This is a genomic window from uncultured Flavobacterium sp. (assembly GCF_951805225.1).
In the GTDB taxonomy this organism is placed as follows: Bacteria; Bacteroidota; Bacteroidia; order Flavobacteriales; family Flavobacteriaceae; genus Flavobacterium.
The window spans coordinates 2,768,226-2,825,896 of sequence record NZ_OX638201.1; the positions used below are offsets into that span (position 1 = coordinate 2,768,226).

General features: G+C 33.9%; 44 protein-coding genes and 4 tRNA genes (2 of these 48 cut by a window edge). 27 read left to right on the forward strand and 21 right to left on the reverse strand.

Annotation, left to right across the window (positions count from 1 at the left end; genetic code table 11):
• A protein-coding gene (locus WN975_RS10960; RefSeq protein WP_337966565.1) for a hypothetical protein crosses the window boundary here: on the forward strand, nt 1-743 show its 3' portion. 220 nt of this gene lie to the left of the window's left edge; the window shows 743 of its 963 coding nt (coding positions 221-963); the start codon falls outside the window, past its left edge; the stop codon is at nt 741-743.
• Nucleotides 744-957: 214 nt separating this feature from the next.
• Nucleotides 958-5,028 (forward strand): two-component regulator propeller domain-containing protein, encoded by a 4,071-nt coding sequence (locus WN975_RS10965; RefSeq protein ID WP_337966566.1) that lies wholly within the window; start codon nt 958-960, stop codon nt 5,026-5,028.
• 298 nt (nt 5,029-5,326) lie between these two features.
• On the opposite strand, the gene WN975_RS10970 is transcribed toward WN975_RS10965, so the two are convergent.
• From WN975_RS10970 to WN975_RS10985, 4 genes are all read right to left on the reverse strand, one after another.
• Entirely contained in the window at nt 5,327-7,777 is a 2,451-nt protein-coding gene (locus WN975_RS10970; protein WP_337966567.1) for a glycoside hydrolase family 3 C-terminal domain-containing protein, read from the reverse strand.
• Between the two features lie 170 nt (nt 7,778-7,947).
• Nucleotides 7,948-8,838, reverse strand: a complete 891-nt coding sequence (locus WN975_RS10975; protein ID WP_337966568.1) for an alpha/beta hydrolase — start codon at nt 8,836-8,838, stop codon at nt 7,948-7,950.
• Between the two features lie 87 nt (nt 8,839-8,925).
• On the reverse strand, nt 8,926-11,238 hold the full coding sequence (locus WN975_RS10980; protein WP_337966569.1) for a glycoside hydrolase family 3 N-terminal domain-containing protein: 2,313 nt from the start codon (nt 11,236-11,238) through the stop codon (nt 8,926-8,928).
• A 10-nt stretch (nt 11,239-11,248) separates the two neighbouring features.
• Nucleotides 11,249-13,507 carry a TonB-dependent receptor gene (locus WN975_RS10985; RefSeq protein WP_337966570.1) on the reverse strand — a complete coding sequence of 753 codons (2,259 nt, stop codon included), beginning with the start codon at nt 13,505-13,507 and terminating at the stop codon, nt 11,249-11,251.
• Nucleotides 13,508-13,897: 390 nt separating this feature from the next.
• On the opposite strand from WN975_RS10985, the gene WN975_RS10990 reads away from it, so the two are divergent.
• Nucleotides 13,898-14,644, forward strand: a complete 747-nt coding sequence (locus tag WN975_RS10990) for an NUDIX domain-containing protein (protein ID WP_337966571.1) — start codon at nt 13,898-13,900, stop codon at nt 14,642-14,644.
• 19 nt (nt 14,645-14,663) lie between these two features.
• On the opposite strand, the gene WN975_RS10995 is transcribed toward WN975_RS10990, so the two are convergent.
• The 13 genes from WN975_RS10995 to WN975_RS11055 all read right to left on the reverse strand — a co-directional run bounded on the left by WN975_RS10995 (nt 14,664) and on the right by WN975_RS11055 (nt 30,457).
• Nucleotides 14,664-15,857, reverse strand: a complete 1,194-nt coding sequence (locus WN975_RS10995; protein WP_337966572.1) for a retropepsin-like aspartic protease — start codon at nt 15,855-15,857, stop codon at nt 14,664-14,666.
• Between the two features lie 185 nt (nt 15,858-16,042).
• Complete coding sequence (locus tag WN975_RS11000) at nt 16,043-18,856, reverse strand: insulinase family protein (protein ID WP_337966573.1); 2,814 nt, start codon at nt 18,854-18,856, stop codon at nt 16,043-16,045.
• Between the two features lie 12 nt (nt 18,857-18,868).
• The gene (locus WN975_RS11005; protein ID WP_337966574.1) at nt 18,869-21,136 is read right to left on the reverse strand and encodes a Gldg family protein; all 2,268 of its coding nucleotides are present in this window, start codon (nt 21,134-21,136) and stop codon (nt 18,869-18,871) included.
• Nucleotides 21,137-21,148: 12 nt separating this feature from the next.
• Nucleotides 21,149-22,096 carry an ATP-binding cassette domain-containing protein gene (locus tag WN975_RS11010; RefSeq protein WP_337966575.1) on the reverse strand — a complete coding sequence of 316 codons (948 nt, stop codon included), beginning with the start codon at nt 22,094-22,096 and terminating at the stop codon, nt 21,149-21,151.
• A 63-nt stretch (nt 22,097-22,159) separates the two neighbouring features.
• Nucleotides 22,160-23,530 (reverse strand): RagB/SusD family nutrient uptake outer membrane protein, encoded by a 1,371-nt coding sequence (locus WN975_RS11015; RefSeq protein WP_337966576.1) that lies wholly within the window; start codon nt 23,528-23,530, stop codon nt 22,160-22,162.
• A gap of 11 nt (nt 23,531-23,541) precedes the next feature.
• Nucleotides 23,542-26,856: a SusC/RagA family TonB-linked outer membrane protein gene (locus tag WN975_RS11020; RefSeq protein WP_337966577.1), complete on the reverse strand. Its 3,315-nt coding sequence runs from the start codon at nt 26,854-26,856 to the stop codon at nt 23,542-23,544.
• 225 nt (nt 26,857-27,081) lie between these two features.
• The gene (locus WN975_RS11025; RefSeq protein ID WP_337966578.1) at nt 27,082-28,122 is read right to left on the reverse strand and encodes a FecR domain-containing protein; all 1,041 of its coding nucleotides are present in this window, start codon (nt 28,120-28,122) and stop codon (nt 27,082-27,084) included.
• Nucleotides 28,123-28,334: 212 nt separating this feature from the next.
• Entirely contained in the window at nt 28,335-28,931 is a 597-nt protein-coding gene (locus tag WN975_RS11030; protein ID WP_337966579.1) for a sigma-70 family RNA polymerase sigma factor, read from the reverse strand.
• A 453-nt stretch (nt 28,932-29,384) separates the two neighbouring features.
• Entirely contained in the window at nt 29,385-29,639 is a 255-nt protein-coding gene (locus WN975_RS11035; RefSeq protein ID WP_337966580.1) for a GIY-YIG nuclease family protein, read from the reverse strand.
• Between the two features lie 64 nt (nt 29,640-29,703).
• Nucleotides 29,704-29,777 (reverse strand) — tRNA-Arg (locus tag WN975_RS11040).
• A 271-nt stretch (nt 29,778-30,048) separates the two neighbouring features.
• Nucleotides 30,049-30,122: transfer RNA gene (locus WN975_RS11045), tRNA-Arg, on the reverse strand.
• A 32-nt stretch (nt 30,123-30,154) separates the two neighbouring features.
• Nucleotides 30,155-30,229 (reverse strand) — tRNA-Pro (locus tag WN975_RS11050).
• Between the two features lie 144 nt (nt 30,230-30,373).
• Nucleotides 30,374-30,457, reverse strand: a tRNA-Ser gene (locus WN975_RS11055).
• A gap of 239 nt (nt 30,458-30,696) precedes the next feature.
• Here WN975_RS11055 and WN975_RS11060 point away from each other — a divergent pair.
• The 4 genes from WN975_RS11060 to WN975_RS11075 all read left to right on the forward strand — a co-directional run bounded on the left by WN975_RS11060 (nt 30,697) and on the right by WN975_RS11075 (nt 33,785).
• Entirely contained in the window at nt 30,697-31,875 is a 1,179-nt protein-coding gene (locus WN975_RS11060; RefSeq protein ID WP_337966581.1) for an acetyl-CoA C-acyltransferase, read from the forward strand.
• 70 nt (nt 31,876-31,945) lie between these two features.
• Complete coding sequence (locus WN975_RS11065; RefSeq protein WP_337966582.1) at nt 31,946-32,707, forward strand: C40 family peptidase; 762 nt, start codon at nt 31,946-31,948, stop codon at nt 32,705-32,707.
• A 110-nt stretch (nt 32,708-32,817) separates the two neighbouring features.
• Nucleotides 32,818-33,318, forward strand: a complete 501-nt coding sequence (locus WN975_RS11070) for an antitoxin Xre/MbcA/ParS toxin-binding domain-containing protein (protein WP_121329653.1) — start codon at nt 32,818-32,820, stop codon at nt 33,316-33,318.
• A complete protein-coding gene (locus WN975_RS11075; RefSeq protein WP_337966583.1) occupies nt 33,318-33,785 on the forward strand; it encodes an RES family NAD+ phosphorylase in 468 nt (155 codons plus the stop codon). The genes WN975_RS11070 and WN975_RS11075 overlap by 1 nt, the downstream gene beginning before the upstream one ends.
• Nucleotides 33,786-33,882: 97 nt before the next feature.
• On the opposite strand, the gene WN975_RS11080 is transcribed toward WN975_RS11075, so the two are convergent.
• Nucleotides 33,883-34,728 carry an AraC family transcriptional regulator gene (locus tag WN975_RS11080; protein ID WP_099708730.1) on the reverse strand — a complete coding sequence of 282 codons (846 nt, stop codon included), beginning with the start codon at nt 34,726-34,728 and terminating at the stop codon, nt 33,883-33,885.
• 118 nt (nt 34,729-34,846) lie between these two features.
• Here WN975_RS11080 and WN975_RS11085 point away from each other — a divergent pair, with 118 nt between their 5' ends.
• The 5 genes from WN975_RS11085 to WN975_RS11105 all read left to right on the forward strand — a co-directional run bounded on the left by WN975_RS11085 (nt 34,847) and on the right by WN975_RS11105 (nt 38,880).
• The gene (locus WN975_RS11085) at nt 34,847-35,833 is read left to right on the forward strand and encodes an aldo/keto reductase (protein ID WP_337966584.1); all 987 of its coding nucleotides are present in this window, start codon (nt 34,847-34,849) and stop codon (nt 35,831-35,833) included.
• Nucleotides 35,834-36,141: 308 nt separating this feature from the next.
• Nucleotides 36,142-36,741, forward strand: coding sequence for an NAD(P)H-dependent oxidoreductase (locus WN975_RS11090; RefSeq protein ID WP_337966585.1), 600 nt, complete (start codon nt 36,142-36,144; stop codon nt 36,739-36,741).
• Between the two features lie 19 nt (nt 36,742-36,760).
• A complete protein-coding gene (locus WN975_RS11095; RefSeq protein ID WP_337966586.1) occupies nt 36,761-37,039 on the forward strand; it encodes a putative quinol monooxygenase in 279 nt (92 codons plus the stop codon).
• A 10-nt stretch (nt 37,040-37,049) separates the two neighbouring features.
• On the forward strand, nt 37,050-38,027 hold the full coding sequence (locus WN975_RS11100) for a zinc-dependent alcohol dehydrogenase family protein (RefSeq protein ID WP_337966587.1): 978 nt from the start codon (nt 37,050-37,052) through the stop codon (nt 38,025-38,027).
• A gap of 394 nt (nt 38,028-38,421) precedes the next feature.
• Nucleotides 38,422-38,880, forward strand: coding sequence for a DUF3291 domain-containing protein (locus WN975_RS11105; protein ID WP_337966588.1), 459 nt, complete (start codon nt 38,422-38,424; stop codon nt 38,878-38,880).
• 113 nt (nt 38,881-38,993) lie between these two features.
• Here the strand turns inward: WN975_RS11105 and WN975_RS11110 are convergent, their stop codons facing one another.
• Nucleotides 38,994-39,701 carry a methyltransferase domain-containing protein gene (locus tag WN975_RS11110; protein WP_337966589.1) on the reverse strand — a complete coding sequence of 236 codons (708 nt, stop codon included), beginning with the start codon at nt 39,699-39,701 and terminating at the stop codon, nt 38,994-38,996.
• Between the two features lie 327 nt (nt 39,702-40,028).
• Here WN975_RS11110 and WN975_RS11115 point away from each other — a divergent pair, with 327 nt between their 5' ends.
• Together WN975_RS11115 and WN975_RS11120 are read left to right on the forward strand one after the other, a co-directional pair.
• Nucleotides 40,029-40,910: a LysR family transcriptional regulator gene (locus WN975_RS11115; protein ID WP_337966590.1), complete on the forward strand. Its 882-nt coding sequence runs from the start codon at nt 40,029-40,031 to the stop codon at nt 40,908-40,910.
• 518 nt (nt 40,911-41,428) lie between these two features.
• The gene (locus tag WN975_RS11120) at nt 41,429-42,706 is read left to right on the forward strand and encodes a DUF2130 domain-containing protein (RefSeq protein ID WP_099708739.1); all 1,278 of its coding nucleotides are present in this window, start codon (nt 41,429-41,431) and stop codon (nt 42,704-42,706) included.
• 159 nt (nt 42,707-42,865) lie between these two features.
• On the opposite strand, the gene WN975_RS11125 is transcribed toward WN975_RS11120, so the two are convergent.
• Entirely contained in the window at nt 42,866-43,291 is a 426-nt protein-coding gene (locus tag WN975_RS11125; RefSeq protein WP_337966591.1) for an META domain-containing protein, read from the reverse strand.
• A gap of 104 nt (nt 43,292-43,395) precedes the next feature.
• Entirely contained in the window at nt 43,396-44,082 is a 687-nt protein-coding gene (locus tag WN975_RS11130; RefSeq protein WP_337966592.1) for an META domain-containing protein, read from the reverse strand.
• Between the two features lie 364 nt (nt 44,083-44,446).
• Here WN975_RS11130 and nirB point away from each other — a divergent pair, with 364 nt between their 5' ends.
• The 13 genes from nirB to WN975_RS11195 all read left to right on the forward strand — a co-directional run.
• On the forward strand, nt 44,447-46,960 hold the full coding sequence (nirB, locus tag WN975_RS11135; protein ID WP_337966593.1) for a nitrite reductase large subunit NirB: 2,514 nt from the start codon (nt 44,447-44,449) through the stop codon (nt 46,958-46,960).
• A 285-nt stretch (nt 46,961-47,245) separates the two neighbouring features.
• Nucleotides 47,246-47,623, forward strand: coding sequence for a nitrite reductase small subunit NirD (gene nirD, locus WN975_RS11140; RefSeq protein ID WP_099708743.1), 378 nt, complete (start codon nt 47,246-47,248; stop codon nt 47,621-47,623).
• 157 nt (nt 47,624-47,780) lie between these two features.
• Nucleotides 47,781-48,365: a DUF4202 domain-containing protein gene (locus WN975_RS11145; RefSeq protein WP_337966594.1), complete on the forward strand. Its 585-nt coding sequence runs from the start codon at nt 47,781-47,783 to the stop codon at nt 48,363-48,365.
• 66 nt (nt 48,366-48,431) lie between these two features.
• Nucleotides 48,432-50,237 carry a type IV pili methyl-accepting chemotaxis transducer N-terminal domain-containing protein gene (locus WN975_RS11150; protein WP_337966595.1) on the forward strand — a complete coding sequence of 602 codons (1,806 nt, stop codon included), beginning with the start codon at nt 48,432-48,434 and terminating at the stop codon, nt 50,235-50,237.
• A gap of 415 nt (nt 50,238-50,652) precedes the next feature.
• Complete coding sequence (locus WN975_RS11155; protein WP_337966596.1) at nt 50,653-51,312, forward strand: response regulator transcription factor; 660 nt, start codon at nt 50,653-50,655, stop codon at nt 51,310-51,312.
• A gap of 165 nt (nt 51,313-51,477) precedes the next feature.
• Entirely contained in the window at nt 51,478-52,956 is a 1,479-nt protein-coding gene (locus WN975_RS11160) for an MFS transporter (protein WP_099708747.1), read from the forward strand.
• A gap of 96 nt (nt 52,957-53,052) precedes the next feature.
• Nucleotides 53,053-54,321: an alginate export family protein gene (locus WN975_RS11165; RefSeq protein WP_337966597.1), complete on the forward strand. Its 1,269-nt coding sequence runs from the start codon at nt 53,053-53,055 to the stop codon at nt 54,319-54,321.
• Between the two features lie 136 nt (nt 54,322-54,457).
• Nucleotides 54,458-54,823, forward strand: coding sequence for a hypothetical protein (locus tag WN975_RS11170; RefSeq protein ID WP_337966598.1), 366 nt, complete (start codon nt 54,458-54,460; stop codon nt 54,821-54,823).
• Nucleotides 54,824-55,044: 221 nt separating this feature from the next.
• The gene (locus tag WN975_RS11175) at nt 55,045-55,539 is read left to right on the forward strand and encodes a hypothetical protein (protein WP_337966599.1); all 495 of its coding nucleotides are present in this window, start codon (nt 55,045-55,047) and stop codon (nt 55,537-55,539) included.
• The gene (locus WN975_RS11180; RefSeq protein WP_337966600.1) at nt 55,536-55,907 is read left to right on the forward strand and encodes a hypothetical protein; all 372 of its coding nucleotides are present in this window, start codon (nt 55,536-55,538) and stop codon (nt 55,905-55,907) included. The genes WN975_RS11175 and WN975_RS11180 overlap by 4 nt, the downstream gene beginning before the upstream one ends.
• Nucleotides 55,908-55,976: 69 nt before the next feature.
• Nucleotides 55,977-56,690, forward strand: coding sequence for an endonuclease/exonuclease/phosphatase family protein (locus tag WN975_RS11185; RefSeq protein WP_337966601.1), 714 nt, complete (start codon nt 55,977-55,979; stop codon nt 56,688-56,690).
• A 3-nt stretch (nt 56,691-56,693) separates the two neighbouring features.
• Entirely contained in the window at nt 56,694-57,314 is a 621-nt protein-coding gene (locus tag WN975_RS11190) for a class I SAM-dependent methyltransferase (RefSeq protein WP_337966602.1), read from the forward strand.
• A gap of 233 nt (nt 57,315-57,547) precedes the next feature.
• A protein-coding gene (locus WN975_RS11195) for a molybdopterin-dependent oxidoreductase (protein ID WP_337966603.1) crosses the window boundary here: on the forward strand, nt 57,548-57,671 show its 5' portion. 3,395 nt of this gene lie beyond the right edge of the window; 124 of the gene's 3,519 nt are visible here — the first part of the coding sequence; the start codon lies at nt 57,548-57,550; its stop codon lies beyond the right edge, outside the window.

Sequence of the window (57,671 nt, forward strand, 5' to 3'; positions counted from 1 at the left end):
TTACGCGTATAAAGTGGCATCCTTCAAAAAATATAATTGCTGTAACAACACAAATGTCAGGTGACAAATCGAGTATTATTAATTTGGATACGAATGAAAAAATTGAATTAAACGGAATTTCACCAGATGGAGCAAGAGGAATTGACTGGAACAATACAGGTGAATATTTAGCTGTTGGAGACAATGACGGACAAATATTAATTTATACTATAAAAGGGGAATTAATTAAAAAGTTTAATAATGAAAATACCAAGGGCATAATGGCTATTGATTGGCATCCTCAAAAAAACACTCTCACAACGGTTACAGACAAAATACGTTTTTATGACATTGACGGAAATTTGCTGAAATCAATAAAACACAGACAAGAAGAAGTGATGTTATTGAGTATTGCCTGGCACAAATCAGGTACTTTTTTTGTTACAGGCGATTATGGTGATGAAAAAGACAAATCTCTACTTCAATACTGGGATGAAAATGGTAAATTATTACAATCAATTGATATAAGTAAAGCGGAATATAGAAATTTAACCTGGAATTCAAAAGGAAGCAGATTAGCAACTGCAAGTGATGCATTGAGAATTTGGGATACCAACGGTAAACTTGTCTCTGAAGGCAATTCTAAAGACTATTTATGGGGTGTTTCCTGGAATAAACAAGGAAATAAAATTATTACATCAAGTATGGAGCAAAATATTATACTTTGGAATAATAAAGCAGAAAGAATATTAGCTATAGAATAGCAACCGTTTTAAACTAATGTGTGACTTACTGGAATTACACCGTTTCTCATCGAGTTTTCGTTAAACCGAAAATCAAAAAGTTACAAACCGAACAATGTCTCGAAGCATTAGAACTATTTTACATATATTCATATAAAAATTGATCCAGCTTTCAGACCACATTCCTCGTATTTTTCGTATATCAAAGAGCAACAAGCTTTTTAAAAAAAATTCTATGAATAAGCTAAAGTCCTTTCTTGTTATTTGCCTTCTTTCCATAAGTGCATTTGGACAGAATTACCCGATTAGACATCTTGATATTTCGTCAGGACTTTCTAATAATTCGGTTGCGACAATATATCAGGATCAGAATGGATATATGTGGTTTGGTACTTTTGACGGACTTAACAGATATGATGGAAATGATTTTAAAATCTACCGACATATTCATACAGATCCAAATTCTATTCAGGGAAATGCTATAAGCTGTATCGAAGGTGATTATAAAAATAATCTGTGGATTGGAACAACAGCTGGTCCGGTTGTTTTTAATGCAGAACGCTCCTCTTTTACTCCATTAAAATATATTGGAATTGATAAAAAAGTCAAACCTTTAAAAATTACCGCTTACGAAATAATTGCAGTACATTCTCAAAATATAATTCTTGTTGCTACAAAAGAAATGATCGTAGCTTATAAAGAAGGCGAGCAAACCGGAACAGCAATACCTTTTAACGGAAAATTAAATTATATCGCAAGATCAATATCTTATGATGCAAAAAAGCAAATCTTCTATGTTTTTGTAACCGGTTCTGGTCTTTGTAAATATGATCTAAAATCAAAAAAACTAACACTTCTTAACAATACAATTACCGGATCAAATTGCATAAAGCTTACAAATGAAGGTTTATGGATTGGATCTGACGAAGGCGCTTATTTATACAATGCAAATCTGAATACTTATTCTAAAAATTACTTTCAGGAAAAAACCGTAGTTCGCGATTTTTATCAGCAAGACAACAGACTCTGGATTGCCACTGACGGCGCAGGTATTTTCACGATTACAAAAAACCAGTCTACTCCTGTTTTATATAAAGCAAGCGGTCCGGTTTCATTACTTAACAGTAAATCTCTTTATGATATATTCGAAAGTAAAAACGGAGAAATGTGGTTCGGAACTCTCCGCGGCGGCGTGAGTATGATGGGGAAAAAACCGCTTTATTTTAATCACTTTAAAAGCAAAGATCCGCTGACTAATAAAGAAGATGAAGATCCTGCGGCAAACTTCATGCTTTCTTTCTGCGAAGACGACAAGAAAAATGTCTGGATTGGTACAGATGGCGCCGGAATGCGATATTGGAATAGAAAACAAAATACCTACGACGTATATTCTACAACATCGTCTGGCGGAAGAAAACTGCAAAGTAATTTCGTTACCAGTATTGTCAGAGATTCTGATAATGCAATTTGGGTCGCCATGTGGAAAGGCGGAGTTTGTCGGATTGATCCAAATTCAAAAGCAATTCAGAATTTTTCGATTTATAATCAATTCACTAAAAAAGCAGAACAAGAATCCTGGTTGCTCTATTTAGATTCAAGAAATACTTTGTGGCTTGCTATAACTAACGCAGGCGCATTATATCAATTTGATCGAAAGCAAAATAAATTCATTTGCTACAGCAATACTTTACGCGATGTAACTTGTCTCTATGAAACCAAAGACGGAAAAATCTGGGGCGGAACTTTCAATTCGTTTTTTGAGATCGATACCAAAACGAAAAAAGTAAAAACCTATCATTCTGAATACACAATCAGATGTATTACTGAAGATCAAAATAAAAATATTTGGATTGGTACTGTAGAAGGCGGTTTGCTTTTATTTGATCGAAAAACAGGCACTTCTAAAAAATATACTACTCAAAACGGGCTTTCGAGTAATACCGTACTTCGCCTTTTAGAAGACAAAAAAGGAAATTTATGGATGAGTACGTATCATGGAATTTCAAGATTGAATCCAAAGAATAATACTTTTAGAAATTTTGGCGTCGCTGATGGATTACAGGGAAATCAATTTAGCTGGAATGCTGGCACAAAACTTTCTACAGGAGAATTTATTTTTGGAGGCATAAACGGATTCAATGTTTTTGATCCTGAAAATATAAAAGACAAAAAAAATACTGGTAAATTTTTATTGAATGATTTACTGGTAAACAATCAGTCTCTAAAATTAGACAGTCCTTATGTAACCGGAAAAAAACTTGAAATGATAAGCGATGTCGAGCTTCCTTATGAAAAATCGGCATTGAGTTTTGATTTTGTTTATCTTGATTATGTAAATTCCGAAAAAATAAATACCGCTTACTTCCTCGAAGGTTGGGATAAAAACTGGAATTATACTTCAAAAGATAACAGAGCAAATTATTCGAGATTGACCGAAGGAACTTATGTTTTTAAAGTAAAAACAACTGATATTTTCGGAAATTGGACGAATGAAGTAACGCTCGCAACTGTAACAATTCTTCCGCCTTGGTACAGAACCTGGTGGGCATATACATTTTATTTAATCGCTGCAATTGGTGCAATTTACGCATACGTAGATTATCATAAAAACAAAGAAAGGCTTCGCTACGAAATAAAACTTGCCCGAATGGAGCATAAAAAAGATAAGGAACATGCCGAAAAACAGTTTTCGATGTTTACGTATATCGCGCATGAATTACGAACTCCTTTATCTTTAATTATAAATCCGCTTAAAAGCGCTATTGAACGAAAAAACCGTTCTGAAGACGATCTGGATCTAAATCTCGCCTATAAAAATGCAAAACGATTATTGAGTCTTACCGATCAATTATTATTGTTTAGAAAAGCCGAAACAGATCTTGATGAACTCAAAATTTCGAAGATTAATTTAAACTCGCTTTGTCGTGAAATCTACGAAAGCTTTACGCAAATGGCATCCGTAAAAAGTTTAAATTATCAATTTATTGAAGAAAATACATCAACCGAAATATATGGCGATTATGAGAAATTAGAGATTACGTTGTTCAATCTAATCTCAAATGCTTTCAAATTTACTCCTAATAACGGATCAATAACTATTGAAATTAACGAGAATCTTGCTGATGTTTCGATCATTATATCTGATACCGGAAGCGGAATCAATGAAAATGAAATTGACACAATTTTCGAAAAATTCAAACAAAGTCAGTCAAAAGCCAGCAATGGTTTTGGAATTGGACTTTATGTTGCCAAATATTTCGTGAACAAACATCATGGCGAAATAGAGTGTAAAAGCAAAGTTGGAGAAGGCACTTCGTTCATAATTACGCTTCCAAAAGGAAATAGCCATTTTGCAGAAATGAACATCAACGAGAATCATTCGCATATGTCGCCACTTGTGGGAGAACTTCTCGAAGGAATGCCAGCCGATAATCAAAATTCATCTGAAAATAAAACTCAGCCATCGCATCTCGAAAATCTACAGGACGAATTAATCAGTACAAAAAAAGTATTGCTAATTGTTGAAGACAATCCCGAAATGAATCATTATCTCGTGCAGCTTTTCACCAAAAACTATATTGTTTATTCGGCAGCAAATGGTCTTGAAGGATTAAAACTTGTAGAAAAACATATGCCGGATATTGTACTGAGCGATATCTCTATGGAAGGCATGAACGGTTTGGATTTATGCAAAAAAATCAAACAAAATGATGATTTAAGCCATATTCCGGTGATACTTTTAACGGCGACAACCAGTAACGATATTCATTTGCAAAGTATTACAGAAGGCGCTGACGATTATGTTACCAAACCGTTTGACAGCGATATACTTCTGGCGCGCGTAGATTCTGTTCTTCGAAACAGAGGACAATTGCGCAAGTATTTCTTAGACAGTATCACGCTTCGTGAAAATGTAAATAAAGTTCCAACTGAATACAAAGAATTCCTTGACAAATGCATCGAAATCGTAGAAGCCAATATCGAAAACAACGATTTTAATCTAAAGACTTTTTCGGCTGAAATGGGAATGAGTCATTCAAGTCTTTACAAAAAGATTAAAGCAATTTCAGGACAAACCGTAAATGTTTTTATCCGATCGATCAGAATCCGCAGAGCCGCAGTAATCATGCTTACGGAGAACATTAATATCGCACAGGTTGGCCCACAAGTTGGTATAGAAGATCAACGTTATTTCCGTCAACAATTCGTGAAATTGTTTGGAATGAAACCTTCAGAATATATCAAAAAATATAGAAATTCTTTTAATAAAGAATTGAATATCATTCAGAAAAAAGATAATTCATAAATTAGAATAAGACGTTGGTATAATTAATTCTAACATATAGTTTGGAAGCGTCGGAAGCAGAAGTTTTGTCATTGCGAGGAACGAAGCAAACTCACTAACAATTGTACATATATTTAATTTTCCAAATGTGGTTGCTTCGTTCCTCGCAATGACAAATCTGTGCGTTGATCTATTGGAACGATTATAAATTTTATGAATAAAACAATACCTAACAGTCCCGAAGCTTCAAGACTAAATCATAAAAAAAACCATCCCAAAAAAAATCGGGATGGTTTTTTCAACAATTAACTAACTAAAATTAAGGTTTAAGCTCCGTAAACTTCGAATCTAATTCAAAAGATTTCTTCACTTTCTCTACTATAATTTCTTTTTCTACCGAAAATTCAGCTGATTTTTTAATATCTAAAGAAGATGCTCCAACCAAAACTTTATAGGTTCCGGCTTCGGCAATCCAGGCACTTTTACTTTCTAAAAATGAAGCTAAATCTTTTGGAGACAAAGTCAATACTACTGTTTGGCTTTCTCCCGGTTTTAATTCTTTTGTTTTTGCAAAAGCTTTTAATTCTTCTTTAGGCTTATCAATAGTTTTTGCAGGAGCCGAAAGATAAACTTCTACCACTTCTTTTCCAGCCACTTTTCCTGTATTTTTTACCGTAACCGAAACCGTCAATTTATCCTTGAAAGTTGGTGTACTCAATTTTACATTGCTGTAATCAAATGTGGTATAAGAACTTCCAAAACCAAATTCGTAAGATGGTTTTATATTGAATGTATTAAAATATCGGTAACCAACATAAACACCTTCTTCATAAGTAACCTCTTTTGGATTGTCTAAAGGAAGTCCAGGGAAATTTTTTGCCGAAGGCGTATCTGAATATTTCGCAGGGAAAGTCATTGTCAATTTTCCTGACGGATTTATTTTACCGGAAACAACATCAGCAACAGAATGTCCGCCTTCCTGACCTGGTTGCCAAGCCAATAAAATAGCATCTACTTTATCTTTCCATGAAGCCGTTTCGATAACGCCGCCAATATTCAAAATAACCACAACTTTCTTTCCTTTGGCATGAAAAGCCTTTGAAATCTTATCCAGCATTTCAATTTCTTCATCTGCCATATTAAAGTCATTATTCACAACTCTGTCTCCGCCTTCTCCAGAATTTCTTCCCAAAGTCACAAATGCAATTTCAGAACTTGCTGCTTTTTTAGCCAGAAAAGCATCGTCCATTTTCATTTCAGGAAGTCTCTCAGGCAAAGCCAAAATTCCTCTTGCTTTTCTTCTTTCTTTTTCGGCTACAACTTCTTTTTCAGCGTGAGGTTTATATAAATCAACCAATTCTTTGTCTAATTTGTAACCTGCTGCTGTTAAACCTTCTAAAAGAGAAACGGTATGTTTGTTATTCACACTTCCGCTTCCTGTTCCTCCAGTAATCCAAGCATAAGAAGTAACTCCAAATACTGAAACTTCTTTTTGCTTGTCAGCGAAAGGCAAAGCATTATTTGTGTTTTTAAGTAAAACCATTCCTTCTGCGGCGGCATTTCTAGTTACTTCGGCATTTTTAGTCAGGTTTGGTTTATCGCTGTATTTGTATTTTGCAAAAGTTGGCGTACGAAAAATATATTCTAAAATTCTTTTCGCATTTGTATTTGCTACTTCCTGAGATAATTTACCTGAATTTAAAGCCTCTAATAAAGCTTTTTTCTGAACAGGAATTCCCGGCATCAAAAGATCGTTTCCGGCAATCATTTGTTTAACAACATCAGAATTTGAACCTTTTGAAATCGATTCAAAACCCGGAAATCCACCAAACCAATCCGTCATTACGATTCCTTTAAAACCCCATTCGTTTCTTAAAACCTCCGTCAATAAATCTTTTCTGTCAGAAGTATATTCGCCATTCAATTTATTGTACGATGACATAACTGTCCAAGGTTGAGATTCTTTTACCGTGATTTCAAAACCTTTTAAATACAATTCTCTAATCGCTCTTTCAGAAACATGAGCATTGATTGTTAAACGATTTGTTTCTTCATTATTCACGGCAAAATGTTTAATCGAAGTTCCAACGCCTTGCGACTGAATTCCGTTTACAATTGCAGCGGCGGTTTTTCCTGAAATCAACGGATCTTCAGAATAATATTCGAAGTTTCTTCCGTTCAATGGATTTCTGTGGATATTTAAAGCAGGCGCTAATAAAACGTCAACACCATATTCTTTTACTTCATTTCCCATTGCTTTTCCAACTTCTTCCAAAAGCGCTTTATTCCACGTTGAAGCCAAAGCCGTTCCCACCGGAAATGCTGTTGCATAATACGTTTTCGAATCATTTTCTCTCGTTGGTGCAATTCTTAAACCTGCAGGACCATCGGCTACAACAGTTGCAGGAATCCCGAAGCGTTCAAAAGCAGCAGTTCCGCCCGCTGCACCGGGAACCAAACCTTGTTTAGAATCTCCAACAGGACCTGTCAAAACTTCGATTCCAGGCATTCCGGTTCCAATAAGCAGTTCTACTTTTTCTGCATTGGTCATTTCTTTGATAATCGCATCAATTCTTTGATCGACAGAAAGACGAGTATCTTCCCAAATATCAAGTTTTCCGTTTCTGTTGAAATCGGAAAATTTAAATCCCTTAATAGTTAAAAACGGTGGATTCGTTTCATCATTCGGAACTGTATTCCAAGATAAATTAGAAAGCATCAACGCCGTTAAAAGCGTTATTTTTCCGGTTTTTAAAAGTTTATTTTTCATAATATAAATAGTTTTAAAAGTATTGCTGTAAATAGTTGGTATAATTAATAGTAACACATATTCGAGATGATTTTTTCACGCAGATTTAAAAGGATTTAAGCAAATAAACGCTGATATATTTTAATCAAATCTGCTCAGATCTTTTTAAATCTGCGTGAAACCATTAATCTTTATTTAGTTAAAAATCCTTGTAATGTCAGCCATTCTTCAAAACGAATTTCCCATGAATCGACAGGTAAATTTTGTTTTCCTGTTCCAAAACCATGTCCGCCTTTTGAATACATATGCAACTCAACACTTTGTCCTGCTTCAAGCCATTTATTATACATCTGAATACTTCTTGGAGCCAGTTTCAGCTGATCATCACTTGCAGCACAAACAAACATTGGAATCTTTTTTTCCGGAGTTGCAACACTCAAAAGTTCTGGTCGCGGACCGCCGTAAATATTGGCTACAAAATCTGGCAATTGATCCGGTTTATTATCTAAAACTGTTTCCATTGCAACCGTACTTCCTGCAGAAAACCCAATGATTCCAACTTTCTTCACATCGATTCCATATTTTGAAGCATTAGTTCGAACATAATTCAAAGCATTTTTTCCGTCTTGCGCAGCTAGTTTTATAGTTGCCAAAGAGTTTTTTTCGAAAGCCGCTCTGTCTTTCAATTTGTCCATCATTTCTCTTGCCGGATCATTGGTTTCAGTTTTGTTCAAACGATATTTCAAAACAAAAGCCGTAATTCCTTTTTTGCTTAAAATTTCAGCTAATTCTTTTCCTTCTCTGTTAATTGATAAACTCTGAAAACCTCCGCCCGGAGCGATTACAATTGCAGTTCCGGTATTCTTAACTCCTTTTGGAACCTCGTAAACCAATAAAGATGGATCAGTTACATTGTAAACGACTTCGGTTTTAAAAAGATCCGAATACATTTGAGCTTCTTTCTGTGTCCAGTTTTCAGATCCGGGAGCTTTTCCTGTGTATAATTTTACGGTTTCTTGTGCTTTTGCTGATATTCCTGCAAGCATTAGAAAAGCGAATAGTATTGTGATTTTATTTTTCATTTGAATTGTTTTTATCGTGTTTACTTTACGTCTAAGCAAACCTGACAGGTTTTAAAAACCTGTCAGGTTTAGGAATCGTAGAAAAAATCACTGCTTTTTATAAGTCTCCGTTCGAGCATCTTTTATAACACCTTTCCAGTTTAATCCATAAGCAAAATCATAAACATTTCCTTCACTGTCTTTATGCGGAATCATATCGTAAGGAACGTCTTCAAATTGTTTTTCAACCGTTTCCATATTTGCCGGCATCTGAACCGGAAGCAATCCTGAAGGCTCTGTTTTTCCTGAGATAATATCTAAAACTGCTTGTGTCGAAACTCCAAAATTCAATACAATTCCATCAACTTCTTTTTCAAATTCATTAAAGATCATAGGTTTTGAAGCCGTAACCGAAACAATAACCGGTTTTCCGTTCATCATATCTTTTGTGTCCAGAATCGTTCTTAGATCCATTGTATTGGCAACAGTAACCGTTTTGTTTTTATAAGTTCTGTCTTTGATTGTTGGATCAATAACCTGATCTCCGGCAGCGATACTTTTTGCTCTGGCTTCGGTTGCTGTATAAGTTCCGTATTGTAGTGAAATTGGCACGTAACCATTGCTTCCGCTTTGTCTGTCTTTTAAATCATAACCACCTTCTAAACTTTGCGGACTTGTTACAAAAACAATTGCAAAATCTGCTTTTGAAGGATCTTCGGTAACATTATAATATTTCTTTACCAACTCAAGATTTACCGGATAATCAAGTTTTGGCTGACTCGCAATTCCCCACCAATCTTTAGTTGAAGCCGTATAAATCTTCGGAATAAAAACGGTTTTCTTTTCCTTCAAAGGCAAAACCGCAGCTTTATTTTTCAGCAACACAACCGATTTTAATTGTGCATCATAACCTGCTTTCATAAACTCAGGATTTCCAACAATTGCTTTAGTTTCGGCAACATTTAAATATGGATTTTCGAAAAGACCAACTCTAAAAATGTTCTTTAATAATCGAACCGCAGATCTTTCGAAACGCGCTCTCATAAAAGGTTCTCCAAATTCTTTGATTCCCATTTCATAAGCCGCCAAAACTGGTTTCTTATCATTATTTCCACCAAATTGGTCAACTCCGGCAATAATCGCTTTGTAATGTCTTTCGTTAATCGAAAGATTCTCAACTCCCCAAGGTTTTCCTGCAAAAAGATTTGGCGTTTTTCCTTCGTCTCCAGTTACCAACCAATCCGTACAAACCACGCCGTCGTAGCCGTATTTATCTCTCAATAAATCTGTAATGATATATTTACTGTAACCGTTTGCTACGTTTTCATTGTATTTTTTATCCTGATCAAAAGTGATCGTGTAATAAGGCATTACCGCCGATGCTTTACTCGTTTTTCCTTTCAATTTGAAAGCGCCATTAATAAATGGATCAATATGTTGTTGCAGATTATTTCCCGGATATACCGCAAATTTTCCGTAAGCCCAATGTCCGTCACGTCCGCCTTCTTCGGCACCACCGCTTGGCCAGTGTTTTACCATCGCGTTTACACTTTTGTAACCCCAACCATCTTTAATTTCGTCTTTTCCGTATGAAGTTTGGAAACCGTCAATATAAGCTCTTCCCATATCTCTGGTTAAAGCCGGGCTTTCGCCAAAAGTCATCGAAATTCTATACCATCTTGGCTCAGATCCTAAATCGATTTGAGGCGAAAGAGCCGTTGCGATTCCTAATGCGCGATATTCTTTTGCAGCTATTTGACCAAACTGTTCAACAATTTTCGGGTCAAAAGTTGATGCCATTCCTAATCCGTCAGGCCACATCGAGATTTCTCCTCCTGCACCACCGTTAAATTCAGACGTAACATTTGCCGTATGACGCGGATCTGTACTGGTATTGCTCGGAATTCCTAATCCAATTCCTTCTACAAAAGCCTGCATTTGGTTGTTCCATAAAGCGGCAACTTCCGGACTTTGTACTTTTGTAATTAATACATGACGAAGATTATCTTCTTTCAAAAATGCTTTTTGCTGATCTGTTAAATCATACGCTTTGGCATTACTTTCCGGAAAAATTTTACCATTATACGTTCCTGCATTATAACCCGAAACTCCTGCCGGCAAAGCTTGATGACGACTATAAAGCATCAATCCTGCAATTTGTTCTACAGTCATTTTTGAAGCTAAATCCTTGGCTCTTTCATCTGCCGAAAGGCGCCAATCTTCGTATTTATCCAGTTTTCCGTTTTTATTTAAATCTTTAAATTTCTTTCCGTTTACGGTTAAAATTTTGATGCCGGATTCGGGAGAATATCCCAAATCAGCACCTTTATTATTTTTTACAATCGTGAAATTTTCTTGTTGCGCTTGTGTTGTTGCACTAATCAAAAAAGCGAATCCGGCTGTTATTATTATTTTTTTCATGATAGGATTTTTAGAATCTGAAATTAAGAGATGCTTCTAAAGTAAATGGTCGAATGTAAGATCCTACCAAAAGCTGATCATAATAAGCAGAAGCATCGGTAATTAATTCGGCGCCACTAATTGCGCCTTTTGCTCCCGTTTGGTTTAAGAAGTTAACTGCTGTTATACCAATATCAAAATGATCGTTGATTTTGTAATTTACTCCTCCAAAAGTTTCCCATCTTGGCGCAAAGAATAAGGCGTTTGTAAGGTTTGCATATTGCTTGCTGAAATAACGGAAACTCGCCCAAACCTTGAAATCTTTGTAGGTATAACTTGGATCGATTTCCATTAAAACTTTAGAAATTTCCAATACGTTTTTATCGTTATAAGAATAGTTATTTCCAAAAGCAGAGAAATCATAGTTTTTATAAACCGGATCCTGAAAAGTAATCAAATAATGAAGATTAAATCCTTTGAAAGGCGTTGCCACAATATCTGTTGTCCAACCTAAAGTCTGGATGTCATAGAAAACTGTTGCAACTTCTGACTGACTTGCATTTGATGGATTCACCAAATTTAATCTCGCTTGGTAATTGTTTCTGGTTAAGTAAGTTGCCTGAGAAACTACGCTGAATTTTTCCTGATTGTAATACAAACCAAAAGCGGCTAAAGGACTTTTAGTTTTAGTTAAATTTGGTGCAACTGCTCCGGAATAACTTTCTAACTGACCATTTTTTTCTGTGTAAGTGAAATCGGCAAGGATTCCGGCGCTTTTTGTAACTTTATAAACGGCATTAATCGAACCTCCTAAATGAAACCAGTTATTATCAAAGTAAGATTTCTGACTTGGATCAAAAACTAAATTTGGAGTTCTTGGCGTTTGATAATAATCTCCTTTTAATTTATGGTATCTTAAATTTACGCCATAAGCTAAACTTAAACGATCTGAAACTGTCCAGTTATCAGAGAAATAACCTGATAATTTATTCTCGAAACCATTGTGATATTCTCCTCCAACATTGTAATTGTAAAATCCGTCAGCATCTGTATTTGAAGTTCCGCCGGGCGTGTTACGAACTAATTTATCCGGATTTGCACTTACCGTTTGATTAAAGAAAGAACGGCTTGAAGTAAATTGATCAACATTATAATAATACTCTAATAAACCAAATCTCCATTTGTGTTTTTCTACATTCTTTTTGATTTCGAATCTTGATAATGCGCTTGTCGTTGGCGTTCCGTCTGTATATAATCCCAACATTGAATTTACGTTTCCTACATAAGGCTGACCTGTAGCTTCGTATGTGAAATTATCTGCTGCAGTTGCCTGAAAAATACTCAACGGAATTGCAATTAATTGCGATGCTTTTGAAGTTCTGAAACGAGTTGAGAAATTGAATTTCCAATCGTTTGCCAAATCATAATTTCCTAAGATATCAAATGTGTGTGAGGTTGTTGCAGCATCGCTTCCGCCCATATCAGCAAATTTAGTTTCGCCGCTCAAAATATCTTTGAATTTTAATATTCCGTCATTAACGATATACGAATCACGACCAATTCTAAAATCATTGTATTCTTCTACTTTTCCGCCTTCTTTGTATCTAAAAACGGCATAATTGGTCAAAGAAGCTGAGTTTGCATATTTGTATGTAAAGCTAATTTGTCCTTTTCCGTTATTGAATTTCTTGGTTAATCCGGCTCTGTAAATCTGAGTTCGGTCTGAATAATTGGCAAATTTCAAATCGAAAGAATTGGGATCAAAATTGGCGTAAGCTCCCATTGTATACGACCAACCTTTAGATAATGGTCCGGAAACATTCAAATCTCCTTTCATCCATCCGAAACTTGAACCTGAAAAATTACCCACAACTTCCAATTTATCAGTTCCGAGTTTGGTATATGAGTTTACTGCAAAACCTAAATCTCCGGTTGTAATTGCAGCTTCTCCAATTTTTAATAATCCTGTGCGTCCTAAACTTTTGCTTTGTCTCCAGGTACGATTTGGTAATTCCGGCCAAAAATAATAAACCACCGGTAAATCATTTTCCTGAATAGTTATTCCTCCAACGGTTGAAGGTAATCCGATATTTACATCACGCGGTCCGGTATTATTCGCCGCATTAAGCATTACATTTCTATTTTTTTCTTCTTTAGTATCTGTCTCTACTATTTTGGTTGTTTTTTTAATTGAATCTGTTGGTTTTTGCTGTTTTTTATCCTCTTGGGAATAGGTTTCCATAATTGGAAAAACAGCCATACAGATTGCTGAGATTAGCATTTTTTTCATAATGTGGTATTTGAGTTAAGTAAGTTTAGTTTCATTGCTTCATTATGAAGCAATATTAAAAACAAATTCTCATATCAACAAATAAATACCTTAATAATTTTCATAATCACATAATTAGCAGGCTTTAAATCTCATAAAAACAATAATAAAGAGATATCATTGAATAGTTCCAAAACAGAGAAAAAACAGCTACCACGTTTGCGTAAAGCATTGAAAACAGTGGTTAGAGTCAAGATGACCTTAAATCGATAAAGACAAAAAGAGGTACGGAATTTATTTTTTTTACAAACTCAATATTTTCTTTCGCCAAATACTAAAATGTCAGAAAAAATTGTAGTGATTTGACTTTTACCTATCAAAAAGCTTAAATTTGGAATTAATTATAGCCGAATGGAATTAAAAAAGATACTTGAAATACAATCTGAAGAGTCGTTTAAAAAATATATACCGACGCTTTCTATCGATTGTGCTATTTTTAGTTTTAAAGAAAACTCGCTTCATGTTTTAACTGTAAAGATGAAGGATTCTGATTCCTGGGGTCTTCCTGGAGGTTATGTAAAAAAAGAAGAAAACGTTGATGATGCGGCTGTTCGCATCTTAAAAGACCGAACCGGAACAGAGAATATTTACTTACAGCAATTCTATACTTTTGGAAATCTTAAACGTTCTGAAAGTGCTTTTGAAGAACATGATGACACCATCTGGAATAAACAGCGTTTTGTTTCTATTGGTTACTACGCATTGGCAGAATATTCAAAAGTAAACTTAATTATTGATGAATATTCTACTCATGTCGAATGGCAATCTGTGGATAATCTTCCTTTGTTTATGATGGATCACAGAAGCATTCTTGACAAGGCTTTGCTTACCGTTCGTGAGCAATTAAACAATCACCCAATTGGTTATAATCTTTTGCCTGAGAAATTTACGATGCCGGAACTTCAAAAATTATATGAAGCTATTTTGGGCAAAAAACTCAATCGTGGTAATTTTTATCGAAAGATATTGCGTTATGATATTTTAGTTAAACTAGATGAATCGAGAAAAGGCGGTGCACATAAAGCTCCGGATTTGTATAGTTTTGATTTAGAGAAATACAACAATGCTTTGAAAGAAGGTTTAAAAGGAAGCTGGTAAAAACCTGTTTCTGTTTAATTTATTGTTCTACTAATTCTACGTTTTTTATTTCTCCTTTATCATCTTTATAAGTCAAATTTAGTTTCGGATTTTGATAAAAATCTCCTGAAAAAATAATACAATCATTCTCCGGAGTTCTCGTTGTAAAGTCCTGATTATTGATTTTTAATATTTGAAAACCGTTTTTTAATCCTAAATTTTGAGCATGAGTATTTGTCCAGACAATACCAATGGAATAAATGGCTTCTTCGGCAACGTCTTTAAATCCAAATGTTTTCTGATTTTGATAGTATTGCACTTGTTTTAAAGCTTCAAAATAAAAATTCTTATTGATGAAATCTAACGTAATTGTGCCGTATTCTGCCAGTTGAATACCAATTGCATTTTTTGTTTTTTCGGATTCAATTGTAATGATATTATTAATTTCGGCGTTACCAAATTTTACTTGTTTGACTAAAGCTCTGTTTTTCTTCTCAGGTTCTATCATTCCATTTAAGCCAATTGAGGTTACTCCAAAACCTTCATTTACAACATTTGCTACACCTTTTTTAATTGCTTTGTCGAATATTTTGCTTGAAATACTAATCAATTTGTCTGCGCCACTATCAAAAAGTCCGTCAAAAGTTACTTCGTTACCCAGATCAATTTTTATATAAGGTTTACCTATTTGATTTACTGAAATTGGTGTTTGATAAGCATTTTGCAAGGCTATTTTTTGCAAGTTATCGGTTAAAATAATTCGTTTATTTTTAAGATCAATACTCACAATACAATTATTAAATACATTACTTCCAATAATTCCATCAACATTCAGGCAATACATTGGATAGTTCTTTTTTACATCAATTACAAGCGAAGGAATATCCTGAAAGGTTACAGTACCTATTTGTAATTCTTTTACGCTCACAATTTTTGAATCAGTTGATTTCTTGTTTACATCGTCTACCTGAGCATCCCCAATTTTCGAATAATTCATTGCATTTTGTATTTCTTCCGAAATTATTAATACTGAACCTGTATCGAAAAGAAAGCGCTTTTCTGCTCCATTTATCTTAATTGGAATAATTATTTTGTTTTTTACAATTTCAAAAGGAATAGTATCACAGAAATTTTTCTGCAAAAGAGTACCGTTTTTGAAGTCGAATTTTTGACCAAAAGAAACCGTAACAACAAATAAAGAAAGTAGGAACGAAAAGAGTTGTTTTGAAGTCATATATTGATTATTTCAAATTCTTTAATAAGCATAAAAATAGAAATAAAAATCGCAATTATCATGCTCATATGCAAACATTTAAAAGAAATAAGAAATGAAATTTCAGCATAAAAAACAACAAAAAAGGCTGCCTTGGGGAAGACAACCTTTAATGACTAATAAAATAAAAATGAATCTAAAGTATTTTAGTGTCCTGATTGGCTTTCAGGACTCATAATAACTTCGACACTACTAGAACTATCCAAGACGTGCTTACTAAACTGCTGAATAGTTTTTTGATTAATTTTAGAAATTAAATTTTTATATTCTTCATCCTGCAAAAACGGAATCTGATTTAAGCTGTTATTGTAAATAGTATTGTTCCAAAAAGAATTGGTTTTAAGCGATTCTTCTCTGTTTTTTAAAAGTGCTTTTTTAATATCTTCTAAATCATTTGCATTGACCGGATTTACTTTTAAATCATTCAATTCTTTCCAGACAATCTGCATTAATTTTTCTTGTTTATCAGGATCACAATCAAAAGTCAGTGAAAGTTCAAAAGTAGGTTTTGGAATAAGTTCCAGATTTCCGCCAACGTTTACGCCATAACTTCCGCCTTCTTCTTCACGAATGGTTTGCAAAAATCGTTTTGATAATATTTCGCCAATGATATAAATACTCAATGCATTTTCTTTGCTGTATTCTGTTTTTCCTGTCAAATTAAGATAAACCGTAGATTTCACTACTTCCATCGGACGCTTGAAATGAACTACTGTTTTGCCTTTTGCAGGTTCGATATTATGATCTTTAAAATTCTCTTTTAAAGCTGGATTAGAATTGATATTTCCGATGTATTTCTGAATTAATTCTAATGCTGAATCCGGAATATTTCCAACGAAAATAAACGTAAAATCAGATGCATTTTTAATTCGGTCACGATAGATATTCTCCGCTTTTTTCAAGTCGATTGTTTCCAGAAATTTATCGTTGAATAAAAAAGTTCTTGGATTATGGTTTGAATTTGCCAGATCAACTGAGTCTTTAAAAACACTTTCATTATCTTTTTTAATGCTTTCTAAACGGTTTTTATATTGCTCTTTTAGAATATTAAAAATATTTGGGTCAAAACGAGGCGCTTCAAAAGAAAGATACAATAATTGAAGCATCGTTTCGAAATCGGCTTTATTAGAACTTCCCTGAAAACCTTGTGTATTATCACCAATAAATGCATTGGCTTGCGCAACTTTTCCGGTTAGTTTTTCTTTTAAACCAATGTTATCAAAATTCCCTAAACCAGATGATCTTGCAATTGTAGTTGCAATTTCTGCCGATGATAAATCTTCTGTTTTTACCAATGATTTTCCGCCTTTTGAATACGCCGAAAATACAATCTGATCTTGAGAATATGTTGTTGGCAATACAATTATTTTAGCATCATTTTCTAAAATATATCCTTTTGCATCCTTGATTCCAGCGACTTCAAATGTTTTTTTAATAGCGGCAGGTTTTAGTTCTTTTGCTATTAAAGGCGCATTGTTTACTTTTTTGACATAAGGTTCTAATGTTTTGCTTTCTACCTTTTTCATTACGTTAACAACTGCTTCTTTGGTAGGAAAACTATTTTTATCGTCATCAGAACCAGTTACTAAAACAACCTGATTTGTTGGCTTTTGAATCGTTTTTGCGTAAGCGTTTAATTCGTCAAGCGAAATACTGTTTATAATGCCTACAATTTGTTTATAATCGTCTTCCGGCGTTAGAAATGGTTTTGCTTTTAAGAAATAATCGATCAATTTATCCGCCCAACTGTCACTATCAACTTTATCTTTATTGCTGATAAAATCATCGTATGAACTGACAAAAAGTTTTTTTGTTCGGTCTAATTCGGCTTGTACAGCGCCAAAACGGTTTAAACGTTCTGCTTCAGTATAAGCTTCTTCAAATGCTTCTAAAGATTTTCCTTTTTTGGCTGAAGCCGAAATATTATAACTGTTGCTTAATCTTGAAACTCCGCCAAAATAACTGCTTAAATTCAAACTTGAACCTTGATTTTTTAAGATCAATTCCTTAAAACGATTGTTTAAGATATTGGTATAAAAAGAGTTCATTACATTTTTGCGTGTTACCAAACTGTCTTTTACCAATGGTTCATCAAAAATATATCTTAAAGTAATTACGGTTGATGAAGCTTCTTTATCAGAAGCATTTCCAAAATACAATTCATCGTGTTTTGGTATTGTTTCATAAGTTCGAACGGCTGCTTTTTTTGCAAGCGGAATTCCTGAGAATATCGTTTTTACTTTTTGTTCCATCTCTTTTACGTCAATATCTCCAACTATAATAACAGCTTGTAAATCTGGTCTGTACCATTTTTTATAGTAATTGCGTAATTCCTGATATTTAAAGTTATTAATGATATTTAAATCTCCAATAACATCTCTTTTACTGTATTTTGAGCCTTTGTATAAAACCTCATCTGTTTGATGTTTTAAGCGGAAATCACTTGTTCTTCTGGTTCTCCATTCTTCTCTGATTACGCCTCTTTCGGCATCAATTTCAGCATCTGTTAAAGACAATGAACCGGACCAATCGTGCAGAACCCAAAGTGTAGAATCAATAAGTTTTTGGTTGGTAACCGGAACAGTGCTAATGTTATAAACGGTTTCGTCCTGAGCCGTAAAAGCGTTGATATCTTTACCAAAACTTACTCCGTTTTTTTCCAGCATTTTGATGATTCCTTTTCCTTTGAAATGCTCCGTTCCGTTAAAAGCCATGTGTTCCAGAAAATGCGCCAATCCGTTTTGATTGTCATCTTCTAAAATAGCGCCAACATTTTGAATAAAATAAAAACTCGCTCTGTCTTTTGGCTCTTCGTTATGCAGAATATAATACGTTAAACCATTTTTTAATTTTCCGGTTGTAACGTTTTTATTCAACGGAATTGTGGTTTTGAATTGAGCAAATGCTCCGCTAAAAGACAAAAACAAAATTCCAAGGATGATATTTTTTTTAGTATTCATTTTTGATATTTTTTATCTTCTGTTTCTTCTAATAAGTATAAAAGCGCCTGTTAATATGATCAACAAAGGAAATAATCCGATGAATACAATTTTACTGATGAAAACCTGATTTGAGTTTACGGTTATTTTCTTATCTGTATTTTCCGGACGTGTTGTATCAATTGGGAATTCGTAATTGCTAAACCAGCTAAAAACATCGGTTACAAACTGAAAGGTTCCTGATCCACCACGGCTTAACTCGGCGTTGCCCATAAAATCTGCATCTCCGGCTACAATTATTTTTTGAGATTTTCCTTTTACATTTCGCGTTAAAGCGACAACAAGCGGAATTCCTTTTACAGAAGGTTGTTTTTTTAAATCTTCAGGAATTGAAGTAATTCCTGTTTGCGATTCCCAAGCTGGATGATTGTTGGTTTTTAAAAGTGGCGTTACTTTAAATCCGACATCTTTGGTGGTTGTAATTCCGCTGCTTCCTAAAAGCGGAATTGGATTATTGCTTCTGGTTTTACTAAATTTAATAATGTCAGGATTTGCATTTTTTTGAAAATCTGTCACTAAATAGTCAGGAGAATTGGTTTCACTTTCCTGTACTAATGCTTGTTTTGTAAAACTTAAGCCTAATTTATCTGTAACTTCAGCTAAAGCCGAATTGGTTTCCGGTTCTGCTAAAAGCATTAAATTTTTCCCTTCGTCTATATATTTAGAAATTCTATCAATTGCGCCCTGACTCAATTGCGTTTTTGGATCGGCAATAATTAAAATCGCGGTTTGCTGCGGAATATCTTGTGCATTGATATCTACAGATGAAACATCAAATCCCTGATTGATTAGAGAATATCTAAAAGTGATTTCATTAAATCCTGTTTTGTAATTTTTATCTCCATTTTTGTCAATGCTGCGTTCCATGTTTCCGGTTGCAAAAACAATTTTTGGACTAGAAACCACTAATCGTTTTAAAGATGCTGAGATTTCTTTTTCGCTCGGAACTTTGAACAAATCGTCATACATTCTTAAAAACGTCTTCTTTCCGTTGTATTCTACGGTTCTTACAACTCGGTTTTGTTCTGGTTTTAGATCAATAACTTTTTTAATTTCTTCAGGAGAATATAATTTTTTCAGCTTTAAATCCTGTGTTTCGATCAATTTATCGGCAAGCTGTTTATTATTTAATCCAGGGTTTTGTGCATACAATGCTTCATTGTTTGAGGTATCATAATAATACACATATTCCATTTCTGTTTGGGGCAAAAAACGGGTGTAATTTTCAAAACTCGAAATATCCTGATTTTGAGAATACGGCATAGCCATATAATAATTGATATCTAATAAGTTTACATAAGTCGTAATCTTAATTGGACCGTCTATTTTCTTAACAATATTTAAACTGGTTTCTGTAAGGGTTCTGTCTTTTGTTCTGGTCATATCATAATACATCGTCAATGGCGCTCTTGACGTGATGTAACCAAGTGCCAGAACAAGGCTTATTAAAGCGGTGTATTTGACAACTCTTTGAGAAACAGACTGTGCATCTCGACCGGTTTGTAATTTGTAAATACTTAATCCGATAAAAAGACCGCTTACCAAAATAAAGTACAATACATCTTTACTAATCAAAAGACCTTCAAGCATTTCATTGGCACGTCCGGCAATCGAAAGGAAATAGGTAATGTCTTTTACATATTCGATATCCTGCCAAAGTTTTCCAATAAAATTCAAACCTGCTAAAACAACCAAAGTACTAATAGCTGCAACGACTTGATAAGAAGTCAAACAAGACATAAACAAACCAATTGCGGCATAGGTACAAACCAATAAATACAAACCTATTAATCCTGAAATGGCAAATTTTAAATCCAAATGATCAATTGAGAAATAAGCAATAGTAACCTGTAACCCAAGTATTGCAACGAATAATAAACAATAAGCAGCAATGGCAAGATATTTTCCTAATACGATATCTTTTATTTTTATGGGAGATGAAAGTAAAAGTTTGATAGAACCGCTGTTGATTTCACGGCTCACTAATCCCATTGTTAATAGCGGAACATATAAGTATAAATAATTCTGCATTTCGGTGTATAAACCGCTGAAACCTGAAAAAATAATTTGCGATAAATTACTCATTCCTTCTCCCATTTTTTGAGATTTCTCAAAGCGTTCCAGTGAGTCAAAGAATTTCCAGCTTGACTGGATCGAAAATATAACTAAAACAACCCACGCAACCGGCGAATAAAACATCGTGTTGAGTTCTGTTTTAGCAATTCTATATATTGTTTTCATTTGTTTTTTGTTTTAAGAAAGAATAGCGTTTTTGGAAGGTGCTTTTTTAGATAATTGAGCAAAAATTTCGTCAAGAGATACTTTTTCGAATTGAATTTCTCTTAACTTCCAATTGTTATATACACTTAGCGAAATGATTTTTTCGGCAATTTCCTGTGTTCCGGTAAAAGTTATTTGTACTTTTTTTGGAGATAGAAAAACAGCGGCTGTAATTTCGGCAATATCAGTTAATGCTTCAATACTAGGCGGATTTTCAAAACTTGCGGTCAATTTATCTGCTTCAATATAATTGTTGAAAGCGTCAAGTGTATCAGAAAAAACCATGTGTCCGTTCTCGATCATTCTGATATCCTGACAAGTTGCCTGAACTTCAGAAAGAATATGCGAAGAAAAAATCACAGCTTTATCTTTAGCAATTTTTTTAATTAAATTTCTAACTTCTAAAATCTGATTCGGGTCTAATCCGTTTGTTGGTTCATCTAAAACTACCAGTTTTGGCTCGTGAATTATAGCCTGAGCAATTCCCACACGCTGACGATATCCGCCAGAAAGATTGCGAATAAGACGATTACTGAAATGTGAAATACCGCATTGTTCTTTAGCTCTTTCAACGGCTTTGTGTAGATCTTCTTTTTTTACGTGACGCAATTCTGCGCAGTGAATTAAATATTCGTTCACAGTTAAATCCAGATGCAAAGGCGGTGTTTGTGGTAAAAAACCAATTAGTTTTTTGGCTTCAACAGGATTTTCTTTCAGATTAATTCCGTCAATAAAAATATTCCCTTTGGTTTGGTTTAATACGCCACAAAGAATATTCATTGTAGTTGATTTTCCTGCACCATTAGAACCTAAAAGGCCTAAAATTCTATTTTCTTTGATCTCAAAACTTATATTTTGTATTGCCCAATCCTTACTATATTGATGTGACAAGTCCTCAACTCTTACAATTGTTGTTTCCATAGTGTTTTTTAAAATCGCAAGAATGTATTTTTACTGAAAACACATTCTTGCGTTACTTTAATATTAGTATCCTGAATTTTGGATTAAGAAGGGATTAGAACGAATAGCTTCTTCTGGAATTGGATATAAACTATCTGAGCTTTTCCAGATTTTATCAGATAAAACAGAGAGTGTTTCATCAAGTTTTCCAGTTCTTTTAAGATCCAGCCAACGGTGTCCGTTTTCTGCAAAAAACTCACGTTGTCTTTCCAGTGCAATTAAATCTAATAATTGATTTGAATCTGTTAAAGTGGTAGATCCCAACAAAGCTCTGTTTCTAATTACGTTTATATCTTGCTGAGCTCCGGTAATATCATTTGATTTTACTCTGGCTTCGGCTCTTATTAAATAAAGTTCCGCTAATCTTAATAAAGTTGATCTTTCTATAGGAGAAGAATCAAAACCGTTTTGATATTTATATGGTGCAATTCCTAAAAATACTCCATTTCTATCTTTAATATCGATTGTCCAATTGGTTTTTCTGGCGTCACCACTTTCAAAAAGTGCATTGCCTTTTCTTAATAATAAAGTACCACCGGTTGTAAATACTGAAGATCCTTCATAAGTATAATCAACATTAAAATATGGTATTTGAAGAATTGCTTCGTCATTGTCTGAAATAAACGGACTGTTATTATGTTCAAGATTCGTAATTATTTTATAAGAACTACTTTGATTGATTACTGCAGTTGCATGAGCAGCAGCGTCAGACCATTTTCCTAAATAAAGATTTACTCTTGCTAATAAAGCTTCGGCAGCCCATTTTGTAGCTCTGATTCTTTCGCCTTTATAGTTTTTATAATCTGTTGGAAGATCTTTTGAAGCATCTGTTAAGTCAAGTACAATTTGTGCATAAACTACTTCTTGCGAAGATTGTGGCAACAATGCAGACACATCTACATTTGTAGTTAATACTAAAGGTACATTGCCCCAAAGATTGGTCAGGTAAAAATAAGAATAGGCTCTTAAAAATTTTGCTTCGGCAATCCAGTTTTTGCTTTTAGCAGCATTAAGTGTAGTGCTTTTACTAATTCCTTCAATAACGTTGTTGGCGTTATAGATCACTTTATACAATTCACCCCAATTAGTGTTTATTGTTCCGTCAGTCTCAGGGATTTCATTAGAGCTGAAAACATTTGCAATACCTGTTCTGGGTACTAATTCATCAGATGTTTCTCCAAGAACAGAATGTACTCTGTTATAATAAAAATCTGCAACCATACTTTGGTAGATTCCATTTACGGCAGCCTCGGCAGTTGGATCTGAAGCATACACCGTTTTTGATGATAATTGATTACTTGGAAGATCAACATCCAAAGCATTATCACAGCTCGTAAGTCCTAATAAAAGAAAAAACGAAAATATAGATATATATTTAGTAGAAATATTTTTCATGTTTTTTAGATTTAAAATGTAAACTGTGTTCCAAAAGTTATTGTGCGTAATGGTGGCAAAGCCAATCCTTGTGTCTCAGGATCAAGTCCTTTGTATTTAGTAAAAGTCACTAAGTTTTGTCCTTGTACTGAAACACGAACACTTTGTAAAAACTTCTTAGTAGCTTCATCCAAAGGAATTTGGTAAGAGGCACTTACATTTTTAAGTTTTATATATGATGCGTCTACAATTGAAGCATTTGATCCTATATAATTAAAAAAACTATTTTGGAAACCTGAACTTAAAACATTTCCTTGTGCTAAGTAATTATTATATTCATCAACTTGAAAATTTGCAGTTGAGTAAGGATAACCTGGCTGTCCTCCGGTTGAAGACATTAAAGTACTACCATCTTGTTTTACGAATTGAAACAAAAAGTCAAGTGTAAAAGCTTTATAAGCAATAGTATTCGAAATACCGCCATAATACTGCGGATATGTAGGACCATAATATTTTCTGTCTCCAATGCCAGTTTCAGCAAATCCTCTAGAGATTCTGCCATCTCCGTTTACATCTTCAAATTGAGCAATACCATTAGCATTTACACCTGTAAAATTATACAAGTATCTGCCGCCCAAAGGTTTTCCAACAACATATTGAGAGTAATAACTCGTAAACTCTATACCTGGGAATGATTGTAATTTATTTGAATTTGTTGAAATATTAAAAGAGGTCGACCAGTTTAAGTTTTTAGTACGAACGTTTGTTGTACCAAGCGTAAATTCCCATCCTTGATTTTCAACTTTAGCCGGTAAATTTGCCGTATAAGTCGTAAATCCTGCCTGAGCACTAAGAGTATAGTTTACTAATTGATTACTCGAAGTATTTTTATAATACGCAGTAGTCAAAGAAATACGATCGTTTAGGAAACTGAAATCAAGTGCAACTTCAAATTTCTTTGTTAATCCCCATTTGATATTAGGGTTTGCAATTCTGGCTGCAGCCATCGAAGCATTTCCGTTTCCATAATTACGAGTGTCAAAAGTTTCAGCATATTGATAATCTCCAATCTCGTCGCTTCCTATTTCTCCATAACTAGAACGCAGTTTTCCAAAACTTAACCAGTCAGCATTTTTTAAGAAATTTTCCTGAGTAAAAACCCACGCACCACCAACAGATCCAAAATTTCCAAAACGATTATTAGCTCCAAAACGTGATGAACCATCTCTTCTAAAGTTAATATTCAGGATATATTTGTTAGCAATATTATAGTTAAGTCTGCTAAAAAGAGAAATGTATTTATATTCTATACTTCCGTTTGTAGCCGTTATATTTTCTGCAGTTCCCAGATTTCCAATTAAATTATCTGAACTATAACCGCTTGAACCCACATAAGAAGGCATTTCAGACTTTCTGTTTTGCCATGAACCTCCAACAAGCGCGGTTAAGTTTCCTTTCCATAATTCTGTTGTATAATTAAGCTGAGGCTCAACAGTAAAATTATTAGTATTATTAGTCGAAACAGTATATGATCTTTGAAAATTTAAACTCATATCGTTTGCTTCAGCATAAGCGTGATTTATTGCAGATGAAGGCATGAACTGTTTCGTTTGCATTTGAGCACGTCCGTATCCTAAATCTGTTTTAAAAGAAAATCCTTTTGCAATTTCATATTGAAGGCTCAAACTTGTTATTAAGTTTATTCCTTTATCCTCTACTCTTTTTTCTAAAGCTGCAAGCGGATTTATATCGCTAAAATAATCCGGTGACCAGTAATAGCTGCCATCTGCATTATACAAAGGACGGTTTGGAGCAGTACCTACTGCATAAGTTGTGATATCAAAAAATGGCAGTTTATTATTATCTGCTGCAAAAATTACAGAAGCTCCAATTTTTAATTTTTTATCAAGAGTACTGTGATTAATATTAAAGTTAGTAGAAAATTTGTCATAGCTGAAATCTCCCGGCACAACCGTAGTTTCTTTATGATAAGCACCGCTTAAAAGAAAGTTTGTTGTCTCATTACCGCCTTTTAAAGAAGCTGAATAATTATTAAAATTAGCTGTACCGCCTATTAGTTTTTTCTGCCAGTTGGTTTGAGCGTTCGGATCCCAATCAGTAATAGCAATACCATTACTATCAACATCAGCAACATCGCCATTGTTGTTTAAAGCTGTTTGCAACATATTCAGATAAGCTGGTGTGCCTAATGTTTTTACCATGTGAGCTACTTCAGAAACTCCAGAATTAGTCGTTATCGTAAACTCGGTTTTCCCGGCTTTTCCTTTTTTAGTGGTAATAAGAACTACACCATTAGCACCTCTTGAACCATAGATTGCTGTTGCATCTGCATCTTTCAGAATCTCAATGCTTTCTATGTCATTTGGGTTGATAATATTCAAAGGACTGGTCGATTTTTGAGCGCCCCTAATAACATCTTGATCCTGAACCTGTTCTTTGATATCATCTCCAATATATGGCACACCATCTACAATGTAAAGAGGTAAATTATTTCCCGCAATAAAATTTCTTCCTCGAATACTAATATTCATATCACTTCCTGCATAACCAGAAGTTTGTGTTACAAAAACTCCGGGAGCTCTTCCTTGCAGCGTTTGTAAAATATTAGTTACGGGTTGTTTTTCGATATCTTCAGCAGTAATTTTAACTACAGATCCTGTCGAAGTTCTTCTGGTAGTTGTTCCGTAACCAATAACTACGATTTCATCTAATTTGGCCAAATCGGGCTGCATATTAATGGTAATCGAAACTTGATTTTCAACTGTAATCTGCTGTGTTTTATATCCTAAATAAGACACTTTAAGTACATGTTTACCAGAAGGTAATTCAATATAAAATTGACCGTCAAAATCAGAAATTCCACTTTTGTTACCTCCTACAAGCATAACGGTTACTCCTGGTAATGGCTGACCTTTTTCATCGAGGATTTTTCCTGTAAGCATGTAATTTACATCTTCCCGATCTTCTTTTTTGGATGTGTTCACTTCATTCTTAACACTCTCCTTTTTATAAATCACGACATTTTTGTCTACCTGTTTGTAAACTAAATTACTGCCCTGAAATACAATATTCAAAATATCACTCACACTTCTGCGTCCTTTTGGAGTGTTAACCTTCGGGAAATCTTTTATGATCTGAGGTTGGTAAGCAAACAGCAATCCTGTTTTATTTTCTATTGTCTTAAACAAAGTTTTAATATCCTGATTATGAAGTTCTATATCAACGGATATTGATTCTAAATTCTGACTGCTCATTTCGGTCGCAAAGACCATCGGAGCGCCGCAGGTCAATAAGAAAATGTGGAATAAACTGATGCGCATGATCATAATGGTTTTTTTTGACAAGTGGAAAAAAGATGATTTTTTTTCCCTGTCAAACATGGTTGTTTTACAGCGTAATTTCATAAATTTGCATGTTTTTAATGGTTAGTTCGATTTTAATTATTAGAAATATTCGCCATCTGGGGTCAGAAGCCAGATGGTTTTTTTTTATGTACTTATAGGCTTTTTTGTTTTAAGTTATTTTTTATTTTAATTTTTCAGAATCTGTTTTTATTGACAGCCTTTTCCTTCCAAGATGATCGATCCTGAATCAGTATAGTGGTAATTGACTTCAATAACACTACAGACTACTTTTAGAATGTGATCCAAATCTTCATCATTTAAGAAGCTGGCAGTTATTCTGCAATTTTTAATATTTTCATTTAATGAAATTTTCACTTTATATTTTTGGGCAATAAGCGCTGCTGCTTCTTCCATATTAATATCATCCAAAATCAGGTAATTGCTTTTCCACTGTGTCACTACAGCAGCACTTACGTTATTCTGTTCGAAACTCAAGGTGTTTTTATCCACTTTAATCTGTTGGTTAGGTGTAATTACTCCATATACTTTCTTAGTGTCACCAACCTGTACTTTACCTCGTGTAACGGTAACCTCAATATTTGTAGACGAATTGCGCGCATTAATATTAAAAGCTGTACCTAAAACTTTAGTCTGAACCTCGCCGGTATGCACTATAAAAGCCTTTTTTTCATTGTGATGAATATCAAAATAAGCTTCACCGGTAAGTGTTACTTCACGGGTTTTATCATCAAAAGAGTTCTTGTTATATTCCAGACTGCTGTTATCATTCAAAAGAACAGTGCTTCCGTCAGGTAAATGGATTAATTGTTTTCCGCTGAAAGCAATTAATGCACTTTCTTCCGCCACAGTCTGCTGTTCAACCTGAGTAGGAACTACAGGGTTTGATTTAAAAATAAAAGTACTGCCGATAGCTGCAAATAGTGCGATACTTGCCGCTGCAAAAAGAATACGAAGTGTCTTTTTTCTATTTCTTCCTTCAGGAGAAAAAGTTATTAGTTTTGATTCGTCTTTAGATTGGGATAAAATTCTATTAAGAATAATTTCTCCCTGCTTCTCGTCCATAAAATCTGAAACCTCATTTTCTTTTAATGAAGTATAAATTTCATCTTTTATAAAAACATCATATTGATCGGTTTTTACAATTTGCATGAATTGTTCCAATTCTTGATCTGAAAGTTCACCTTGCAGATAACGATCAAATAATTTTTCGAATTCTTCTTTTTGCATCTCTTTATAATTACTTTATAGTAGGTTTTTATCTATTCAGGCAATTAATATCAATATTTCTAAAATTGAAAAAAAAAGTTTTCATGTTAGAGATTATGAAGCCCGTATATTATAAAGACAATTTAAAAGAGGAGAAGGAGTAGTCTAAAGTTAAAAAAAAGTAAAATTATTTTAAACAAAAAGAGTATTCATCTCAAAAACCATACATTACACTATATATTTTGAGTAAAAAAATAACCAAAACTTATTATGACAAGATTGATATGACGGGCAAGCTGCAACCGAATTAGCTTTAAAGCCTGCGCCATATGTTTCTTTACAGTTAAAGGTGATATATCAAGTATTTCTGCAATTTTTTGATGGCTGAGTCCTTCAACTTTAGCCATTTGATATATTTTTTGTTGCTGAGGAGGAAGTTTGAGTAAGATTTGACTTAAAAGTACATTATACTGCTCATCTTTTAAAAAAGAATCAGTTGCGTTAAATGAAGAATCAGTATGTTTTAGATCACTTTTAAAAGTATCTTCTCTCGCTATTTTTTTAATCATATTAAAAATTTGGTTTCTACCCGAAATAAAAAGATAACTTTCAAAATCTGTTATATCTTTTAATTCTTCTTTTCTAAGCCAAATTTTCATAAATACATCCTGAACCACCTCTTCAGAAAGCGTTTTGGATTTAGTAATTTTTAAAGCAGATGAGTAAACGACATTTTTATATCGATTATATAAAGTTGTGAAGGCTATTTCATTTCCCTGAGACAATTCAAACAAAAGTTTATTTTCGTCAAGATTAGAATTTGAAGCCATATAAAAGTGATTATTAGATTTTACAATATTATTAATTTTCTAAGACTTCTATAATCTATCTCTATAAAAAGTATCAAAAATGTGATTTTGACATTTTTTAATCAATGAATACTATAACTTTCAAAAATATACGTAATATTATTATATATAGTTTAGTGGCCTACTCAAAATTTTAAAGCTAAATCTTACAGCTTCTATGACTAAATAATTTGCTTTATTTTTATCTCGTTACTTTTAGCAATAAAATTGAACAAAAAAACATTTTGCATCAGAATAAAAAACTATTTATTGTGATAAAAAATAGCACTATCACATATTCTGAGTGGAGTAACAGACACCAAAAGCTACAAAAAAAACAAACACCCCTTAAAATCAATGGGGTTAAATATAAAAACAGAAATTTTGAACCTTCAACCGTCCCGATTAAAAATCGGGATGTTCTATCCAGCTTAGCTATTTCTTCGATTCATTTATCAGTTTTTCAACTCGTACTCTACTTTTCCATTTCTTGACTTCTAATTCACGTTTATAAGCCAATGATTTCGTTTCAAATTCTTCAAAATAAATAACAATCCAATCTTTCACTTTTCCTGTAAATCCTGGATGATTCGATAAATGTTTACGTAATCGCTCTTCTAAACCTTCGGATGTGTGACCAATGTAATATTGATTTAATGTCTTTGAGAACAAAACGTAGAAAAAATTCATATCATTTTTTGTTTAAATTATTTTAAACAAAAAAAGCCACTCGTTTGAGTGGCTTTTTTTGTAGTGAACGCAGAAGGATTCGAACCTTCGACCGCCTGCTTAGAAGGCAGGTGCTCTATCCAGCTGAGCTATGCGTCCATTTATTGTAAAACTTAACCTTATGACCGTCCCGATTCAAAATCGGGATGCTCTATCCAGCTGAGCTATGCGTCCATTTATTCTAAAACTTAACCTTCTGACCGTCCCGATTCAAAATCGGGATGCTCTATCCAGCTGAGCTATGCGTCCATTTATTGTAAAACTTAACCTTATGACCGTCCCGATTCAAAATCGGGATGCTCTATCCAGCTGAGCTATGCGTCCATTCTTGATAAAACAAAAAAGCCACTCGTTTGAATGGCTTTTGATGTGAACGCAGAAGGATTCGAACCTTCGACCGCCTGCTTAGAAGGCAGGTGCTCTATCCAGCTGAGCTATGCGTCCATTTGTTTTAAAACTTTATGGCAAAGTTTTTGTCGGGGTGGCAGGATTCGAACCTGCGGCCTCCTGCTCCCAAAGCAGGCGCGATAACCGGGCTACGCTACACCCCGAGCTTTAGTTATAGATTTGTATCTGTGGTCTTCCCGATCTTAATCGGGACACGATAACCGGGCTACACTATACCCCGAAAATTCTTTCTGTGCTTTTGACACGATAATCGAATTTCTTCAATACCCAATAAGCAAATTATTATGCGGAGAGACAGGGACTCGAACCCTGGCGACGATTACTCGTCGACAGATTAGCAATCTGCTCCATTACCGCTCTGGCACCTCTCCAAGCTCAAGAAACGTGTTCTGTTTTGCGGTTGCAAATGTAAGACAACATTCCATATCTCACAACTATTTCAGCGCTTTTTTTTCACTTTTTTTAATCTTTTTTTTAAACCGCTTAACAATCAAACAAATAGAATTAACAAAAAATTGATATTAAATTTAAAATCCAATCGAATTGCCCCAAAATTTGAATTTATTCAAATAAAGAGTAAATTTGCTTGATTAACTAATATTAACAGAAAATGAACAAAAGAGTTGTTATCGTTTCTGCCGTTAGAACACCTATCGGAAGTTTCATGGGAGGTTTATCTACCGTACCCGCACCAAAATTAGGTGCTGCCGCTATAAAAGGAGCACTACAAAAAATTAACCTTGACCCAAAATTAGTTGATGAAGTATTCATGGGGAATGTGGTTCAAGCCGGAGTTGGACAAGCGCCAGCACGTCAGGCTGCACTTTTTGCCGGTCTATCTAATGAGGTTGCTGCAACAACAGTAAACAAAGTTTGCGCTTCAGGAATGAAAGCTGTTATGTTTGCTGCTCAGGCAATCGCTTGTGGCGATGCTGAGATTGTAGTTGCCGGAGGAATGGAAAACATGAGTTTGATTCCACATTATGTACAAATGCGTGGCGGAACTAAATTTGGTCCTGCAACTATGCTTGACGGAATGCAAAAAGATGGTTTGACAGATGCTTACGATAACAACGCAATGGGAGTTTGCGCTGATTTATGTGCAACTGAATACAACATTAGCCGTGAAGAACAAGACAATTTTGCTATTCAATCTTATGAAAGAAGTGCAAAAGCCTGGGATGCCGGAAAATTCGACAACGAAATTGTTCCTGTAGAAGTTCCACAAAGACGTGGCGAACCAGTTATTGTTTCTAAAGATGAGGAATACACTAATGTAAAATTAGATAAAATCCCTTCTTTAAGCGCTGTTTTTACAAAAGACGGAACCGTTACAGCCGCAAACGCTTCAACAATCAATGATGGAGCTGCTGCTTTAGTTTTAATGTCTGAAGAAAAAGCAATCGCATTAGGATTAAAACCTCTAGCCTACATAAAAGGTTATGCAGATGCTGCTCAAGAACCAAAATGGTTTACTACGAGTCCAGCAAAAGCATTACCAAAAGCTTTAGACAAGGCAGGAATCGCAATTGGCGATGTTGATTATTTCGAATTCAATGAAGCATTTGCAGTTGTTGGATTAGCCAATTCAAAAATCCTTGGTCTTGATAACGATAAAGTAAACGTAAATGGTGGTGCAGTTTCTTTAGGACATCCTCTTGGATGTTCGGGAGCGAGAATCATCGTAACTTTACTTAATGTTTTAGAACAAAATAATGCTAAAACCGGAGCTGCTGCAATTTGCAATGGTGGCGGTGGAGCATCAGCAATTGTTATCGAAAGAGCTTAAACAATATATCTTTAGGAGTTATTTTTAAATGAAATAACTCCTAATTTTTTCAACTAATAAATTACCCTAAATGTTCGGAATTTGCAATCTAGCCATAGTACCCGTTCGATCTGAGCCAAGTGACAGAAGTGAAATCGTTACACAACTTTTGTTTGGTGAACACATCGAGATTTTAGAACGCCAAAATCAATGGGCCCGAATAAAAATACAATTCGATGACTACGAAGGTTGGGTAGATTCTAAACAATATCAAATTATTTCTGAGGCAAATTACAAGCAATTAAGCAATGACGCCATTATCCTTAATGCCGATTTGATTGATTATATCAGTGCGCCTGAAAATTTATTATTACCAATTCCGCTTGGTGCATCTTTATCATTTTTGAATAATAGTGAAATCAACACTGCAAACTTTGATTTCGAAGGCACAAAAACAAGTGGCTTAAAACCTAAAAGCGCAATAGTAAATACCGCTTTTATGTATCTGAACGCACCTTATCTTTGGGGCGGAAAAACACCTTTTGGAATCGACTGTTCGGGTTTAACCCAAATGGTTTACAAACTAAACGGATATAAAATTCATCGTGATGCTTCACAACAAGCTCTTGAAGGCGAACCTTTAAGTTTTATTGAAGAAAGCGAAGCAGGAGATTTAGCCTTTTTTGACAATGCCGAAGGAAACATCATTCACGTAGGTATTATAATGGACAATAATTACATCATTCACGCAAGTGGAAAAGTACGCATTGACCGTTTAGATCATTTAGGAATCTATAATCCGGAACTCAACAAACACACCCATAATTTGCGCGTAATCAAGAAGATTATTTAATTCTTTTCCAAGATTTAGAAAAAATATTACACCAGGCTTTGTTAATTTTTAAATAAACTATTTAGCCGAACAGCAAAATTGTTGTATATTTACAACAAATCAGTTGTATCATGGCGAAATTAGCACCAAAAACAAAACCTTTTGACACTCAAAGAAGCATTGATAATGCCTCTGGAAAAGTCATATCTATCAGAAAATCTACACTTTATTCTGGTGGAAAGGAATACAGTTGGAGTAATAAATTGGAGCGCGTAGGAGTTATCAGATCTGGTATTCCTTACGATTCAATCGAAGAAATTAGCCGACGACTGAACAATCCCGTAAAATCAGTTTTAGCAATTGTAGGCATTCCACAAACCACTTACAACAAGAAAAAAAGCGAACATTTATTACTAGACAGCCGAGACAGCGAACTTGTAATCCTCATAAACGAATTAATAGATTACGGTTTAGAGGTTTTTAACCATGAAGAAGAAAAATTTCAAAGATGGCTAAAAAAACCAAACCTTTCTATTGGCGGAAGCACACCTGAAAATATGCTCGATACGATGACAGGAATCAACGAGGTAAAATTTAGCCTTAATAGATTAGAATTCGGAAATCTGGCGTAATGATAGTATTTAGAATCGAAAGAGAAAAATACCTCACCACTACCCTAACCGGAATTGGAGCTTCAATGACCGAAGGTTATCGCTGGAATAGTCTGAACACACGAATAGTTTATACGGCTGATAGCAGAGCTTTGGCTACACTTGAGGTTTCTGTGCATTTAGATTTAAGCGAAGATTTACCTTCTGATCGTTTTTATGTAGAAATTGAAATTCCGGACGATATTTTGATTCAGGAAGTAAACATAAAAGACTTACCGGATATTTGGAATTCAAAACCACCATCATTAATAACCCAAACCATTGGTGATGATTTTGTATATTATAATGAAACTGCAATACTAAAAGTTCCAAGTAGTATTGTACCTCAGGAATTTAATTATTTGATCAATCCAAATCATGAAGATGCTTCAAGAATTAAAGTTATAAGCACCAAAAAAATGATTTTTGATTCCAGATTTAAACACTAATTTCACAAATTAGCACAGATTAAAATCATTTTAATCCGGATAATCTGTGGTAAAAAATAAAAAATCCGCCAAAATCCGTGTCATCCGCGTGCCATCATCATGCACTAATTCTTATTACTTTCCTAAACTCAGATGGGCTATTTCCTCTTTGCTTTTTAAAGAATTTATTAAAGTGACTTTCATCCGTAAAACCAAATTCATATGCAATTTCGTTAATACGTTTATCACTAAACTGCAAACGATGTTCAATCAGTTTTGTTTTATAATTACTGATATATTGCTGCATCGTTTCATTAGCGTGTTTCTTAAAATAACGTCCTAAATATGTATTTGAGATTCCAAAATAATCACTAATCGATTCCGCTTTGATTCGTTCCGGATAATAAATATTATTTTGAATATATTGCAAAATATCCATCGCTTTAGCCTCACAACCAATATTTACCTGTTCCGGCAAATACTTAGCAATATTTCTGGCAACCACAATAATCAAAGTATTCACCAATTGCTGAATCAATTCTTTATTATAAACATCTTTATCCTGATGTTCGCGAATAATCGCTTCAACCATAACTTTTACCAGACATTTATCGGCGTGATTTTTCAAAATGCAACCTGGCTGATGATTTGCATTTTGCAGAATATATTCTAAACGCTGAATATTCTCATTCTGCAAACTCGAATTCTTCAAATAAATATCATTAAATCTCAAAAAGAAAAACTCTGTTTTGGTCTCAATTGTAAAATTATGACAATCCTCAGGCGTCAATAAAAACAAATGTCCAGCATCATATTCAAAAATATTTTTGTTGATACATTGTCTTCCCGTTCCACCTAAAATATAAACCAATTCAAAGAAATTATGACGATCTCCAACATCCGGATATTCATCCAGCGTTTCAAAAGAAACCGTAAAAGGCTCGTATAAATTTTCTTTTTTCATAATGCACTTTATTAATTCGGCTACAAATTTACATAAAAAAGACAAATATATACAACTTAACAGTCTTAAAAATGGTATAATTTTGCCAAAAAATTTTTAAGCATTAAAACATAAGATTATGGAATATAGAAAATTAGGCAATACTGAACTTGAATTATCAACTATTACATACGGTGCATTTGCCATTGGCGGAAACATGTGGGGCGGAAACGAAAAGAAAGATTCAATCGACTCAATTCACGCATCAATCGATCACGGCGTAACCACAATCGACACCGCTCCATTCTATGGATTTGGATTAAGCGAAGAAATGATTGGCGAAGCTTTAAAATCAAAAGACCGTTCAAAAGTTCAATTATTAACCAAATTTGGTTTAGTTTGGGACGGAAGCAATCAAGGAAAAGGAGAATTCTTTTTTGATGCCGAAGACAACGGAAAAAAAATCCCGGTTTATAAATACGCATCAAAAAGCAATATCATTAAAGAAGTCGAAGAAAGCTTAAAACGCCTTCAAACAGATTATATCGACTTATTACAAATTCACTGGCCAGACGCTACAACTCCAATTCACGAAACAATGGAAGCTTTAGAAACCTTGATTCAGCAAGGAAAAATCAGAGCAGCCGGAGTTAGTAATTATAGTGCCGAACAAATTAAAGAAGCACAAAAAACAATACAATTAGCCTCAAATCAAGTACCTTTTAGTATGTTGAATCAGGCAATTCAAACTGATTTAGTTCCGCTTACAATTGCAGAAAACATCGGAATCATTGCTTACAGTCCAATGGAAAGAGGTTTGTTAACCGGAAAATATTTCACCGACAGTAAACTAAAAGACAACGATCACAGAAACGGATATTTCGGTCAGTTTGATCTTCAAAAAGTAAAAACTTTGGTCGAAGAATTAAGTTCATTAGCAAACGCAAAACACATTTCAATTTCACAATTAGTATTACGTTGGACAACTTTACAAAAAGGAATTACAATAGTTTTAGCCGGTGCAAGAAACGCAGAACAAGCCATTTCAAACGCAAAAACATTAGATTTTGATCTATCTGTTTCTGAATTAGAGTTCATTAATCAGGCAATTTCAAAATTAAAATAATATTTAAACACATAGAAACATAGTTTTAGCAATCTTACAAAAGGCGTTTCACTCGCATTAACAAACATAGCTATGTATTAGAAACAAGTTTCTTTCAATTCCCTTTCCCAGAAAAGAAAAAATCTATGTCTCTATGTGTTTAAAAAAAAATCTCAAAAATTAAATAAAAATAATTTGGGTGTGACCCGCAGAAAAAGCGGGTCGGGCTATTCGTTACAATCTTTTTTATAAATAGAAAAAATTTATAAAAAAGGATTTTCACTTCTATCCCTCACACAAAATCGCGAATACATAAGAACATTACAATTATGAAGAAAATATTTATCATCAACGGAAGTCAAAATTTCGCACATTCAGGTGGGAAATTCAATGAAACCGTTACCGATTGGACAATCGAATACTTAAAAAGTAAAAATTACGAAATCAAAACAACTGACATCAAACAAGATTTCGACTTAGACGAAGAAGTAGAAAAATTCGTTTGGGCAGATGCAGTAATTTATCACACACCAGTTTGGTGGTTTCAATTGCCAAACCTTTTCAAAAAATACATCGACGACGTTTTTACTGCCGGACACCAAAAAGGAATCTACAAAAGCGACGGAAGAAGCAGAGTAAATCCTGACATCAATTACGGAACTGGCGGAATGTTGCACGGACGTAAATATATGCTAACCACAAGTTGGAATGCGCCCGCAACAGCTTTTACACTTCCGGGAGAATTCTTCGAAGAAACATCTGTAGATGACGGAGCTATGTTTGGTTTCCATAAAATGAATAAATTTGTAGGTATGGAAAAACTGGACGGTTTCCACTTTCATGACGTTGAAAAAGGTGCAACTGCCGAAAACATTAGCATTTTTAAGGAAAATTACACAAAGCACTTAGAAAAAACTTTTAACTTTTAACCTTTAACTTTTCACAATTATGATCTCAATTACAGCAATTTTTAAAAGCAAACCCGAAAATATAGAACAAGTTCAAAGCATGTTAAATCATTTGGTTACCGAAACCAGAAAAGAAGCTGCTTGTGTTCGTTACGATCTTCACCATAGCGAAAATGTTTTTATTATTTGGGAAGAATGGCAAGATCAGCCAGGTCTTGACATCCATAATAATCAACCGTATTTACTTGATTTTATAGCTAAAAGCGAAAGTTTAGTCGCTGCACCAATTCAGGTTTATAAAACGGTACAAATACTTTAATCTGAAAACAATGAGAGCACTATTAACTAATACTTACGAATCTGAATTTGTAAGCACCGAAATCGAAAAACCAACTCCTAAAAAAGGAGAAGTTTTAGTAAAAATACACGCAAGTGGCGTAAACCCAATCGATAATAAAATCAGACTTGGACTTTCGCCTTATGCATCACCGGTTTTACCTGCCGTTTTAGGAACAGATCTTGCCGGAGTAATCGAAGCAATTGGCGAAGGCGTTACAGAATTTAAAGTCGGCGACGAAGTTTACGGACTTGCCGGAGGCGTTCTTGGACTTCAGGGAACTCTAGCCGAATATATTGCTGTCGATGCTGATTTATTAGCGATAAAACCGAAAAACTTAACCATGAAAGAAGCTGCCGGAGTTCCGCTTGTATTGCTTACCGCTTGGGAAGGTTTGATTGACAGAGCCAAAGTACAAAAAGGCGACAAAGTTCTGGTTCATGCCGGAGCCGGAGGCGTTGGTCATATGGTGGTTCAGCTTGCTCAAAATCTTGGTGCCGATGTTTATGCAACAGTTTCTGAACAAAAAGCAGATTTTGTAAAATCATTTGGAGCAACTCCAATCGATAAAAATACTCCAGTTGAAGATTACGTAAATCAATACACCGACGGAAATGGTTTTGATGTTATTTACGATACACTTGGTGGACAATCTTTTGATGATTCCTTAAAAGCCATTCGTCATTACGGTCAAATCGCAAGTTGTTATGCATTTGGAACACATACACTTGCAACAAGTTCGCTTCGTTCTGCAAGTATTCATGGCGTTTTTGTACTTCATCCAATGATTGGTAATGAAAGAAGAAAACATCATGGTGATATCCTAAAACAAACGACAAAACTAATCGAAGAAGGAAAATTAAAACCAATTATCGATTCTAGAAAATTCACTTTGGACAATGCCATGGAAGCACATAAAGCTGTAAGCGATGGTTCTGCGGTTGGGAAAATTGTTGTTGATGTAATTTAATTTATTTTTCAAACTATAACAACATTGAATTCCTAACGGGCAATGTCATTAAGTTAAGCTTTTAGAAAATAAAATCCGTTTTTATCCGCGTTTTTACGAAGTAAATCTGTTTTATCCGCGTCAAAATTAGACGCTGATTGTACTGATTCGCTAAAGCGAAAACGCTGATAAAAACGGATTTTTCTAATTACTTTCTTGATTAAACTGTTAAGTAATTTTGTAGATTTCCAATTAACTAAATGACATTGCTCTAACGGGACTTTTTTTTGATTACGCTTTGATTACGTCAACAAAATGTGACTGTTTATCACATTAAAAAAAGTTATTGTTAATATTATACTGTAAAATTTATTCCAAAAAAACTAACTTGCCTCATATTCAAAACCATACAAATATGAGTCATTATCATCTTGCCGAAATTAATATTGCCAAAATGAAAGGAGTCGATATCAACGATCCAATCATGAAGGAATTCACAGATAATTTAGAACTCATCAATACTTTAGCCGAAAATAGTGATGGATTTGTCTGGAGATTAAAAGATGACAGTTATAATGCAACAAATCTGAATCAGTATAATGATGAACAGATAATTGTAAATGTTTCCGTTTGGGAGAATATTGAAACACTGGAATATTATATGTATAAAACATTTCACAGTGATTTTTTAAAACGCCGTAAAGAATGGTTTCTGAAATTTGGAAAAGCCCATACCGCTATGTGGTGGATTCCAAAAGGACATATTCCAACTCTAGAAGAAGCTGTTGAAAAACTGGATTATTTACAGAAAAATGGAGTTTCGGAATTGGTATTTGATTTAAGAAACAAATTTCCGATGCCTGCAGAAGCATAATTTTATTAGCCATGAATTCACGAATTAAAATAAATATTATCCGCATAGATTTTAAAAATAAAACTCGTGACCCGAGCGATAGCGAACAGGCGAAGCAATTCGTGGCAAAAAAGTTACTTGATTCCGCCAAAAGCACCAAAACACATATTCTTGTGCAAAATTTCGACGCTTCTAAAACCAATCTTCTTCATCAAATCCAATTGGTAATTCATTGATCTTGGCGAATCTTCTTTCTCTACATAATCCAAAACTTTCTGACGATATTCTGCGCCGCCAATTCCTTCTAAATAATCGCCATAACGCTGCCAAGTATACTCGTTTAACAATTCAGTATCCTGAGTAATTAAGTCCGAAATCATAAAACATCCGCCAGGTTTTAACAATTTGAAAATCTTAGTAAAAGTCGTTTCCCAATCCTGATCATCACGTAAATGATGCAAAACCGCTCCAGCCAAAATAATATCAAAATGATTTTCCGGTAAATCTACTTCCCTAATATCGCCGTGTTTTATGGCTACATTTCCATTAGTTTCTTTTGAAACTCTATCAAAAGCACGATCCAACATTGGCAAACTCAAATCGACCAAAGTGCAATTCAAATTCGGAACTTTCGAAAGCATTTTTAAAGTATAATTTCCAGCGCCGCATCCAATATCCAAAACATTAACCGCATTTGGAACAATTCTTTTAGAAGCTTCCGTAATTAATTCTAAAGAAATTGTAGCGTCGATTGTCGCCACTTGTCCCGTTTCTAAATTCGAAAATCGCTCGACATCATTGTCAAATCGTTCTCTGATTTCTTCAATAGTTGATTTTTTCATAGTTTTTTGTTTTTTTATTGCCCACGGGTTTTACGGATTAAACTGATTAGCGCAGATGTATTTTTTTATATACTTTGCCTGTTTTTTTTGCGACTCCCGATAGCTATCGGGATAAAATGATTTTAAATTTAATAATAAAAAGAATCTGTATAAATACTTTTAATCAGCGGCATAACTTTTTTATTACTCACCAAAAAATAAAAAATCCGTGCAAACCAGTTTAATCCGCGTCATCTGCGTGCCATATATTTTTTTATCAAAACTACCACTTTGATATATACTTCAAAAATACTTATTTTGTCAATTATTAATACTTAATAGGTATTTATGGAATTACGTCACTTAAAATATTTTTTAGCTGTAGCCGAAGAATTAAACTTTACTAAAGCTGCTGAAAAACTATTTATTTCGCAACCGCCATTAAGCCGACAAATTATCGAATTGGAAGAAGAAATTCAGGCGAAGCTTTTCATTCGGAACAATAAAAAAGTAGTACTTACAGAAGCCGGAAAATATTTCGAAAAAGAAGTAAAAGAACTTTTTAAAGATCTCGAGCGTATTTCCGTTAAAACGAAAAAAATAGCCGAAAATGTTTCCGGCGAATTTAGAATCGCTTATATAAGTTCGATTTATTCGGCTGTAATTTCAGAATTGATAAAACATCTGAAAGAGCAATTTCCTTATGTAAATTTCAAATTATTTGAAGTTTCAACAACCAAACAAATCGACGCTTTAGAGCAAGGAAAAATCGAATTAGGAATTATTCGTTCTCCGATAAAATCTCCTAAAATAAAATCGCAATTATGGTTTCAGGACGGATTTTCGGTTGTTTATAATAAAAGCCTGATTCGAATTAATTCCGAAAAAGAAATCCCGAATCTAAAAGACGAAACTTTTGTGTTTTTCAACAAAGATTATGCGCCACATTATCATGAAGTTTTACTGGAACTTTGTGCATTTTATGGCTTCACGCCAAAAGTAGTTCACGAAGCAAACAATATCAATTCGATCGTACAATTGGTCAAAAACGGATTAGGGATTTCGATTGTTCCTTCTAACATTGCCAAGAACAATCAAGATTCTGAAATTGGTTTTATCGAATTAAAAAAAGTGAATTTGTTTACGGATGTTTCGCTAATAACTTCAAAAGAAGACGATTCTGAAATTACGAAATCTACTGTTGACTTTTTATTGAATTTTAAAAGGTAAAGTTGTTTCTACGAATTATTTGAAACGATGGAAATCCGTAAAAAATAATTTTTATAAGTACTTAAATTGCATACTTTAAAATAATCTCGCAAAGTCGCAGAGACGCAAAGTTGCAAAGTTTTTTTCTCATTTTATGTCATTTCGAGGAACGAGAAATCACACTAGTGGCTCGACAAAGATTAGCGATTTTGATTGCAGAGTTTCTTGCGAGGATTTCTCCTCCGTCGAAATGACAAACAGCACGGATAATCAATAGTTACAAAAAACGTTATGGCACTTCATTCTATTTTTTAAAGCCACAGATTAAAAGATTAAAATGATTAAAAAATCTGCTCAATCTGCAAAATCTGCGTGAAACAAAAAAACTTTGCGGCTCTGCGACTTTGCGAGATTAATGAATCAAAACCATTCGCATTAACACAAAACAATTCGTGAAAATTCGGGGAATTCGTGGCAAAAAAACCTCAATTTTTAAATACCTTAGCAAATTATAATTCTACTCAATAAAATAAATAAAAATGGCAGAGCAATCTTCAATTCAGTGCCCAAACTGCGGAACAACTATCGATGTAAATGATATTTTAAAGCATCAGTTAGAAGATAGTATCCGTAAAGAATATCAACAAAAGGCAAATGCTCAAGCCAAAGAATTAGAACTTAAAAACGAGCAATTCGAAAGAGCAAAAACCGAATTTGAAGCTAAAAAGAAACAGGAAAATGAACTTTTTGCTGAACGCTTAGAACGCGAGAAAAAAACGGCCGAAAAAGAAATTACCGAAAAAGTAAAAAATAAACTCGCCGAAGAAAATAAAGATCGTTTACTTGCGATGGAAAAAGAACTTTCTGAGAAATCAGAGAAACTTCGCGAACTTAATAAAATGGAAGGTGAAATTGCTAAACTTCAGCGTGAAAAACTGGAGATGAAAGAAGCAATCGAAGCCGAAGCTCAAAAGCAACTTAATGCAACTTTAGTTTTGGAACGTGATAAAATCCGAAAACAGGAAGAAGAAAAAAACGAGCTAAAAATCAAAGAATATCAGAAACAATCAGACGATCAAAAGAAACTGATTGAAGAAATGAAACGCAAGCAGGAACAAGGTTCTATGCAATTGCAAGGTGAAGTAATGGAATTGGCGATTGAGGAATGGCTGGCAAATAATTTCCCTTTAGATACGATTGATGAAATTAAAAAAGGCGCAAATGGTGCGGATTGTCTTCAAATTGTAAATACACGTGAATTGCAAAATTGTGGCTCTATTTATTACGAAAGTAAGCGTACAAAAGCTTTTCAACCCGCTTGGATTGAGAAATTTAAAAATGATATTAGAACCAAAAGAGCGAATATTGGTGTTTTAGTAACCGAAGTTATGCCTGCCGGAATGGACCGAATGGGAATGCGTGACGGAATCTGGATTTGTACTTACGAAGAATTTAAAGGTTTAAGTGCCGTTTTACGTCAGTCTTTAATTCAGGTAAGTCAGGCAGTTCAGGCGCAGGAAAACAAAGGAGATAAAATGTCGATGTTGTATGATTTCTTAACAAGCAATGAATTCCGTTTACAAATCGAAGGTATTGTTGAAGGTTTTACGCAAATGCAAAGCGATCTTGATTCTGAAAAAAGAGCGATGCAACGTATCTGGAAACAACGTGAAAAACAAATCGAAAAGGTAATTCACAATACTTTAGGAATGTACGGTTCTATTCGTGGTATTGCCGGAAATGCTGTTCAGACTGTTCGTGCTTTGGAATTGGATTTTGTTGATGAAGAAAAAGATATAACAGAGGAATTGGAGTAGGAATGTGAGATTGTACGCGGATTTTACGGATTCGCTATCGCGAAAACGCGGATTTAAACGGATTTTTTTCTTGTGGATTTCTCCTCCGTCGAAATGACAAAATGATACAAAAAAGGCTTCGAAATTAATCGAAGCCTTTTTATTTTGAAGTTGCTTTAATTAACCTTTTTTGAAAGACATCGTCAATCCAAATTGATTTGAAAGCATCAGCTTATTATTCTCTACTGAATAACCTGAAGTTGTTTTTAACAATTGCGAAAACTCACCTTCTTTTTTTGCATCGCATTTTTTAGTTTCTGAAGTAAAATTCAAAAACTGAATTTGTCCTGCTCCTTTCGAAAATAAATTTCCTTTAATAGCATTACATCCTGTAGATCCTGAGAATGTTGACGGACTCATTACGATTTTTGGTAAGACTGAAAAATCTTTTTCAGTAACAATTTTCCCGTTTAGATTTTCTAAAATCCAGGTTTGTTGTATTTTCTTTTCAACCGAACTTGCAACTGTCGTTGCATTTGCATTCTTAGTTGATTTGCAGCTGTAAGCTAATGAAACTGCAATAAATAACATTAAAATCTTTTTCATGTAAAATAACTTTTTATAAGTTTTATTTTACAAAAATATTTCAACTATAATGCATCATAGTACACTGTACGTTATTTTTAAAACAGATTAAGACATTTCAAAAATTAATCTACTTTTCTAAGAACCAAAAGTTTTCCTGAAGGATTAGAAAGTGTTAATCTATTGTTTCCAATAGTATAAGTGGTTGTACTTTGAAGCGCTTTAATAAATTCACCTTCTTTATTACCAGGCGCACAAGCCATCAATGTCGAAATTACATTTGAAAATCTCAATAAATCTTTCTCATAGAAAATAGTTCCACCAATAGAATTACAACCTCCAAATCCCATAAATTTATTATCGGCAGCATGGATTTCAATTCTTGGTAATTCTCTTTGAAAATCAGTAAGAACAACTTTTTTTCCGTTTAATTCCTCTAAAACCCAAATGTCATGCAAGCGGTAATCTGTAATATATTTTCCGCAGCCATTTAAGGTTTTATTGTTAATTTCTACCTTAACTGTATAAGGTGATTTTTCGCCTGACATTGAATCCTGACAATCAAATTGCTGAATTGTAACTGTAGCAGACGTTTTTCCGTTGTCAAGTCTATACATTTTTACATTCGCATCCATCGCTCTGATAGGTTCAACAGATTTAAAACTTACAGACTCCATTCCTTCAATCAATGATGTAAAAACAGTTTGGTCCTTCCCTATTTTCAATCCCCAAAATGGTTCATTTCCAGTAGCTTTAAAATAAACTGTTAGATCTTCTTCGTCTGAAGTTACTTTAAAAGTTGTTTCTTTCATGTTCGAATTTTTAACTGCGACTGACTTGCAGCTTAACACAACAGTTGTTAAGACACATAGTAAAAGTACTTTTTTCATATTATATATTTTTTATTATGCCATCACGTTAGAAAAAACTGAGCCAAAGATTGTCAAGCCTCGTTTTTTATGATTTTTTTAGGGCAAATCCCTTATAAATTTAAGAAAAATAACACAATTACAAAAAAAATCTAAAAATCAAAAAAGCTTCGAACCCGCGCTACTTAAAAGATTGAGACAAAATACGTAGAAAAAAATAAAACACTACTTAAAAAAATTACTTACATACGTATTTTTATAAGTACAAATACTTATATTTGCGTAGTAATACTTAATTAAAGAAATCATGATTAGAGTAATAGTAGTTGGAAACGGCATGGTTGGTTATAAATTTTGCGAAAAATTCATTGCAAAATCAGGACAGGAAAAGTATCAGATTACAGTCTTTGGCGAAGAACCCAGACGCGCTTATGACAGAGTTCATTTAAGTGAATACTTTGGAGGAAAAACAGCCGATGATCTTTCGTTATCTACCAGTGAATGGTATGCCGAAAACAACATTACTCTAAACACTTCAGAGTTAATTACTGACATTAACAGAGAAGAAAAAACAATACATACACATTTAGAAAAAACTCATACGTACGATTACTTAGTTCTGGCAACAGGTTCTTCGGCATTTGTTCCTCCTATTGATGGTGTCGAAAAAGAAGGCGTGTTTGTTTACAGAACTATCGAAGATCTGGATGCGATTATGGCTTATGCCAAAAAAATAAAACAAAAAGGTGCAACAGAAGCGGCAGTTTTAGGTGGCGGATTATTAGGTCTTGAAGCTGCAAAAGCCGTTCGGGATTTAGGACTGAATCCGCATGTTGTAGAATTTGCACCACGATTGATGCCCAGACAATTAGACAAAGGCGCAAGCGATATGCTGCAATCAAAAATCGAAGAATTAAATATTGGTATTCATCTCAATAAAGCGACACAATATATCGACGGAAAAGAATGCATAACGGGAATGATGTTTGCTGACGAAGAATTGTTAAAAGTAGACATGTTGGTTATTTCTGCCGGAATTAAACCTCGCGATGAATTAGCCCGAGTTTCCGGTCTTGAAGTTGGTTTGCGAGGCGGCGTTGTGGTAAACAATCAAATGCAAACATCAGATCCTTCTATTTTTGCGATTGGCGAAGTTGCCTTATACAATCAAAACATTTACGGACTTGTTGCTCCGGGTTACGAAATGGCCGATGTAGCCGCTGAGCAAATCTTAAATGGTTCTAAAACCATGAGAGAAACCATCGATATGTCGACACAATTGAAATTAATTGGTGTTGAAGTTGCGAGTTTTGGTGATCCTTTTGTCGAAAATGATGCTGTAACCGCAATCATTTATGAAAACAAATTAAGCGGAATTTATAAAAGAATCAACGTAACCAAAGATTCTAAAACTTTATTAGGCGGAATTTTAGTTGGAGATTCCAGCGATTACAATTCACTTTTTCAGATTTACAGTAATGCAATGGCGTTGCCTAAAAATCCCGAAGATCTGATTTTAGGATCTCGTGATGGTTCTGAAGGTTCAAGTTTAGGAAGCGTTCTGGATTTGCCGGACACAGCCGTAATTTGTTCTTGCGAAAACGTTACTAAAGGTTCTATTTGTTGTTCGCTTCTGGACGAAACTTGTTCTAATTTTTCAGATGTTGTCAAACATACCAAAGCTACTTCTGGTTGTGGAGGTTGTAAACCAATGGTTTCTGATTTGGTAAAAGCTACTCAAAAATCATTAGGAAAAGAAGTCAAAGATGTTATTTGTGAGCATTTTAGTTATACGCGTCAGGAATTATTCGACTTGGTAAAAATCAATAAATACGAGAATTTTTACGAAGTTATCGATCATCACGGCAAAGGCGATGGTTGCGAAGTTTGTAAACCTGTTATAGCTTCGATTTTCTCGAGTATTTATAATGACACTGCAAACAAACACGTTACGACGCAAGATACAAACGATAGATTTTTGGCTAATATTCAACGAAACGGAACTTATTCTGTGGTGCCAAGAGTTGCGGGAGGAGAAATTACTGCCGAAAAATTAATCGTGATTGGAGAAGTTGCCAAACAGTTTGATTTATACACCAAAATTACCGGAGCGCAACGTGTCGATTTGTTCGGAGCGCATTTAAGTGATTTACCGAAAATCTGGAAAATACTAATCGATAATGGTTTTGAAAGCGGTCACGCTTATGGAAAATCCCTTCGCGCCGTAAAAAGCTGCGTAGGAAATGCGTGGTGTCGTTACGGAATGGACGACAGCGCCGGATTTGCCATAGAATTAGAAAACAGATACAAAGGAATTCGTTCTCCTCATAAACTTAAAGGTGGCGTTTCGGCTTGTATTCGCGAATGCGCCGAAGCTCGAGGAAAAGATTTCGGACTAATTGCAGTTGAAGGCGGTTGGAATTTATATATCGCTGGAAATGGTGGAGCAAATCCAAAACACGCTGTTTTACTCGCAGAGAAAATCGACAAAGAAACTGTGATCAAATACATGGATCGCTATTTAATGTACTACATCCGCACGGCTGGTCCGCTTGTTAGAACCGCAACCTGGCTGGAAAAACTAGACGGAGGTTTAGAATATTTGAAAGAAGTAATTATCGAAGATTCTCTGGGAATTTGTGAAACTCTCGAAGCCGAAATGCAGACTTTGGTAAACACTTTTGAATGTGAATGGAAACAAGTTCTTGAAAAACCAAGATTATTAAAACGCTTCAATCATTTTGTAAACTCTGAAGAGAAAGATGATAATGTTGTTTTTGTTCCGCTAAGAGATCAAAAAGCGCCAAAAGCGTGGTCGTAAAACTTTATACATAATTATTTAAACACATAGAAACATAGATTTTATGAACTCAAAAAAGGCGTTTCACTTGTTTAAATAAACATAGTATAGTTATTATAAAAATTGCAGTTTCAAAGATTTTTAATTTTTAATTCTCAATTTTTAATTAAAAAATACAGCTCCAAAAAAAAGAAAAAAAATATCGCTAACGTTTGCTGTCCTCTTACCCTCTTTTTTACTGCGCCATCATAACTCTCTTGATTGTAAAAAGAGGGATAAGAAACAGGAAACTAAAATTTGAATCCAATGGAAGAAATCTTAAATCAATATGAAACCGTTCACCCAAGTGATGCAACAATTTGGTTCAAAGCCGGAAAAACAGAAGATTTCCCAACCAATCGTGGTGGTTGCATTAAATATAAAAACAAACAAATTGCTATTTTCAATTTTGCGCGTCGCAATGAATGGTACGCTTGCCAAAATGCCTGTCCGCACAAAATGGAAATGGTTCTCGCAAGAGGAATGACCGGATCAACAGATGATATTCCAAAAATTGCGTGTCCAATGCACAAAAAAACATTCTCATTAGTTGACGGTTCGAACCTAAATGGCGACGATTTTAAAATTGCAACGTATCCGGTTAAGGTTATTGAAGACGAAGTGTTTGTTGGATTTGTAGATTAGACTTTTAAGAAACAAGATGAAAGAACCAAGATGAAAGAAACAAGACAATAAAGTTTTTCAAATCTTGCTTCTTGCTTCTTTCATCTCCTTTAGACAATCAACTTTCGACTTTTCTACTTAATTCCGTATATTTGAATTCTATTATCTAACCAAAAAAATGAACACACCTTTTCAAAAAGCAAGCGAATGGATTGATGCTGAAAACGCTCAGGATCCGAATATCGAAATTGACCAAAATGTCGAATATCCAAAGGAATTATTATATTCAAACAGGATGTACGAAAGATTAATGCAATTTGAACCTGAAGCTTCAGAAGAAATTCAGATTGCGTCAAAAGCACAACACATTTGTCGATGGAAAGTTGCAAGAGAATCTTATCCAATGGATCGTGTTGGGTATTTGAAATGGCGCGAAGAACTTAAAAAATTCCACGCCAAAACTACCGCAGGAATCTTAGAAAAAGCTGGATATAGACAAGAATTTATTGATCGTGTTTCATTTTTAATCGAAAAAAAATTACTTAAAAAAGATGCCGAAACTCAATTACTTGAAGATGTAATTTGTTTGGTATTTTTAGAATATTATCTCGATCCTTTTGTACACAAACACGACGAAGAAAAATTAAAAAATATCATTAAAAAAACCTGGGATAAAATGTCTGACAAAGGACATCAGGAAGCTTTAAAAATTAGTTATTCTGAAGAAAACTTAAACTTAATAAAAGCATCTTTAGGATTGTAAATGCTTTTATAAAATCATTTAAAAGCAAATTATATTCTCGCCAAAAAAGACAGATCTTATTTTCGAATGAAAAAAAACAATCAGGAAGCTGCAGATAAAATCACTTTCAAAAATTTACGACGTCTGTATTTTTTTGCACTTCTGACTATTGCTATAACCATCATTTTAAGTCAGTTTCTGGTTCAATACAATTTAAAACAACAATTAAGCGATTCTAAAATCATCAATATTTCGGGAAAGCAAAGAATGCTGAGTCAGAAAATTGTCAAGGAAATATTGATTTTACATTATGTTTCTGCTAATACTTCTCCACAACAAATTTCGCACTTAAAAGAAGTTTTATCACTTTGGAAAACCACTCAAAATGCTTTAGAAAATGGCAGTGATAGTTTGGCTTTCCCAAAAGAAAAAAGCGAAACACTCACAAAATTATATCGTGAAATAAAACCAAATTTCACAACAATCGCCGAAACAACAGATTTGTTTCTGCTAAATTTAGAACAGAAAAATAACTTAGCCAATAATCAAAAACTGGTTCAACTTATTCTGGAAAATGAAGGTGTTTTCCTTTCAAAAATGAATCAGATTGTAACGCAATACGATCTCGAAGCACACGAAAAAGTTACGGAACAACGCAAGATCGAATATTGGATTTTCGGTTTTACACTTTTGGTTTTGCTTTTAGAATTCTTCTTCATTTTTAAACCTACAAATAAGAAAATCGAAAAACTGATTGCAAAACTTTTATCTTCTGAAAAGAAAGCTTTAAAACTTGCACACGACACAGAAATCATCAGTGAAATCAAAGAAAACTCGGTAAAAGAATTAAAATCGCTCAATTATGCAATGGAAAACACCTTGCTTTATTGCCGCATTGCTCCCGATGGTTCGATTATTCATGTTGGAGAAAAATTTGCAAAACTTTTAAATTACACTAAGTTTTTATCCAATAAAAAGTTCTCAGAAATCTTAACGACTGACGAAAAAGAACAGCTTAATATTGACCGCATTATTTTCGAAAAACAACGAAGCGGCTGGCAAGGCGAAATCAAAATCGTCAATAAGGAAGCGCAAACGATTTGGCTCGATTTATCGATGGTTCCGGTAATGATTAAAAAGGACGAATTAGAACTTTTGATTGTTTGTTTCAATATTACAGAACGCAAAAAAGCGCAACGTGAAGTCGAGCGTTTGAACATTGAAAACAGCACCGAAAAAATCAATCAGCAGAAGATTATTTCCAGCAAAATTGTCGAAAATCAGGAAAACGAACAAAACCGAATAGCCAAAGAAATTCATGACGGAATTGGTCAAATGCTTACGGGATTAAAATTCAGTTTGGAAAGTATTAATCTGGACGACAAGGAAAAAGCAGCTCAAAAAATAGAATATTTAAAGAAATTATCGCTTGATATTATCAAAGGTGTTCGCACGGCAACTTTCAACCTGATGCCACCGGAATTAAGCGATCACGGTATTGTTTCTTCTCTCGCAAAACTTACGCAGGAACTTTCGAAATTAACCGGAAAAGAAATTTTATTCTACAATAAAACCGATTTTAATCAGCGTCTGGATTCTTTGATCGAAATCAATATTTATCGCTTAACTCAAGAAGCAATTAACAATGCCATAAAATATGCTGAATCGTCGCATATTATCGTGCAACTTTCGCACAGCGATACTTTATTAAGCATAATTATAGACGACAACGGTAAAGGTTTTGATATACATGCCGTCGACAAAAAACGCAACAGCGAATCCGGAATGGGATTATTGTTCATGAAAGAAAGAATTCAATACATCAACGGACGCGTTTTTATTAAATCAATTCCCGGCGAAGGAACGAGGATTACTTTTAATATTCCTATTTAATAATTAGATAATTTGTCAATTAGATAATTAGATAATTTTCTACACGCAGACCTTTGTCAAAATTTGAAACTTTGACAAAGGTTTTCGCAATCTTATCTTATCCGGAAACTCGTACTTACGCCAAACCCGACAGGTTTTAAAAACCTGTCAGGTTTAGAAGACGCAGAAAAATCAATCTTTGTCGATCTACTTGTGTGATCTCTCCTTCGTCGAGATGACAAAATACTTCTTCAAAAAAGAAAATAGACAAAAGTCTACAACGAATTATCTAATTTTCTAATTGGCACATTTTCTAATTAAGATATTTTCTAATTGACAAATTATCTAATTATAAAAAATTACAAAAATTACGTATCTTAGCATCTTCTTTTTAGATGAATATACGTAAAAATCAAGAATCAAAATTAAGTAAATCATGAGCAATAATATTCGAGTAGTTCTGGCAGATGATCATGTATTTGTAAGAGATGGGATAAAATCTTTACTGGAAAACGAAGCAAACATTGAGGTTGTAGGCGAAGCTATTGATGGCGCCGATGCTCTTGAAGTTGTTACAACCAGTAAACCGGATTTACTTATAGTAGATATTCGTATGCCAAATTTAACTGGTATCGAGGTAGTAGAAAAACTTAGAAGCGAAAGTAATAACGTAAAAATTATTATGCTTTCGATGCATGAATCTGAAGAATACGTATTGAAATCTATCAAGGCCGGAGCCGATGGTTATTTATTGAAAGGTTCGAGCAAAGAAGAATTCCTAAAAGCGCTGCATACTGTGGCAGCGGGCGGAAAATATTTTAGCGGAGATATTTCTTCGATATTAATCAGTCAATTGACAAATGTTTCAAATTCCCTTGAACCTAAACAAAATTTAGGCGAAGAAATGATGATTACCAAAAGAGAAAAAGAAATTCTAACGCTTTTATTATCCGGAAAAGGCAACAAGGAAATCGCTGAAGCACTGGAAATTAGCAAACGAACTGCCGAAGTTCACCGTTTTAATCTAATGAAAAAGCTTAAAGTGAAGAATTTAATGGAACTTTCGAACAAAGCAACAGAATATTCGCTTTTGTAAATCTGTTTAAACGATAAAAAGAACCTTTTAAAAATAGCATTTTAATAAAATAGAGAATCAATTTTGTGATGTTGGTAAATCTACTTATTAAACTCAAAATACTTAGATAAAATTAAGTATTAATACTTATAAGTATTTACATTTGGTAAAACAAATCTAAGTACTATGAAAAATACAAACTCTTTATCACAATCACACAAGATTTTATTTTTGAATACTTTAGCCTTCACCGTATGTTTTGCTTGTTGGACATTAAACGGTGTATTGGTAACTTTTTTGGTTGACAATGGCATTTTTCATTGGAGCGTTGTACAAGTCGGTTGGTTATTGGGAATCCCAATTCTAACCGGATCTATTATGCGTTTACCAATTGGTATATTAACAGATAAATATGGCGGAAAATATGTTTTTTCCCTTTTACTTCTCCTCTGCTCGATTCCGTTATTTTTATTGCCTTATGCAGATAGTTTTGTAACGTTTGCAATCTTAAGTTTTTTATTCGGAATGGTTGGAACCAGTTTTGCTGTCGGAATTGGTTATACTTCTATTTGGTATCCAAAAGAATGGCAAGGACGCGCACTTGGAATCTTCGGAATGGGAAATGCCGGAGCCGCAATTACAACTTTTTTAGCACCATCGTTATTGAATCATTTCTCTATTAATGATCCTCAAAATGGCTGGAAAATACTTCCTGTTATTTACGCAATTGCGTTAGTTATTATTGGAATTGCCTTTTTAATTTTTGCCACAAACAAAAAAATAGAAAACAATACCAAAACCGTTTCACAAATGCTACAATCCTTAAAATGTGCCAGAGTTTGGCGTTTTGGAGCGTATTACTTTTTAGTTTTCGGGTGTTTTGTTGCTTATTCACAATGGCTTTTACCCAACTTTATGAACGTTTATCAAACCAGTCTTGTTATGGGCGGATTATTTGCAACGCTTTTTAGTTTGCCATCTGGCGTAATCAGAGCTTTTGGCGGTTACTTATCAGATAAATTCGGGGCAAGAAAAGTGATGTATTGGGTTTTGAGTTCTTCTGTAATTTTAAGCGCTTTATTAATGATTCCGAAAATGGAAATTACGACAACTGGTCCAGGCGTTTTGGCTACTAAAAAAGGTACAATAACTTCTGTTTCAAACGAAAAAGTAAAAATTGGAGATACCGATTTTGCAGTCGCTCAAAGAAAAGAGAATCAAAATGAAAATGCTATCTTGCCAACTAAAACTTCATGGCAACAAGTTGTTGTAGAACAAAATCAAACCGTAAAAAAGAAAGAGTTACTTGCCAAAGGAATTACTGTTATTAAATTCGATGCAAATATGTGGGTTTTTCTGGTTCTGGTAATACTTATTGGAATTTCATGGGGAATTGGAAAAGCTGCTGTTTACAAACATATTCCGGAGTATTTCCCAACTGAAATTGGCGTTGTTGGCGGAATGGTTGGAATGATTGGTGGTTTGGGAGGTTTTTTTGGTCCGATAATTTTCGGATATTTGCTCACCGCAACAGGAATCTGGTCAAGTTCATGGATTTTTATCTTTGTGTTTTCAGCACTTTGCCTGATTTGGATGCATTATACAATAACAAAAATCATGAACGAAAAACAACCAATTTTAGCCAGAGTTATTGACCGAAATTAAACTCTTTAGAAGTTAAAAATTAGGAATATGATTATTATCACAAAAAAAGAAATCTTTTTCTTATACTTTTATACCATTATCTAAACAAACCAAATTATGAAAAATCTAAAAATAATTCTTTTATTGCTATTAGCAGGAATAAGTGTTGATAGTCAGGCACAGGAATTAGACGTAAATTTACAAATAAGACCACGTTTTGAATATCGAAATGGTTATAAATCGCTTTTACTAGATGGTCAGGATGGAACTTCGCAAATCTCACAACGTTCAAGATTAAACTTCAATTACAAACAAGATCAATTAACTGTAAAATTAACTTTTCAAAATACCAGAACCTGGGGAGATGTAACAACTACAGCTTCTGCAGACAAAAATGGTGTAGCTGTTTTTGAAGGATGGGCACAATACGATTTCACCGAAAAGTGGAGCGCCAGAATGGGACGTCAGGTACTTTCATACGATAATCAACGTATTATGGGAGAAATGGATTGGGCGCAACAAGCTCAAAGTCACGATGCGTTAATGGTTTCTTTTCATCCAAAAAACCATCAACTTGACATGGGATTAGCTTATAATTCAAATGCCGAAAATACTGTTCAAACACCTTATACAATAGCCAATTACAAAACAATGCAATATGCTTGGTATCATACCACTTTTGATAAAATTGGAGCAAGTCTATTGTTATTAAATACAGGTTATGAATTTTCAAGAACACCTAATCCTGAATTAATCATAGATTACATGCAAACTTTTGGAACTTATTTAACCTACAAAACAGGAAAAATTGACAGTAACTTAAGTTTCTATGGTCAAACCGGAAAAAGTACGGATCAACAAGTTAGCGCTTTCGATGCTGCAATAAACGTTGGATATAGCATAACTGATTCTTTTAAAGCTGGTTTAGGTTATGAATTTCTTTCTGGAAAAGCTACAAATGACGGAAGTTCGGTAATTAAATCATTTAACCCAATATTTGGTACCAATCACGGTTTCAACGGTTATATGGATTATTTTTATGTGGGTAATCACTTAAAAAATGTTGGTTTGCAAGATGCTTTCTTAAAACTAAACTATAATTCTAACAAATGGCAATTTGCTTTGATTCCGCATGTATTTTTAGCTGCTGCAGATGTAGTTACTCCTGCTCCTCAAAACGAAAAAATGGATTCTTATTTAGGAACTGAAGTTGATGCTACTTTTGGCTATAGCTTTAGAAAAGACATTAATGTTTCTGGTGGTTATTCTCAAATGTTTGGATCTAAAACTATGGAATTTATAAAAGGCGGAGATGCGGGACATACCAATAATTGGGCTTGGTTAATGATTTCTGTTAATCCTAGAATTTTTAGCTGGAAAAAATAATTTATCTTCAAATTTCACCTATATATTTTACCCTTTTCCTATTTCGGAAAAGGGTATTTTTTTTATCATTCCGAAAACTTGTTTTATGCTTTAATTAGTTATATTTGAATCGAATATGAACCCCAAATTCTATCCCATGAAACAACTTCTAAAATTATCGATGCTAACTTTTATAGTTACTCAAACAGGTTTTTCGCAAAAATATAATGATACCTTAATTTCGAGAGATTCAGAAATAAATTTTGCAAAAACACAAAAAAGAGGAATTAAAAAAAACAACATTATTTACTTTGTCGAAAATGACTTACAGACAATATCTGCTTATAAAAAAAACAAACTAAAATGGCAGATAAATGTAGTTTCTGTTTGTGGAAAACCAAAAAACGGTGAACCTGAAATAAGATATGTCGGATTTAATACAAACAAACTACTTGTTGTTATGGGAAAGCATAATTTTGCAGAAGTTGACATCAATAGTGGTTTAACAAAACTTGTTGGTTAAGATTTAAAGCCGAATTTTTAGTTTTAAAAAATAAATACTTTAAATTTTCCTTATATATTCTACCCTTTTTCATTTTTTGAAAAAGGGTATTTTTTTGGTTTTTTCAGCAAACTCATTCTGTACTTTAATTAATTATATTTGAATGAGTTTTCTAAGAATATTTCTTTGACAACATTACTTTTAGCTCTTCTTAAAAATCACAAAAAAGTCAACACTATCCAATGAAATTTAAAGGCATAATAATTTTATTCGTTTCGATAATTCTATTCTTTTTTATCGGATTACTTCAAGATATAGAGTACAGAACTTTAACACGAACGCTTATTTCAAAAATTGCAAATTATGATTTGGAATATTATGGAGGAAAGGAATTTAGACTTTTTGTTCCTGATTTAGGTTTTATACTTACATTAATTCCCATTGGATTATATATTATTTCAAGATCACAAAAACAGAAAAGAAATAACTTCCTTTCTATTTTAATTTTTTCAGCACTTCTAGTTTTATTTTATTTTTTCTATTGCTTTATAGAATCTCAAATTATAAAATACACCGCTTCAGCTGATATTAAAAATACGTATTACTATCATCATCAAAATGTAAACTATCGACTTATTGCTTTATTTAGTATAATTTCATCCCAAATTTTAGATTATTTTATTTTAAAAAAAGTTTCGCCCCCAAATCAAAGCTCAACAAACAAAATCAACCTATGAAGAAACTTTTTAAACTATCTCTATTCACGTTCATTATTGCTCAATCAAGCTTTGCACAAAAATACAATGCAGACTTAATTTCAAAAGATTCAGAAATAAATTTTGCAAAAACACAAAAGAGAGGAATTAAAATCAACAATGTTATTTACTATGTTGAAAAGGATTTACAGACAATATCTGCTTACAAGAAAAACAAACTAAAATGGCAAACAAATGTAATTTCAGTCTGTGGAATACCAAAAGTTGGAGAACCTCAAATAAGATATATAAGTTTTAATAAAAATAAACTACTTGTTGTTATTGGAAAACATGACTTTGCAGAAATTGACATCAATAATGGCAATACAAAACTTGTAGGTTCAGATTAAAAAGAGCTATCTTTAATCACCGCAAGCGCGAGTGTCCAGCTCGTGAAAACAATCAAAATCTTTGATTCAATGAAAATCATAGCTTGGAATTGCAATATGGCATTCAGAAAAAAAGCCGAATTTATTTTGGCTTACAATCCTGATATTGCTGTTATTTCTGAGTGTGAAAATCCCGAAAAATTAAAGTTCGCTGACGGAATAAAAACTCCAACAGATATACTTTGGTATGGCACAAATCCGCATAAAGGACTTGGTGTTTTCTCTTATGGCGATTATCGATTTCAATTGTTGGATTGTCATAATCCAAGCTTCAAAAATATTTTACCAATTGCCGTAACTGGCGGAAAAATTGACTTTACTTTGTTTGCCGTTTGGGCTAATAATCCCGAAGATAAAGATGGCGCTTACGTTACTCAGGTTTGGAAAGCAATTAATCATTATGCTGATTTGATTCAGGAAACCAAAACAATTTTAGTTGGCGATTTTAATAGCAATACCATTTGGGATAAACCACGACGAGAAGGAAATCACTCGACGGTTGTGCAAACATTAGAATCAAAACAGATTTTTAGTACTTATCACAAATATTACAATCAGATACAAGGCAAGGAAGAACATCCAACTTTGTATATGTACCGTCACGAAAACAAACCTTATCATCTTGATTATTGCTTTGCATCAAATGATTTTATAGAAGTTTTAGAAAGTGTCGAAATTGGCACTTACAAAGACTGGACTATGTATAGTGATCACAAACCTTTAATAATTAAATTTAATATATAAACTATGAACAACTGGACTCAGCGATGGGACGACCGTTACAGCAGCGAAGAATTTGCGTACGGCGAAGAACCCAACAATTATTTTAAAGAACAAATTGAAAAATTAAACCCCGGAACAATTCTTTTTCCTGCCGAAGGTGAAGGTCGAAATGCGATTTATGCCGCAAAATTAGGTTGGAAAGTTTCAGCTTTTGATATAAGCGAAGAAGGAAAAAACAAAGCCTTAAAACTTGCCGAAGCCAAGAATGTTACAATTGATTATCAGGTTGGAGAATTAGAAACCTTGAATTATCACACCGAACAATTTGATGCAATTGCTTTAATTTACGCTCATTTTCCTGCAGAAATAAAATCAGCAATTCACAAAACACTCGAGACTTATTTGCGAAAAGACGGAATCATTATTTTTGAAGCTTTCAGCAAAAAACATCTCGAATATCTTGCTATAAACAACAAAGTTGGCGGACCAAAAGATATTGAATCTTTGTTTTCTATTGAAGAAATTCAAGCTGATTTTCCTGATTATAAAATCATTGAATTGCAGGAAAAGGAAATCGAGCTGAACGAAGGTTTATTCCATAACGGAAAAGGTTCTGTAATTCGATTTATCGGAAAGAAAAAATAAATTACACACATCATGTAGAGACGCATTGCAATGCGTCTCTACGAACTGACTCTCACAATATTCTCCAATTTTACCTCTTACAATTCCCTTTTTATTTTTTATTCCAAAACTTAAAATAAAATTTCAAAAATTACGTATTTATACGTAAAAATACTTATTTTTGTTTACACCAATATACGTGAATCATCTTAGATAGATATAAATTCATATTTAGTATTCAAAAACGAGTTATAATGCAAAATACCAAAATCAAAACTACTTGTTCCTATTGTGGCGTTGGCTGCGGAATTATCGTAACTAATGATGCTAAAAATGGCGTGATGGTTTCGGGTGACAAAGATCATCCTGTCAACAAAG

Coding starts and splice junctions, on each gene's coding strand:
- WN975_RS10965 (WP_337966566.1), top strand. CDS start 958: ATGAATAAGCTAAAGTCCTTTCTTGTTATTTGCCTTCTTTCCATAAGT.
- WN975_RS10970 (WP_337966567.1), bottom strand. CDS start 7,777: ATGAAAAATAAACTTTTAAAAACCGGAAAAATAACGCTTTTAACGGCG.
- WN975_RS10975 (WP_337966568.1), bottom strand. CDS start 8,838: ATGAAAAATAAAATCACAATACTATTCGCTTTTCTAATGCTTGCAGGA.
- WN975_RS10980 (WP_337966569.1), bottom strand. CDS start 11,238: ATGAAAAAAATAATAATAACAGCCGGATTCGCTTTTTTGATTAGTGCA.
- WN975_RS10985 (WP_337966570.1), bottom strand. CDS start 13,507: ATGAAAAAAATGCTAATCTCAGCAATCTGTATGGCTGTTTTTCCAATT.
- WN975_RS10990 (WP_337966571.1), top strand. CDS start 13,898: ATGGAATTAAAAAAGATACTTGAAATACAATCTGAAGAGTCGTTTAAA.
- WN975_RS10995 (WP_337966572.1), bottom strand. CDS start 15,857: ATGACTTCAAAACAACTCTTTTCGTTCCTACTTTCTTTATTTGTTGTT.
- WN975_RS11000 (WP_337966573.1), bottom strand. CDS start 18,856: ATGAATACTAAAAAAAATATCATCCTTGGAATTTTGTTTTTGTCTTTT.
- WN975_RS11005 (WP_337966574.1), bottom strand. CDS start 21,136: ATGAAAACAATATATAGAATTGCTAAAACAGAACTCAACACGATGTTT.
- WN975_RS11010 (WP_337966575.1), bottom strand. CDS start 22,096: ATGGAAACAACAATTGTAAGAGTTGAGGACTTGTCACATCAATATAGT.
- WN975_RS11015 (WP_337966576.1), bottom strand. CDS start 23,530: ATGAAAAATATTTCTACTAAATATATATCTATATTTTCGTTTTTTCTT.
- WN975_RS11020 (WP_337966577.1), bottom strand. CDS start 26,856: ATGATCATGCGCATCAGTTTATTCCACATTTTCTTATTGACCTGCGGC.
- WN975_RS11025 (WP_337966578.1), bottom strand. CDS start 28,122: ATGCAAAAAGAAGAATTCGAAAAATTATTTGATCGTTATCTGCAAGGT.
- WN975_RS11030 (WP_337966579.1), bottom strand. CDS start 28,931: ATGGCTTCAAATTCTAATCTTGACGAAAATAAACTTTTGTTTGAATTG.
- WN975_RS11035 (WP_337966580.1), bottom strand. CDS start 29,639: ATGAATTTTTTCTACGTTTTGTTCTCAAAGACATTAAATCAATATTAC.
- WN975_RS11060 (WP_337966581.1), top strand. CDS start 30,697: ATGAACAAAAGAGTTGTTATCGTTTCTGCCGTTAGAACACCTATCGGA.
- WN975_RS11065 (WP_337966582.1), top strand. CDS start 31,946: ATGTTCGGAATTTGCAATCTAGCCATAGTACCCGTTCGATCTGAGCCA.
- WN975_RS11070 (WP_121329653.1), top strand. CDS start 32,818: ATGGCGAAATTAGCACCAAAAACAAAACCTTTTGACACTCAAAGAAGC.
- WN975_RS11075 (WP_337966583.1), top strand. CDS start 33,318: ATGATAGTATTTAGAATCGAAAGAGAAAAATACCTCACCACTACCCTA.
- WN975_RS11080 (WP_099708730.1), bottom strand. CDS start 34,728: ATGAAAAAAGAAAATTTATACGAGCCTTTTACGGTTTCTTTTGAAACG.
- WN975_RS11085 (WP_337966584.1), top strand. CDS start 34,847: ATGGAATATAGAAAATTAGGCAATACTGAACTTGAATTATCAACTATT.
- WN975_RS11090 (WP_337966585.1), top strand. CDS start 36,142: ATGAAGAAAATATTTATCATCAACGGAAGTCAAAATTTCGCACATTCA.
- WN975_RS11095 (WP_337966586.1), top strand. CDS start 36,761: ATGATCTCAATTACAGCAATTTTTAAAAGCAAACCCGAAAATATAGAA.
- WN975_RS11100 (WP_337966587.1), top strand. CDS start 37,050: ATGAGAGCACTATTAACTAATACTTACGAATCTGAATTTGTAAGCACC.
- WN975_RS11105 (WP_337966588.1), top strand. CDS start 38,422: ATGAGTCATTATCATCTTGCCGAAATTAATATTGCCAAAATGAAAGGA.
- WN975_RS11110 (WP_337966589.1), bottom strand. CDS start 39,701: ATGAAAAAATCAACTATTGAAGAAATCAGAGAACGATTTGACAATGAT.
- WN975_RS11115 (WP_337966590.1), top strand. CDS start 40,029: ATGGAATTACGTCACTTAAAATATTTTTTAGCTGTAGCCGAAGAATTA.
- WN975_RS11120 (WP_099708739.1), top strand. CDS start 41,429: ATGGCAGAGCAATCTTCAATTCAGTGCCCAAACTGCGGAACAACTATC.
- WN975_RS11125 (WP_337966591.1), bottom strand. CDS start 43,291: ATGAAAAAGATTTTAATGTTATTTATTGCAGTTTCATTAGCTTACAGC.
- WN975_RS11130 (WP_337966592.1), bottom strand. CDS start 44,082: ATGAAAGAAACAACTTTTAAAGTAACTTCAGACGAAGAAGATCTAACA.
- nirB (WP_337966593.1), top strand. CDS start 44,447: ATGATTAGAGTAATAGTAGTTGGAAACGGCATGGTTGGTTATAAATTT.
- nirD (WP_099708743.1), top strand. CDS start 47,246: ATGGAAGAAATCTTAAATCAATATGAAACCGTTCACCCAAGTGATGCA.
- WN975_RS11145 (WP_337966594.1), top strand. CDS start 47,781: ATGAACACACCTTTTCAAAAAGCAAGCGAATGGATTGATGCTGAAAAC.
- WN975_RS11150 (WP_337966595.1), top strand. CDS start 48,432: ATGAAAAAAAACAATCAGGAAGCTGCAGATAAAATCACTTTCAAAAAT.
- WN975_RS11155 (WP_337966596.1), top strand. CDS start 50,653: ATGAGCAATAATATTCGAGTAGTTCTGGCAGATGATCATGTATTTGTA.
- WN975_RS11160 (WP_099708747.1), top strand. CDS start 51,478: ATGAAAAATACAAACTCTTTATCACAATCACACAAGATTTTATTTTTG.
- WN975_RS11165 (WP_337966597.1), top strand. CDS start 53,053: ATGAAAAATCTAAAAATAATTCTTTTATTGCTATTAGCAGGAATAAGT.
- WN975_RS11170 (WP_337966598.1), top strand. CDS start 54,458: ATGAAACAACTTCTAAAATTATCGATGCTAACTTTTATAGTTACTCAA.
- WN975_RS11175 (WP_337966599.1), top strand. CDS start 55,045: ATGAAATTTAAAGGCATAATAATTTTATTCGTTTCGATAATTCTATTC.
- WN975_RS11180 (WP_337966600.1), top strand. CDS start 55,536: ATGAAGAAACTTTTTAAACTATCTCTATTCACGTTCATTATTGCTCAA.
- WN975_RS11185 (WP_337966601.1), top strand. CDS start 55,977: ATGAAAATCATAGCTTGGAATTGCAATATGGCATTCAGAAAAAAAGCC.
- WN975_RS11190 (WP_337966602.1), top strand. CDS start 56,694: ATGAACAACTGGACTCAGCGATGGGACGACCGTTACAGCAGCGAAGAA.